The organism is Nocardia sp. NPDC004582 (assembly GCF_053602115.1).
Map to the genome: position 1 here is coordinate 1 of NZ_JBSGCY010000034.1, position 51,754 is coordinate 51,754.

At 68.9% G+C, this 51,754-nt stretch carries 51 protein-coding genes and 2 pseudogenes; 36 read left to right on the forward strand and 17 right to left on the reverse strand.

Annotated features, from left to right (window positions below; all coding sequences use genetic code 11):
* Positions 1 to 170 precede the first annotated feature (170 nt).
* From ACWELJ_RS12655 to ACWELJ_RS12690, 8 genes are all read left to right on the forward strand, one after another.
* A complete protein-coding gene (locus ACWELJ_RS12655) occupies positions 171 to 506 on the forward strand; it encodes a zinc-binding dehydrogenase (RefSeq protein WP_452366296.1) in 336 nt (111 codons plus the stop codon).
* Between the two features lie 138 nt (positions 507 to 644).
* A complete protein-coding gene (locus tag ACWELJ_RS12660; protein WP_452366297.1) occupies positions 645 to 1,799 on the forward strand; it encodes a sugar ABC transporter substrate-binding protein in 1,155 nt (384 codons plus the stop codon).
* A gap of 86 nt (positions 1,800 to 1,885) precedes the next feature.
* The gene (locus ACWELJ_RS12665; protein ID WP_452366298.1) at positions 1,886 to 2,659 is read left to right on the forward strand and encodes an ATP-binding cassette domain-containing protein; all 774 of its coding nucleotides are present in this window, start codon (positions 1,886 to 1,888) and stop codon (positions 2,657 to 2,659) included.
* A gap of 17 nt (positions 2,660 to 2,676) precedes the next feature.
* Complete coding sequence (locus ACWELJ_RS12670) at positions 2,677 to 4,101, forward strand: sugar ABC transporter permease (protein ID WP_452366299.1); 1,425 nt, start codon at positions 2,677 to 2,679, stop codon at positions 4,099 to 4,101.
* A gap of 25 nt (positions 4,102 to 4,126) precedes the next feature.
* Positions 4,127 to 5,278: an ROK family protein gene (locus ACWELJ_RS12675; protein ID WP_452366300.1), complete on the forward strand. Its 1,152-nt coding sequence runs from the start codon at positions 4,127 to 4,129 to the stop codon at positions 5,276 to 5,278.
* A 107-nt stretch (positions 5,279 to 5,385) separates the two neighbouring features.
* Complete coding sequence (locus ACWELJ_RS12680; RefSeq protein WP_452366301.1) at positions 5,386 to 6,099, forward strand: PIG-L deacetylase family protein; 714 nt, start codon at positions 5,386 to 5,388, stop codon at positions 6,097 to 6,099.
* Positions 6,100 to 6,204: 105 nt separating this feature from the next.
* Complete coding sequence (locus ACWELJ_RS12685) at positions 6,205 to 7,353, forward strand: glycosyltransferase (RefSeq protein ID WP_452366302.1); 1,149 nt, start codon at positions 6,205 to 6,207, stop codon at positions 7,351 to 7,353.
* Between the two features lie 145 nt (positions 7,354 to 7,498).
* Positions 7,499 to 7,690 (forward strand): DUF3046 domain-containing protein, encoded by a 192-nt coding sequence (locus ACWELJ_RS12690; protein ID WP_357282872.1) that lies wholly within the window; start codon positions 7,499 to 7,501, stop codon positions 7,688 to 7,690.
* Between the two features lie 7 nt (positions 7,691 to 7,697).
* On the opposite strand, the gene ACWELJ_RS12695 is transcribed toward ACWELJ_RS12690, so the two are convergent.
* Positions 7,698 to 8,249 (reverse strand): CGNR zinc finger domain-containing protein, encoded by a 552-nt coding sequence (locus tag ACWELJ_RS12695; RefSeq protein ID WP_452366303.1) that lies wholly within the window; start codon positions 8,247 to 8,249, stop codon positions 7,698 to 7,700.
* Between the two features lie 155 nt (positions 8,250 to 8,404).
* Here ACWELJ_RS12695 and ACWELJ_RS12700 point away from each other — a divergent pair, with 155 nt between their 5' ends.
* From ACWELJ_RS12700 to ACWELJ_RS12710, 3 genes are all read left to right on the forward strand, one after another.
* Positions 8,405 to 8,857 (forward strand): VOC family protein, encoded by a 453-nt coding sequence (locus ACWELJ_RS12700; RefSeq protein WP_452366304.1) that lies wholly within the window; start codon positions 8,405 to 8,407, stop codon positions 8,855 to 8,857.
* A 90-nt stretch (positions 8,858 to 8,947) separates the two neighbouring features.
* Entirely contained in the window at positions 8,948 to 9,865 is a 918-nt protein-coding gene (locus ACWELJ_RS12705; protein WP_452366305.1) for a pyridoxamine 5'-phosphate oxidase family protein, read from the forward strand.
* 36 nt (positions 9,866 to 9,901) lie between these two features.
* Positions 9,902 to 10,354 (forward strand): nuclear transport factor 2 family protein, encoded by a 453-nt coding sequence (locus tag ACWELJ_RS12710; RefSeq protein ID WP_452366306.1) that lies wholly within the window; start codon positions 9,902 to 9,904, stop codon positions 10,352 to 10,354.
* A 119-nt stretch (positions 10,355 to 10,473) separates the two neighbouring features.
* On the opposite strand, the pseudogene ACWELJ_RS12715 reads toward ACWELJ_RS12710, so the two are convergent.
* Positions 10,474 to 11,505: pseudogene (locus tag ACWELJ_RS12715) on the reverse strand (MFS transporter); the annotation flags it as partial.
* A gap of 32 nt (positions 11,506 to 11,537) precedes the next feature.
* Here ACWELJ_RS12715 and ACWELJ_RS12720 point away from each other — a divergent pair.
* The 4 genes and pseudogenes from ACWELJ_RS12720 to ACWELJ_RS12735 all read left to right on the forward strand — a co-directional run bounded on the left by ACWELJ_RS12720 (position 11,538) and on the right by ACWELJ_RS12735 (position 15,321).
* Positions 11,538 to 11,891, forward strand: a complete 354-nt coding sequence (locus ACWELJ_RS12720) for an Lrp/AsnC family transcriptional regulator (RefSeq protein ID WP_452366307.1) — start codon at positions 11,538 to 11,540, stop codon at positions 11,889 to 11,891.
* A gap of 171 nt (positions 11,892 to 12,062) precedes the next feature.
* Positions 12,063 to 13,097 (forward strand): recombinase RecA, encoded by a 1,035-nt coding sequence (recA, locus tag ACWELJ_RS12725; protein WP_452366308.1) that lies wholly within the window; start codon positions 12,063 to 12,065, stop codon positions 13,095 to 13,097.
* Positions 13,098 to 14,283: 1,186 nt separating this feature from the next.
* A pseudogene (recX, locus tag ACWELJ_RS12730) lies at positions 14,284 to 14,772 on the forward strand (recombination regulator RecX); the annotation flags it as partial.
* A complete protein-coding gene (locus ACWELJ_RS12735; RefSeq protein WP_452366341.1) occupies positions 14,758 to 15,321 on the forward strand; it encodes a hypothetical protein in 564 nt (187 codons plus the stop codon). The pseudogene recX and the gene ACWELJ_RS12735, both read left to right, overlap by 15 nt.
* A 180-nt stretch (positions 15,322 to 15,501) precedes the next feature.
* Here ACWELJ_RS12735 and ACWELJ_RS12740 read toward each other — a convergent pair whose 3' ends face one another.
* From ACWELJ_RS12740 to ACWELJ_RS12760, 5 genes are all read right to left on the reverse strand, one after another.
* Complete coding sequence (locus ACWELJ_RS12740) at positions 15,502 to 15,774, reverse strand: hypothetical protein (RefSeq protein WP_452366309.1); 273 nt, start codon at positions 15,772 to 15,774, stop codon at positions 15,502 to 15,504.
* 59 nt (positions 15,775 to 15,833) lie between these two features.
* A complete protein-coding gene (locus ACWELJ_RS12745; RefSeq protein WP_452366310.1) occupies positions 15,834 to 16,745 on the reverse strand; it encodes an amino acid ABC transporter permease in 912 nt (303 codons plus the stop codon).
* Positions 16,742 to 17,422: an amino acid ABC transporter permease gene (locus ACWELJ_RS12750; protein ID WP_452366311.1), complete on the reverse strand. Its 681-nt coding sequence runs from the start codon at positions 17,420 to 17,422 to the stop codon at positions 16,742 to 16,744. Before ACWELJ_RS12750 ends, ACWELJ_RS12745 begins: the two co-directional genes overlap by 4 nt.
* 82 nt (positions 17,423 to 17,504) lie before the next feature.
* Positions 17,505 to 18,344, reverse strand: a complete 840-nt coding sequence (locus ACWELJ_RS12755; RefSeq protein WP_452366312.1) for a glutamate ABC transporter substrate-binding protein — start codon at positions 18,342 to 18,344, stop codon at positions 17,505 to 17,507.
* A gap of 24 nt (positions 18,345 to 18,368) precedes the next feature.
* Positions 18,369 to 19,097, reverse strand: coding sequence for an amino acid ABC transporter ATP-binding protein (locus tag ACWELJ_RS12760; protein ID WP_452366342.1), 729 nt, complete (start codon positions 19,095 to 19,097; stop codon positions 18,369 to 18,371).
* A 322-nt stretch (positions 19,098 to 19,419) separates the two neighbouring features.
* Here ACWELJ_RS12760 and miaB point away from each other — a divergent pair, with 322 nt between their 5' ends.
* The gene (gene miaB / locus ACWELJ_RS12765) at positions 19,420 to 20,943 is read left to right on the forward strand and encodes a tRNA (N6-isopentenyl adenosine(37)-C2)-methylthiotransferase MiaB (RefSeq protein ID WP_452366313.1); all 1,524 of its coding nucleotides are present in this window, start codon (positions 19,420 to 19,422) and stop codon (positions 20,941 to 20,943) included.
* Between the two features lie 294 nt (positions 20,944 to 21,237).
* On the forward strand, positions 21,238 to 21,819 hold the full coding sequence (locus tag ACWELJ_RS12770) for an Rv2732c family membrane protein (RefSeq protein WP_452366343.1): 582 nt from the start codon (positions 21,238 to 21,240) through the stop codon (positions 21,817 to 21,819).
* 301 nt (positions 21,820 to 22,120) lie between these two features.
* On the opposite strand, the gene ACWELJ_RS12775 is transcribed toward ACWELJ_RS12770, so the two are convergent.
* Positions 22,121 to 23,557, reverse strand: coding sequence for a DUF349 domain-containing protein (locus tag ACWELJ_RS12775; RefSeq protein ID WP_452366314.1), 1,437 nt, complete (start codon positions 23,555 to 23,557; stop codon positions 22,121 to 22,123).
* 174 nt (positions 23,558 to 23,731) lie between these two features.
* Between ACWELJ_RS12775 and ACWELJ_RS12780 the strand changes: the two genes are divergently transcribed.
* Genes ACWELJ_RS12780 through dapF form a run of 4 tightly spaced genes read left to right on the forward strand, consistent with a single transcriptional unit; the run spans position 23,732 to position 27,234 of the window.
* Complete coding sequence (locus ACWELJ_RS12780; RefSeq protein WP_452366315.1) at positions 23,732 to 24,526, forward strand: hypothetical protein; 795 nt, start codon at positions 23,732 to 23,734, stop codon at positions 24,524 to 24,526.
* Complete coding sequence (gene miaA / locus ACWELJ_RS12785; protein WP_452366316.1) at positions 24,523 to 25,425, forward strand: tRNA (adenosine(37)-N6)-dimethylallyltransferase MiaA; 903 nt, start codon at positions 24,523 to 24,525, stop codon at positions 25,423 to 25,425. The genes ACWELJ_RS12780 and miaA overlap by 4 nt, the downstream gene beginning before the upstream one ends.
* Before the next feature lie 43 nt (positions 25,426 to 25,468).
* Positions 25,469 to 26,290 (forward strand): TrmH family RNA methyltransferase, encoded by an 822-nt coding sequence (locus tag ACWELJ_RS12790; RefSeq protein WP_452366317.1) that lies wholly within the window; start codon positions 25,469 to 25,471, stop codon positions 26,288 to 26,290.
* Between the two features lie 23 nt (positions 26,291 to 26,313).
* Positions 26,314 to 27,234, forward strand: a complete 921-nt coding sequence (dapF, locus tag ACWELJ_RS12795) for a diaminopimelate epimerase (protein WP_452366318.1) — start codon at positions 26,314 to 26,316, stop codon at positions 27,232 to 27,234.
* 63 nt (positions 27,235 to 27,297) lie between these two features.
* Here dapF and ACWELJ_RS12800 read toward each other — a convergent pair whose 3' ends face one another.
* Positions 27,298 to 28,443, reverse strand: a complete 1,146-nt coding sequence (locus ACWELJ_RS12800; protein WP_452366319.1) for an alkene reductase — start codon at positions 28,441 to 28,443, stop codon at positions 27,298 to 27,300.
* A 60-nt stretch (positions 28,444 to 28,503) separates the two neighbouring features.
* On the opposite strand from ACWELJ_RS12800, the gene ACWELJ_RS12805 reads away from it, so the two are divergent.
* A complete protein-coding gene (locus ACWELJ_RS12805; RefSeq protein WP_452366320.1) occupies positions 28,504 to 28,878 on the forward strand; it encodes a MerR family transcriptional regulator in 375 nt (124 codons plus the stop codon).
* Positions 28,879 to 28,959: 81 nt separating this feature from the next.
* Positions 28,960 to 30,453, forward strand: coding sequence for a GTPase HflX (gene hflX, locus ACWELJ_RS12810; protein ID WP_452366321.1), 1,494 nt, complete (start codon positions 28,960 to 28,962; stop codon positions 30,451 to 30,453).
* Between the two features lie 361 nt (positions 30,454 to 30,814).
* Here the strand turns inward: hflX and ACWELJ_RS12815 are convergent, their stop codons facing one another.
* Together ACWELJ_RS12815 and ACWELJ_RS12820 are read right to left on the reverse strand one after the other, a co-directional pair.
* Positions 30,815 to 32,287: a DUF222 domain-containing protein gene (locus tag ACWELJ_RS12815; RefSeq protein WP_452366322.1), complete on the reverse strand. Its 1,473-nt coding sequence runs from the start codon at positions 32,285 to 32,287 to the stop codon at positions 30,815 to 30,817.
* A 112-nt stretch (positions 32,288 to 32,399) separates the two neighbouring features.
* Positions 32,400 to 33,908 carry a DUF1214 domain-containing protein gene (locus tag ACWELJ_RS12820; RefSeq protein ID WP_452366323.1) on the reverse strand — a complete coding sequence of 503 codons (1,509 nt, stop codon included), beginning with the start codon at positions 33,906 to 33,908 and terminating at the stop codon, positions 32,400 to 32,402.
* A 366-nt stretch (positions 33,909 to 34,274) separates the two neighbouring features.
* Here ACWELJ_RS12820 and ACWELJ_RS12825 point away from each other — a divergent pair, with 366 nt between their 5' ends.
* Positions 34,275 to 35,216 carry a DUF1254 domain-containing protein gene (locus ACWELJ_RS12825; RefSeq protein ID WP_452366344.1) on the forward strand — a complete coding sequence of 314 codons (942 nt, stop codon included), beginning with the start codon at positions 34,275 to 34,277 and terminating at the stop codon, positions 35,214 to 35,216.
* Between the two features lie 65 nt (positions 35,217 to 35,281).
* On the forward strand, positions 35,282 to 36,013 hold the full coding sequence (locus ACWELJ_RS12830) for a hypothetical protein (protein ID WP_452366324.1): 732 nt from the start codon (positions 35,282 to 35,284) through the stop codon (positions 36,011 to 36,013).
* Here ACWELJ_RS12830 and ACWELJ_RS12835 read toward each other — a convergent pair.
* Positions 35,961 to 36,881 (reverse strand): helix-turn-helix domain-containing protein, encoded by a 921-nt coding sequence (locus ACWELJ_RS12835; protein WP_452366325.1) that lies wholly within the window; start codon positions 36,879 to 36,881, stop codon positions 35,961 to 35,963. The genes ACWELJ_RS12830 and ACWELJ_RS12835 overlap by 53 nt on opposite strands.
* Before the next feature lie 117 nt (positions 36,882 to 36,998).
* Between ACWELJ_RS12835 and ACWELJ_RS12840 the strand changes: the two genes are divergently transcribed.
* Complete coding sequence (locus ACWELJ_RS12840) at positions 36,999 to 37,784, forward strand: alpha/beta fold hydrolase (protein ID WP_452366326.1); 786 nt, start codon at positions 36,999 to 37,001, stop codon at positions 37,782 to 37,784.
* 24 nt (positions 37,785 to 37,808) lie between these two features.
* Here ACWELJ_RS12840 and ACWELJ_RS12845 read toward each other — a convergent pair whose 3' ends face one another.
* Complete coding sequence (locus tag ACWELJ_RS12845; protein ID WP_452366345.1) at positions 37,809 to 38,606, reverse strand: thioesterase family protein; 798 nt, start codon at positions 38,604 to 38,606, stop codon at positions 37,809 to 37,811.
* Positions 38,607 to 38,704: 98 nt separating this feature from the next.
* Between ACWELJ_RS12845 and ACWELJ_RS12850 the strand changes: the two genes are divergently transcribed.
* Positions 38,705 to 39,331: a TetR/AcrR family transcriptional regulator gene (locus ACWELJ_RS12850; protein ID WP_452366327.1), complete on the forward strand. Its 627-nt coding sequence runs from the start codon at positions 38,705 to 38,707 to the stop codon at positions 39,329 to 39,331.
* A 28-nt stretch (positions 39,332 to 39,359) separates the two neighbouring features.
* On the opposite strand, the gene ACWELJ_RS12855 is transcribed toward ACWELJ_RS12850, so the two are convergent.
* A complete protein-coding gene (locus tag ACWELJ_RS12855; RefSeq protein ID WP_452366328.1) occupies positions 39,360 to 40,148 on the reverse strand; it encodes a CPBP family glutamic-type intramembrane protease in 789 nt (262 codons plus the stop codon).
* Between the two features lie 173 nt (positions 40,149 to 40,321).
* Between ACWELJ_RS12855 and ACWELJ_RS12860 the strand changes: the two genes are divergently transcribed.
* The 7 genes from ACWELJ_RS12860 (at position 40,322) to ACWELJ_RS12890 (ending at position 47,975) form a co-directional block, all read left to right on the forward strand.
* Positions 40,322 to 41,761, forward strand: a complete 1,440-nt coding sequence (locus tag ACWELJ_RS12860; RefSeq protein ID WP_452366329.1) for a PucR family transcriptional regulator — start codon at positions 40,322 to 40,324, stop codon at positions 41,759 to 41,761.
* 93 nt (positions 41,762 to 41,854) lie between these two features.
* A complete protein-coding gene (locus tag ACWELJ_RS12865; protein WP_452366330.1) occupies positions 41,855 to 42,406 on the forward strand; it encodes a nuclear transport factor 2 family protein in 552 nt (183 codons plus the stop codon).
* Between the two features lie 37 nt (positions 42,407 to 42,443).
* Entirely contained in the window at positions 42,444 to 44,135 is a 1,692-nt protein-coding gene (locus ACWELJ_RS12870; RefSeq protein ID WP_452366331.1) for an AMP-binding protein, read from the forward strand.
* A gap of 70 nt (positions 44,136 to 44,205) precedes the next feature.
* Complete coding sequence (locus ACWELJ_RS12875) at positions 44,206 to 45,081, forward strand: lysophospholipid acyltransferase family protein (protein ID WP_452366332.1); 876 nt, start codon at positions 44,206 to 44,208, stop codon at positions 45,079 to 45,081.
* A gap of 180 nt (positions 45,082 to 45,261) precedes the next feature.
* Positions 45,262 to 46,407, forward strand: a complete 1,146-nt coding sequence (locus tag ACWELJ_RS12880; RefSeq protein ID WP_452366333.1) for an acyl-CoA dehydrogenase family protein — start codon at positions 45,262 to 45,264, stop codon at positions 46,405 to 46,407.
* A gap of 265 nt (positions 46,408 to 46,672) precedes the next feature.
* On the forward strand, positions 46,673 to 47,197 hold the full coding sequence (locus tag ACWELJ_RS12885) for an AMP-binding protein (RefSeq protein WP_452366334.1): 525 nt from the start codon (positions 46,673 to 46,675) through the stop codon (positions 47,195 to 47,197).
* Positions 47,198 to 47,246: 49 nt separating this feature from the next.
* A complete protein-coding gene (locus tag ACWELJ_RS12890; RefSeq protein ID WP_452366335.1) occupies positions 47,247 to 47,975 on the forward strand; it encodes an enoyl-CoA hydratase/isomerase family protein in 729 nt (242 codons plus the stop codon).
* Positions 47,976 to 48,028: 53 nt separating this feature from the next.
* Here ACWELJ_RS12890 and ACWELJ_RS12895 read toward each other — a convergent pair whose 3' ends face one another.
* The 3 genes from ACWELJ_RS12895 to ACWELJ_RS12905 form a co-directional block, all read right to left on the reverse strand.
* A complete protein-coding gene (locus ACWELJ_RS12895; protein WP_452366336.1) occupies positions 48,029 to 48,400 on the reverse strand; it encodes a hypothetical protein in 372 nt (123 codons plus the stop codon).
* 199 nt (positions 48,401 to 48,599) lie between these two features.
* Positions 48,600 to 48,932: a DUF732 domain-containing protein gene (locus tag ACWELJ_RS12900; protein WP_452366337.1), complete on the reverse strand. Its 333-nt coding sequence runs from the start codon at positions 48,930 to 48,932 to the stop codon at positions 48,600 to 48,602.
* Positions 48,933 to 49,017: 85 nt separating this feature from the next.
* On the reverse strand, positions 49,018 to 49,935 hold the full coding sequence (locus ACWELJ_RS12905; RefSeq protein ID WP_452366338.1) for a hypothetical protein: 918 nt from the start codon (positions 49,933 to 49,935) through the stop codon (positions 49,018 to 49,020).
* A 321-nt stretch (positions 49,936 to 50,256) separates the two neighbouring features.
* On the opposite strand from ACWELJ_RS12905, the gene ACWELJ_RS12910 reads away from it, so the two are divergent.
* The gene (locus tag ACWELJ_RS12910) at positions 50,257 to 50,667 is read left to right on the forward strand and encodes a hypothetical protein (protein WP_452366339.1); all 411 of its coding nucleotides are present in this window, start codon (positions 50,257 to 50,259) and stop codon (positions 50,665 to 50,667) included.
* Between the two features lie 143 nt (positions 50,668 to 50,810).
* On the forward strand, positions 50,811 to 51,754 hold a 944-nt coding region (locus ACWELJ_RS12915), incomplete at its 3' end, for an MFS transporter (RefSeq protein ID WP_452366340.1).

Sequence of the window (51,754 nt, forward strand, 5' to 3'; positions counted from 1 at the left end):
GGTGAAGGCGTTGGCCCCCAAGGGAATCGACGCCGCCATCGACACGGTCGGCACCGACGAGGCCGTGGACGTCTCCCTGGAACTGGTCGCCGACCCGCCACGAACGGCTGCGCTCCTACGGCGTCGAACCCGTCGCCTACGGTCCCGGCCTCGCCGATCGGGTGAAGGCGTTGGCCCCCAAGGGAATCGACGCCGCCATCGACACGGTCGGCACCGACGAGGCCGTGGACGTCTCCCTGGAACTGGTCGCCGACCGCGCCCGGATCGCGAGCATCGTGGCCTTCGGCCGGGCCGCCACCGACGGTTTCAAGGTGCTCGGCCAGGGTCCCGGCGCCGACCCGGGCACCGATATCCGCGCCAACGCCTGGCGGGAACTGCTGCCGCTGCTGGCGGCGGGCAAGCTGGATCTGGCCATCGCGAAGACGTTCCCGCTCGCGGAAGTGGCTGCGGCGCATACATTCGTGATGGCGGGCCACGCCGGTGGAAAGGTCATTCTGTTGCCCTGACCGGCCCCGCCTGATTTGCCGAATCGTCCCTTATGCGTCCCGCACACGGCATATGTTGTTGCCCACAACATATGCCGTGTGTGCGGTCGCGACCCGGTGACCGCCGCGTGCAGCGTCATGGAAAAGAAGGTCACCCTGATGAGGACGAAAAGCGCGCTCCCGCCGAAGAAGTCCGGACGTCGACGGGGTTACGCCGCCGCCGCGCTGGCCCTGTCCGGCCTGCTCACCCTCACCGCCTGCGGATCCAATTCCAGTAATGACACCTCCACGTCGAACGCACCCGCCGGCGGTGGTGGAAACGGGACGGTCGGTGTCATCCTCCCCGAGACGGCCACCTCGGCCCGCTGGGAATCCTTCGACAAGCCCCTGCTGCGAAGCGCCTTGAACCAGGCCGGATTCGACGCCGACGTGCAGAACGCGCAGGGCGACGTCCAGAAATTCACCACCCTCGCCGACGGCATGATCGCCAAGGGCGTCAAGGTCCTGGTGATCGCCGCCATCAACAGCGAGGTCGGCAGCGCCGTCGCCGCCAAGGCCAAGAAGGCCGGGATCCCGACCATCGATTACGACCGCCTCAACCTCGGCGGATCCTCCGACTACTACGTGTCCTTCGACAATGTGAAAGTCGGTGAACTGCAGGGCCAGGGGCTGGCGACCGCGCTGAAGGACAAGCCGGGCGCACAGGTCGTCGAGATCGAGGGCGCGCCGACCGATAACAACGCCACCCTCTTCCACCAAGGCCAGCAGAAGGCCCTGCAACCCCTCTACGATTCGGGCGCGCTGAAACTGGTGCGCAGCCAGCCCATCGACGACTGGAACAACCAGAAGGGCGGCACCACCTTCGAGCAGATCCTCACCGGCAACGGCGGCAAGGTCGACGGCGTGGTCGCCGCCAACGACGGCCTGGCGGGCGCGGTGATCACGGTGCTGAAGAAGAACGGCCTCAACGGCAAGGTGCCGGTGACCGGTCAGGACGCCACCGTCGACGGGCTCAAGGCGGTGCTGCGCGGAGACCAGTACATGACCGTGTTCAAGCCCATCAAGGAGGAGGCGGAGAACGCGGCGAAACTCGCCGTCGCCCTCGCCAAGGGCGACAAGGCGGCCGCGGACGCGCTGGCGCAGGCCGTGAGCCAGGACCCCAAGGGCAAGCGGGACGTGAAATCGGTGCTGCTGCAACCGCAGCCGATCACCAAGACCGAGGTCAAGCAGGTGGTGGACTCCGGTTTCGTGAAGGCCGGCGACGTCTGCTCCGGCGACGTGAAGTCCGCCTGCTCCGCGCTGGGCATCGCCTGAGGATCGCCGCGCATGAGCGGTCAAGCGCGGAGGAGGCAGCGCAGCGTAACCACGCAGCGCTCCGGTCATGCGCGAAAGGACACAGCATGAATGAGCCGCTGCTCCGGATCACCGGCCTGAACAAGAGTTTCGGACCGGTGCACGTGCTGCACGACGTGGACCTCACCGTGCCGGCGGGCGAGGTCACCGCACTCGTCGGCGACAATGGCGCGGGCAAATCCACGCTGGTGAAATGTGTCGCCGGAATCCACGCCGCCGATTCGGGCGAGGTGCGATTCCGGGGCGAACCCGTTCACCTGCGTGGCGCCAAGGACGCGGCGGCGCTCGGCATCGAGGTCGTCTACCAGGACCTGGCCCTGGCCGACAATCTCGACATCGTGGCCAATATGTTCCTCGGCCGGGAGCGCGGCAAGCCGTGGCTGCTGGACGAGGCGAGCATGGAGGAGGCGGCGCGGCGCACCCTGGCCTCGTTGGGGGTGCGCACCGTGAAATCGGTGCGCACCCCGGTCGCGGCGCTCTCCGGCGGGCAACGCCAGACCGTGGCGATCGCCAAAGCCGTGCTGTGGAACAGCAATCTGGTGCTGCTCGACGAACCCACCGCCGCCCTCGGCGTCGCGCAGACCCGGCAGGTGCTGGATCTGGTGCGGCGGCTGGCCGAACAGGGACTCGGCGTGGTGTTGATCAGCCACAACTTGGCCGACGTGTTCGAGGTCGCGGATCGGATCGCGGTGCTGTACCTGGGGCGGATGGCCGCGCAGGTGCGGACCGCCGATGTCACCACGGGACAGGTGGTGGAGCTGATCACCGCCGGCCGCTCGGGGGATCTCGGGTTGGCGCGGCCGGAGGCGGTGGCGTTGTGAGCGAGGAATCCACTGAGATGACCAATGTCGCGGAATCGGCGGCCGACTCCGGGTCCGCCGTCACCGACTTCGGAATCGACACCACGACGCTGTCGACGCGGGAAGCCCTGCGCGACTATCTGGCCCGGCTGCGCGGCGGCGAGATCGGTTCGCTACCCGCGATTCTCGGCCTGGTCGCCTTGATCATCTTCTTCTCGGCGCTGTCGGATGTGTTCCTCTCGCTCAACAACATCGCCAATCTGCTGGCGCAGGGCGCGGGGCAGACCATCATCGCCATCGGGATCGTGTTCGTGCTGCTGATCGGCGAGATCGATCTGTCGGCGGGCACGGCCTCCGGGGTGGCGGGCGCGGTGCTGGCCATGCACTACGTGGACAACGGGAATCTGCTGACCGGCATGGGGTCGACGGTGTTCTTCGTGTTCAACGCCATGCTGGCGCTCGCGGCGATCCTGGCGGGGCTGCTGCGGATCTGGCCGGGGGTGGCGTTCTCGCTGCTCGGCATCCTGCTGACGGTGCTGGGCCTGCCGGCGAATCCGTGGGTGGAGATGCTGCTCGCGGTGTGTGTCGGCGCGGCCATCGGGTCCATCACCGGGTTCCTGATCGCCAAGATCGGCATGCCGTCGTTCGTGGTGACCCTGGCGCTGTTCCTGGCGTGGCAGGGCGTGATCCTGCAGCTCATCGGGGAGGGCGGGGTGCTGGGGATCAGTTCCTCGCATGTGCTCGACGCGGTGGCCAACGGGAATCTGTCGACGGCGGGCAGCTGGGTGCTGTGCGTGGTGGCGGCGGGCGGGTATGCCGCGGTCATCCTCGGCGGGCACGCGCTGCGCCGGCGGCGAGGGCTGGTCACGCGGCCGACACCGCTGGTGGTGGTGAAGGTTTCGGCGCTCGTGGTGTTCGCGGTCGTGGTGACGGCGCTGCTCACCGTCAACCGGTCGCCGAGTTCGCTGATCGTCATCTCCGGTGTGCCGTATGTGGTTCCGATCGTGCTGGTGCTGCTGGTCGCGGGAACCTACGTGCTGACCCGGACCACGTACGGCCGCCACATCTACGCGGTCGGCGGCAATGTCGAGGCGGCGCGGCGCGCGGGCATCAATGTGACCCAGTTGCGGGCCAGCGTTTTCGTGATCAGCTCCGCCTGCGCGGCGGTCGGGGCGATCGTGTACTCCTCGAAGGTCGGATCGGTGGATCCGCAAGCGGGCGGGCTCAATACGCTGCTGTTCGCGGTCGGCGCGGCCGTGATCGGCGGGACGTCGCTCTTCGGCGGGCGCGGGCGGGTGGCCGACGCGGTGATCGGCGGCGCGGTGCTGGCGGTGGTGTCCAACGGGCTGGGCCTGCTGCGGCAACCGGCCGCGGTGGTGTCCATCGTGACCGGGCTGGTGCTGCTGCTGGCCGCCACCGTCGACGCGCTGTCGAGACGCCGCGTGGCGATGTCCGGCCGGTGAGCCGCGCGATGGTATATCCGAGTCCATGACCGTCGCCCGTCCGGACGAGGTGCGCCGGTTCAACCGGTCGACCCTCCTGCGGCTGCTACACACCGGAGGCCCCGCCACCCGTGCGGCCCTCGCCGCCGAACTCGGGCTCAACCGATCCACCATCAAGATGCTCGTGGACGGGCTGGCCGAGGATGGCGTGGTGGAGGAGAAGGTGCCGCGGCTCGCGCGCGGGGCCGGACGGCCGTCACTGCTGGTGCTGCCGCAACCCGAGGCGGCGGTGGTGCTGGCGGTGGACGTCCAGGTCGAGCACGTGGGGATCGCGCTGGTCGGGTTCGGCGGGCAGATCATGGGCCGCAACAGCTGGAATCTGCGTGGGCGGCAACGGGAACCGGACGAGGTGATCACGCACGTCGCGGAATCCTCGGCGATCCTGGCCGAGGATCTGGGGCTGCGGCCGGTCGCGGTCGGAGTGTGCGTGCCCGGGGTGGTGCGGCGCGCCGACGGGCTGGTGCACAATGCCGCGAATCTGCGCTGGGGTGAGGTGGCGCTCGGGCAGCGGCTGCGGGCGGTGCTGGAGCTGCCGGTGACGGTCGGCAATGACGCCGAATTCGGTGCTCTCGCAGAGCATGTCAGGGGCGCGGGGCGCACGGCGGCCGACGCCGTGTTCGTGTCCGCCGATGTCGGGGTGGGCGGCGGCCTCATCGCCCAGGGCGAGCTGTTGCGCGGGCAGGCCGGATACCTGGGCGAGATCGGGCACATGACGGTGCGGCCCGGCGGGCGGAAATGCTACTGCGGCAACGAGGGCTGCTGGGAGACCGAGGTCGGGGAGGCGGCGCTGTGCCGGGCCCTCGGCATGCCCGAGCACGGACCGCGCGGCGCGATCGTGGCCGAACTGCGTGCGCTGCGCGGGGATTGGGCATCCCAGCTCGACGAATACCTGGACTGGCTGACGCTCGGACTGGTCAATGTCGTGAACATCCTCGGACCCGAACTGGTGGTGCTGGGCGATCTGTTCACGGCGCTGCCGGATGCGGGCATCGCGCGGGTGCGGGAGGAGGTGCACCGGCGCAGCATGGTGAGCCGGGCGTTCGGCGGGGTGCGGATCGAGAAGTCTTGTCTGGGGCCGGATCTCAAATTGCTCGGGGCGGCGGAGGCGGCGTTCGAGGGCGTGCTCAGCATGCTGTGATCGGCGGCCGCGATCATGGCGCGTGGCGGCTCTGGTGCGGTGCCGGTCCGGGGCGCGAAGTTCGTGTCCGGTGGCGCGGGCCGGTGCGGCGGGAGTTCAATACAGGAATGGAGCAGCTTCCCGAGGACTGGCAGCGGGGGATCGTCATCGTGGCGCATCCCGACGACATCGAATACGGGGCCGCGGCCGCGGTCGCGCGCTGGACCGGGCAGGGCAAGGACATTCGCTACGTGCTCGTCAGCAGCGGTGAGGCCGGCATCGCGGGACTCGCGCCCGCCGAGGCCGGGCCGTTGCGCGAGGACGAGGAGCGGGCCTCGGCCAAGATCGTCGGCGTCAGCTCGGTCGAATTCCTCGGCTACCCGGACGGCCGCATCGAGGAGTCCCTCGCCCTGCGCCGCGACCTGGCCGCCGCCATCCGCCGCCACCGCCCCGAGATGGTGATCCTGTTCAACTTCGGCGACAGCTGGGCCCGCGGCTACGTCAACTCCGCCGACCACCGCGCCGTCGGCCGCGCCGCCCTCGACGCCGTCTCCGACGCCGGCAACGAGTGGATCCACCCCGATATCGCCGACCTCCCCGCCTGGTCTCCGCGCTGGGCCGCCGTCTACGGCGTCGCCGACGGCAGCCACGGTCTCGACGTCACCGACACCGTCGAGGCGGCCGTCGAATCCCTGACCGCCCACCGCCGCTACCTCGAGGTCCTCAGCCCCGAACCCGTCGAAGCCCAGGCCCGCGCGGTCATCGAGATGACCACCGGCCCCAAGGAGGGCTTCCCCGCCGCCCGAGCCCTCAGCTTCGAGCTCTACCACTTCGCGGGCTGAACTGGGACTGCGCCGCCCGCCCGGCATGCGGGGTTTCCGGGCGGCGCGAATTCGGAAGGTGGGTGAGGTTCCGGATGTGTCGGGCGGGTGTGGGACCCTGGCTGCGTGCGAGTAGCGGTGGTGGCCGGGCCTGATCCGGGGCATGCGTTTCCAGCGATTGCGTTGTGTGAGCGATTGCTGGTGGCCGGGGACGAGCCGGTGCTGTTCACCAGTCCGCGGTGGTTCGATGCCGCGCGTGAGGCCGGGATCGGGGTGCGGCGGCTGAAGGGGCTCGCGCCCCGGGCCGAGGATGACGACAACGACGCGGGCGCGCGGATTCATCAACGGGCCGCGCATATTTCGACCGAGATCCTGCCGGATCTGAGCGCCATGCTGCCCGAACTCGTGGTCTCGGACGTGCTCACCGCCGGTGGCGGGATGGCGGCGGAGCGGTTGAAGCTGCCGTGGGTGGAGTTGTCGCCGCACCCGCTGTACCTGCAGTCGAAAGGGTTGCCGCCCATCGGGAGTGGGCTCGCGGCGGGGGAGGGGCTGCGCGGGCGGGCCCGGGACTCGGTGCTGCGCGGGCTGAGTTCGCGGGCCGTGCGGCGCGGGGAACTGCAGCGGGAGCAGGCGCGGGCCAGTATCGGCCTGCCCACAGAGGATCCGGGGCCCGACGCCCGGCTGATCGCCACACTGCCCGCCCTGGAGGTGCCGCGACCGGACTGGCCGGAGAACGCCCACCTGGTCGGGCCCCTGCTGTGGGAGCCCACCGATCACATCCTCGACCTGCCGCCCGGCGACGAACCGCTGGTCATGGTCGCCCCCTCCACCGCCCAGACCGGTCAGGTCGGTCTGGCGGAGGCCGCGCTGGAGGCGTTCCAGGGCGCGGGTGTGCGCGTCGCCATCTCCACCCTCGATACCCCGCCCGTCGACCTTCCGCCCTGGGCCACGGCCGGTTTGGGCCGTCAGGACGAACTGCTGCGCCACGCCTCGGTCGTGATCGGCGGCGGCGGACACGGTCTGCTCGCCAAGACCCTGCTGGCGGGCGTCCCCATCGTCACCGTCCCCGGCGGCGGCGATCAGTGGGAACTCGCCAATCGCGCGGCCCGCCAAGGCAGTTCCCTGTTCGTGCGGCCGCTCACCCCCGAGGCCCTGCGCGACGCGGTGAAACGCATCCTCGACGATCCGGCCTATCGGGCCGCCGCCGAGTCAGCCGCCGCCGGTATCGCCGATACCGTCGACCCGGTCGAGATCTGTCACGCCGCGGTGCGCTGACGCCGCGCTGGGCTGCCGCACCGTGGCGCGGCACGTGCCCGAGCTGCGGTGTGAGCTCCGAACCAACCGGTCGCGCCCCAGCCTGCCGATCCGGTCGCTTCGGCGGCTGCTCGCCGGATCCGGCCGGTGGCGTAGGCTCGCGGCCGTGCGGCTGACGGAGTTTCAGGAGTTGATGCATACCGAGTTCGGCACGGCGCGCGCCGACGCGCTGCTGGCCGATCATGTGCTGCCGTCCATGGGGCGGACCGGCGCGCAGGCCATCGAGGCGGGGGTCGATCCCCGGGACGTGTGGCGGGCGCTGTGCGCGGAATTCGATGTCCCGAAGTCGCGCTGGTGAATTCGCGTTACCCGGCGGACTGCTCCGACTGGGTCTTCTTCGCGTAGTGCCGCGTCGCCTTGGCGCGGTTGCCGCAGGCCGCCATGGAATGCCAGCGGCGGGTGCCGTTCTTCGAGGTGTCCAGGAACCACAGGACGCAGTGTGGATGCGCGCACTGTTTGATCCGTTCGGGGGAGCTCGCCAGCAGGTGTAGCAGATTGTCGGCGGCGAGCCAGGCGGGTAGCCAGGCCGGATCGGTGACTTCGGGGAGCCCGGCCGGGCCTTCGGGGGTGAGGGCGCGGCGGATGCGGCCGTGCGCGAGTACCGCGTTGAGGTCGTCGGCGGTGCGGGGGTCGCCCGCGGCGTCGCCCTTGACCACGCGCAGGATCGCCTCGCGGGCGGCCACCAGCGCGTTCAGGGTGGCCTCGTCGGCGGGCAGGTCGAGTGCGTTGTCGGCCAGCCACCGCTGGGCCCCGGTCACATCGGTGAGCAGATCCTGCGGGCCCGTCTGCGCTATCCACCGCGTGTTGAGCAGGTCCAACGCGAGCGGTTCACCGAGGTGGGGGCGTGGTTCGGGCACGTCTGAGGGTAACTGGCTCCGTGTCGTCATCGGATCGTCCACTCCCTTCTAACCAGACAAATCAACTATAGGGGTTGACGCTGGGCGACCTCTGCGATTAGTTTCTAACCTGTCAAACAAACAACATCAGTTAGATCATTCCGAAGGGGTTCACCATGACCGCACCCGTCCTCGCCACCGGGCATATCGGCCTCAATGTCACCGACCTCGACCGCTCGGTGTCCTTCTATCGGCGCGCCCTCGGCTTCGAACAGCTCGGCGCCGGCGGGGAGGGTGCGCAGCGCTTCGCCTTCCTCGGGCGCGACGGGCAGTTGCAGGTCACGCTGTGGCAGCAGAGCGATGGCGAGTTCTCGGCGAAAACTCCCGGCCTGCACCATCTCTCGTTCCAGGTCGACACCATCGACCAGGTGCACGCGGTGGAGACCGCGCTCAAAGACCTCGATGTCGCGTTCGCCCACGACGGCGTCGTCGCGCACGGTGAGGGCGCGGCCTCGGGCGGCATCTTCTTCATCGATCCGGACGGCATCCGCCTCGAGGTGTACGCGCCGTCGGGCGCCGAGCATGCCCCTGCCCCCTCGGGCAGCGCCCCGACCTGCGGGTTCTTCTGAGCAGGAATATCGCACTCGCACCGCGGGATTCGCATGGGGTGCCACCGCGGTGCTTCGGCACCGAACCGAGCCCCCCGAAAGGAGACGGACATGAACGACATCCGGGTCCGGGACCTGCCGGGCGGAGTCGCCTATCACCCCGGGGAACTGGCGGTGCAGCAGCGGCTGGGCCAGACCGACATCGCACAGCGGGTCGGCCGGATGATCCGGCCCGACATTCCGGCCGCCGCCGCGCTTTTCCTGGCCGAACAGCCGATGATCGTGCTGGCCGCCGCCGATGACGCGGGCCGCATGTGGGCGAGCCAGCTGGCGGGGTCACCCGGATTCGTCCATGCCTCCGGCGAACGCGCCATCGAGATCGAGGCGACTCCGGTGGCGGGCGACCCGCTGGCCGTATCGCTGCGCGGCACACGGCATGTCGGGATGATCGCGCTGCAACCGCAGACCCGCCGCCGTATGCGGGTGAACGGGGTGATCGCGCCCACCGCGACCGGACTGCGCATCGACACCGAACAGGTGTATTCGAACTGCCCGAAGTACATTTCCCGCCGAGGGGTCGAGGAATGGGTCGCGGGCGCGACGCCGCGGGCACGTCGCGGTGTCGAGTTGGATGCGGCGCAGCGGCAGCTCATCGCACGCGCCGATGCCTTCTTCGTCGCCTCCGCGGACGCCGACGGACACGCGGACGCCTCCCATCGCGGCGGCAATCCGGGCTTCCTGCAGGTGCTTTCCCCGACCCGCCTGCGGTGGCCCGACTACCGCGGCAACTCCATGTTCATGACCCTCGGCAATATCGCCGCCGCTCCCCGCTGCGGGCTGCTCGTGCCCGACTGGCGGACCGGCGCCACCCTGCAACTCACCGGAACCGCCGAGATCGTCTGGGACGAAGCTGCTTTCACGCCAGGCGCGCAATGCGCCATCGACTTCACCGTCACCGAGGTCGTCGAGATCTCGGGTGCCACGCCACTGCGCTGGACCGACCCCGAACTGTCGCCGGTCAACCCCTGACCACGCGACCTACGCCAATCCGAAAGGCTTACCCCGATGCGTCCGCCACTGCCGCCCTTCGACCTCGAATCCGCGAAGCTGAAGGTCCGCGCCGCCGAGAACGCCTGGAACACCCGCGATCCCGAGAAGGTCGCCCAGGCGTACACCGAGGATTCCGTCTGGCGCAACCGCGACGAATTCCTCACCGGCCGTGCCGAGATCGTCGACTTCCTGAAGCGCAAGTGGGCCAAGGAGAACGGCTACGCCCTGCGCAAGGACCTGTGGACCTTCACCGAGGACCGCATCGCCGTCCGCTTCCAGTACGAATGGCACGACGACAGTGGCCAGTGGCATCGCAGCTATGGCAACGAACTCTGGGAATTCGCCCCCGATGGCCGCATGTCCCGCCGGGAAGCCAGTATCAACGACGTGCCGATCGCGGAGGAGGAGCGCCGCATCTTCGGGCCCCGCACCCCGGAAGAGGACGGCGCGGCTCTTCCTTTGCGGTAGTGGCGAGATCAGGGAGCTCTCGCCGAGCGGAATTCGGATCGATTCCTCGGTGAGAGCTCCCTGCCCGTGGTTAGCCGGGGGTGTCAGCCGGGGCGGACCGGCCTCGGGTATAGCGCGGGTCAGGCGATCCGAGCGGGTTCCGGCGGGGTGACGGCCGGGGCCGAAGTGGGACGGGCGGCTCGCGTGTACAGGGCGAAAACCACTGCACCCGCGAGGATTCCGGTCACCCCGGCCGCCATCGTCGCCGTGTTCAGCCCGTCCACGAACGCATGCCCGGGCGCCTTTCCGGTACCCGCGTTCCGGAAGACGGTGCCCAGCACGGCGACACCCAGGGCCAGGCCCAGCTGTCGTGCGGTGTTGATCGCCCCGGCCGCGGTGCCGCTCTGGTGCGGCGGGACCGCCGCCAGGCCCACCGCCACCAGCGGCGGTGCCATGACGCCGACTCCGGCGCCGATCACGAGGTAGCCGGGAATCGTCGCGGTCCAGGACGATCCGGTGTCGATGAGGGTCAGCAGCGCGCTGCCCGCGCCGATGAGCGTCAGGCCACCGCCGATCGTCCACTGCGGTGCGACATCGTGCAGCAGCCTGCCGAAGACGCCCGACACCAGGAAGGCGCACACCGACAGCGGCAGCATGGACAGTCCCGCCCGCAGCGGGGTCAGATGCAGGTACTGCTGCAGCCACAGGGACAGCAGCGGGCTCGTGGAGAACGCGGCGAAACTCAGGCCGGCCGCGGCGATCAGCGTGGCGGTGAAGCCCGCGCCGCGCAGCAGGGAGAAGGGCAACATCGGTGCGGCACTGGTGGATTCGATGATGACGAACGCCGCCAGCGCGACCACGCCGGTGATCAGCGACAGCGCGGCCCCGCGATCGCCCCACCCGTGCTCGCCCGCCCGGACGATGCCGTAGGTCGCGGCCGTCGCGGCCACCGTGAAGCTCAGCATGCCGCCCAGGTCCACGCGGCGGTCGGCGCGGCGCGGCGACGGTCCGAAAGCGATGGCGGACAAGGCGATCGCCAGCGCGGCGATCGGCAGGTTGACGAAGAAGATCCACCGCCACGACAGCAGATCGGTCAACGCGCCGCCCAGCACCACGCCGACACCGGCGGCCGCGCCCGGGACCGCGCCCCACGCGCTGAACGCGATCCCGCGATCGCGGCCGGTGTAGCCGGGTGGCGCGGCGCATGAACGAGCTCATCGAATCCGGGGTGCTGTACTTCGATCTCGACTTCGCTTTGGAGCGAATGGGTTACGTGTCGCGGGCCATGCTGTGGATGCGGGTGCGGCCCGGGGACCTGGAGGCGGCGGGCCGGGCGATCGCCACGCATCCGGAGGTCGCTTTCGTCGCGGCGACCACGGGGACCGCGAATCTGGTCGCCGCGGTGGTGTGTCACGACACCGCGCATCTGTACCGGTATGTCACCGAGTCGCTGGGGGTGCTGCCGGGGATCAACGATGTTCAGGTGCTGTCGGCGTTGCGGATGTTCAAGCAGTCGTCGACGCTGTTGGATGACCGGAAGGTGGGGGTGGTGCCCTGAGCCCGGTCAGCTTGCCGATCGGTTGCTACCAGGTGTTTCGCGTGTCGTTCAGCGCGTCGCTTGCATCGAACACCTGTTCGTCTAAGCTCGTCGTCGGAAGTTGTCGGTGCCTCCCTCTAACGTGGGCGCCAACCACAGTATGAGACTCACCCGTTGAGAAGGGGACAGACGATGGCACCTCCGGCTTTCGATCGTGACAAGGCCCTCGAACTGGCGTTGGCGCAGATCGAGAAGGGCTTCGGCAAGGGCGCGGTCATGCGCCTGGGAGAAGAGGCGCGCCAGCCGATCGCGGTGATTCCCACCGGATCCATCGCGCTGGACGTCGCGCTCGGCATCGGCGGCCTGCCGCGCGGTCGCATCGTGGAGATCTACGGCCCGGAATCCTCGGGTAAGACCACCGTCGCGCTGCACGCGGTCGCCAACGCGCAGGCCAACGGCGGCGTCGCGGCGTTCATCGACGCCGAGCACGCGCTGGATCCGGACTACGCCCGCAAGCTCGGTGTCGACACCGACGCGCTGCTGGTCTCCCAGCCCGATACCGGTGAACAGGCGCTCGAGATCGCCGACATGCTGGTGCGTTCCGGCGCCATCGACATCATCGTCATCGACTCCGTGGCCGCCCTGGTGCCGCGCGCCGAGATCGAGGGCGAGATGGGTGACAGCCACGTCGGTCTGCAGGCCCGCCTGATGAGCCAGGCGCTGCGCAAGATGACCTCGGCGCTGAACAACTCCGGCACCACCGCCATCTTCATCAACCAGCTGCGCGAGAAGATCGGCGTCATGTTCGGCTCGCCCGAGACCACCACCGGTGGTAAGGCGCTGAAGTTCTACGCCTCGGTGCGTCTGGACGTGCGCCGCATCGAGACGCTGAAGGACGGTTCCGACGCGGTCGGTAACCGCACCCGCGTGAAGGTCGTCAAGAACAAGGTCTCGCCGCCGTTCAAGCAGGCCGAGTTCGACATCCTCTACGGCTTCGGCATCTCCAAGGAGGGCTCGATCATCGACATGGGTGTCGAGCAGGGCTTCATCCGCAAGTCCGGCTCCTGGTACACCTACGAGGGCGACCAGCTCGGCCAGGGCAAGGAGAACGCCCGCAAGTTCCTGCTGGAGAACACCGACGTGCGCGACGAGATCGAGAAGAAGATCAAGGAGAAGCTCGGCATCGGCGCGGACGTCACCGCCGAGGAAACCGCCGCCGACTTCTGACATGACCTCGCGGGATTCCGAAGGGCCCCGGCGCACCCCGCCGGGGCCCACCCCCCAGCTCGACGCGGTGGAACGCCTCCGCCGCCAACTGGAATCCCGCGACGCCAAGTCCGCTCGCCGCGGCTCCCGCCCTCCCGCGTCCCGCGCCACCGAGCCGAGCCACGACCTCTTCGGCCGCGACTCCGCCGACCCCTACGCCTCGGGCGGCGGCTGGAACTACGGCCCCTCCGGCGCCCGCACCGACGCTTACTACGCGGCCCCCGAACACAATTCGCCGTCCGAGGCCCGCTCCACCTGGCTTACGGCCGACGACGCACCGCCCCCGTCCGGCTCGACCCGGGCGAACCCCGATACCGCGGACCATGATCCGGAAGCTCGCGACGCTGACCGCGTCTCGTCGGGCGGAACGTCCACCCGGTCAACCCGCGGCCCCGAATCGGCCGCCGATGCCGACCCGGCCCTCGACATCCACCCCCCGAATCCATCCCGCCCCCACCGCCGTTCGCCCACCGGGCGAGGTCGCTCGCCGGGGCAGTGGCGAGAGGAAGCGCCCACTGCCCCCGGCGACGGCGGGGACGGCGCTACCCCTGTCGCGGCTGTCGGTGGGCGCGAACCCGATTCGAAGGCTGCGGCTCCGGCTGACAAGCTGGCCGTGGCACGCGCCGCCTTGGCCGAGGCCACCGCTGTCGCCGCGGCCAATGCGGCAGCGAACGCGGCTGCGTCGGAGTCACGGGGCCGGCGGGGGAGTCGGGGGAAGGCGGCCTCGGCGGAACAGTCGAGTACTACCAGGTATCAGGATGTCGAGGAAGGGATCACCCGCCGCAGGGGACGCCGGGATGGCGGGAATTCGGTTGCGGGGGACGCGTATTCACGCGATGACGAGAGTTCGACTTCGGGGGAGTCGTATGGCCGAGACGAGGGGAATTCCGGCCCGGGGTCGGATGGTGGCAGGCCCGATGCGGATCGGGCTGGTGGACGCGGGCGTCGCGGTGGTCGTCGGCGCGACGAGTACGGGGAACCGGTTGCCGGGGGCGATGACGCCTACTCCGAGGAAGACGACAGTCGACGCGGACGGGGCGGTCGTCGGCGCGGGGCGTATGCGGACCGCGCCGGGGGTGATAGTCCAGGCTTCGAGGATGATGAGCGTCGTGGGCGGGGGCGTCGGCGTGGGCGGAATGGGTCCGGTGGGGAGTCGGCCGGATCGGGTGCGCCGACAGGTGGCGGCACCGAAGCGCAGGCGAAGGATATCTGCCTGCGGTTGCTGACGGACCGGGCTCGGAGTCGGTTCGAGTTGGCTGATCGGCTGGCGGACAAGGGGTTCAACGCTGATGTGGCGAAGCGGGTGCTGGATCGGCTGACCGAGGTCGGGCTGATCGACGATGCCGCTTTCGCTCAGCAGTGGGTGCATTCGCGGCATACCTACGCGGGCAAGGGCAAGAAGGTTCTCGCCGAGGAATTGCGGCGCAAGGGAATCGCACCCGAACACGCCGAACCGGCGCTGGAGGCGATCACTCCCGCCGACGAGCGCACCCGCGCGTCGGACCTGGTCCGCCGCAAGGCCGCATCCCTCTCCCCGGAACTCGACCGCGACAAGGCCGTCCGCCGCCTGGTCGCCATGCTCGCGCGCAAGGGCTACAACCCGGGCACCGCCTTCGACGTGGTGATCACCGAACTTCCGCCCCAACCCACCCCTCGCCGCGAAGCCGAGGCTGCCGCGTCCAAGCCGACGGCCGACACGAGCCCCACCCATTCCCGCCGCGCATCCCCGTCCGACGACGCCGAATCCGCGGCCGCACTGATCCGCGCCAAACTTCGCACGCTGTCCCCAACCCTCGACCGCGACACCGCCACCCGCCGCCTGGTAGGCCTTCTGGCCCGCCGCGGCTATACCTCCGCCACCGCCTACAAGGTCGTCACGACGGAGCTGAACGCCGCCAACTTCGGCGCCGGCGACCCCGATCGCACCGACCGGTCATCCACGGCAACCCCGCCCCGCCGCTCGAAACTCTCCTCTCCGCCCCCGCCCGATCCGGCCGAGGACGACGAGCAAGCCCGCGCCGCCGAATTGGTGCGCGCGAAGCTCCGCACCCTCCCTCGAAACCTGGACCACGCCAAGGCCACCCAACGCCTCGTCGGCCTCCTGGCCCGCCGCGGCTTCAGCCCCTCCACCGCCTACTCGGTGGTGAAAGCCGAATTGGCCGACGCCGACCTCGGAAGCGACTGACGCACCCGCACGCCCCGACACGGTGGAGGTCATGGTGCTGACGTTGCGAGAACGGCAGGAGTTCCTGGCACGCGTCCGGACCACTGGCTCTCGGCTGGCAGGGGCGTGATTTGAGCGAGCGGGACCCGGCGGCCCGCTCGAGCTGCTGACCCGCACTGGACCTCGACCGCATGCCGCAGGTCAGTGCGGGACGCCGCCCGGCCGGCGAGTGGACAGGGCACGGCGCGTGTGCCGGTGTCCGGCATGGCGGAGTGGGCGCTGGGCGGCCAGATGCGGTGCGGAGGGGTCCCCGGGTTTCTCCCGGCCGTCGCGTAGGCGGTGCAGCGCCTCGCGGGTGAGATGGGCGCCGAGAATGGCGGCGAAGCTGGTGAGCCCCGCGAGGAGCGGGGCGAGCACCGTGGCCAGGAAGAGCCCGAAGACGAATTCTCTTCGAGCGCTGTCGTCTTCGGTCATGAAATTCAGTATGCGAGCTGGGGGAGCGGCTTGTCCGGCGGTCGGGCAAGCCGCACCGGTCAGTTCTGCGGTTTCTGGAGGGAAACGTCGGGCACCATGGCGTCCATGCCGGGTGGGGCGGTGATGGTGCCGGCGGCGACCACGGCGCGGGAGCCGCGTTTGCGGGTGCGGAGCCACTTCTCGACGCGGGTGGCGAGCACGGTCAGCGTGTAGTTGATGATGATCATGATGATGGCGATCACGATCAGCGACGGGATCGGGTTCTGTTGCGCGGCACCGAGTTGGGTGCCCGAGCGCACGATCTCGAGGTAGGTGATCTGGTAGCCCAGCGCGGAGTCCTTGAGCGCCACCACCATCTGCGAGATCAGCGCCGGCATCATGGCGGTGATCGCCTGCGGGAGCAGGATGGACACCATCACCTGGGTCTTGCGCATGCCCAGTGCCACGGCCGCCTCGGTCTGCCCCTTGGGCAGCGCGCGGATGCCCGAGCGCACGATCTCGGCGATGACCGATCCGTTGTAGACGGTCAGCGCCGTCACCACGGCGGCGAGCGCCAGCTGATCGGAGGGGAAGGCGTTCTGCTTGGCGAACAGGTAGTAGAGGAAGATCATCAGGACCAGCACGGGAATCGCCCGCGAGACCTCCACCACCACGGCCGCGAACCAGCGGATCGCCCGGTGATCCGACATGCGCAGAATGCCGAACAGCATGCCCAGCACCAGCGCCAGCACGATGGACAGCGCCGCCGCCTCGAGCGTGCCGCGCAGACCCGGCAGCAGATAGGTGCTCCAGACCTGGCTCTCGGTGAACGGCTTCCATTTGGCTTCGGTGAACTGCTCCTTGTCGGCGAGCCCGCGGTAGACGAACCACAGCACCGCGGCGACCGCGGCGATCGCGATGACCGAATAGATCCGGTAGCGCACCCGGGCGCGGGGGCCCGGCGCGTCGTAGAGCACGGACGCCGCGGTCATCGCGCCACCTCGTATCGTTTGGCCAGCCAGCCGAAGAACAGGCCGGTCGGCAGGGTCAGGATCACGAACCCGAGCGCGAAGATGGCGCCGATATTGAGCACCGCCGCCTCGTTCTCGTTCATCTCCGCCATGAGCAGCGCGGCCTCGCCGACACCGATGGCCGAGGCGATGGTCGAGTTCTTGGTCAGGGCGATCAGCACACTGCCCAGCGGCGCGATGACCGCGCGAAACGCCTGCGGCAGCACCACCATCCGCAGATTCTGCCCGAAGGTGAACCCGAGCGACCGGCCCGCCTCGGACTGCCCGAACGGCACCGTGTTGATGCCCGCCCGCAGCGACTCGCACACGAAAGCGGCCGTGTACACGCTCAATCCGACGATCGCGAAGCGGAAATTGTTCTCCGAGATGCTGTTCGGCCCCTCCGTCGCGAGCCGCAGCCCCAGCGTTGAGTACAGGCCGATCGAGCAGAACACGATGATCAGTGTCAGCGGCGTATTGCGGATGATGTTGACGTACAGCGTGCCGATCCACCGGGCGATCGGAACCGGCGAGACCCGCATGCCCGCGATGATGGTGCCGAGAATCAGCGCCCAGAACCCCGAGTACAGCGTCAGCTTGATGGTCACCCAGAACGCGTCGAGCAACTTGGTGTGATAGTTGGAGATCAAGTCGAACACGACTGCCCCATTCCTCCGATCGGAAAACGAAGCGTGCCAGGTGATTTCATGATCAGGAAATCACCCGGCACGAGTCCGCGAATCAGTTCGCCTCGACCTTGGGCGGCTCGGGAACCTGGAAACCGGTGGCTCCGAACTCCTTCTCCAGTGCGGCCTTCCACGCCCCGGAGGTGATCATGGCGGTGATGGCGTCATTGATCTTGCCGCGCGATTCGGTGTCGCCCTTCTTCACGCCGATGCCGTACTTCTCGACGGTGAAGGTGTTGCCGACCACCTTGAGCGCGCCCGGCGACTGCGCCGCGTAACCGCGCAGGATGATGTCGTCGGTGGTGACCGCGTCGACCGCGCCGGACTTGAGCGCCTCCACGCACAGCGAGTACGTGTCGTAGGTGATCAGCTGCACCTCATGGGCGGCGACGTACTTGTCCTTGATGTTCTGCGCCGGGGTGGAACCCTTCACCGAGCACAGCTTCTTGTTGCCGTTCAGCGAATCCGGCCCGGTGATGTCGGTGTTGTCCGACCGCACCAGCAGCGACTGCCCGGTCTGGAAGTACGGGCCCGCGAAATCGACCTTCTCCTTGCGCTTGTCGGTGATCGAGTAGGTGGCGACGATGAAATCGACCTGCCCGTTCTCGATCAGCGTCTCGCGCTGCGCCGACGGCGACTCCTTGAAGGTGATGTTCTCCGCCTTCACGCCCAGCTTGTCGGCCACATAGGTGGCGACGTCGACGTCGAAGCCGCTGAAGCTGCCGTCCTTGTTGTGCAGGCCCAGGCCCGGCTGGTCGTACTTGATGCCGATGGTGAGTTTGCCGTCGGCGGCGTGCTGGCTGGCCGTCTTGTTGCTGCTGCCGCCGCACGCGGTGACAGCGAGAGCCAGGGCAGCCACTCCGGCGGCGATCCTGAGCGCGGGGTTGATCCTCATCGAACGTCCTGTTCTCTTGTGGAGTCAGTGGGAGAGGATCTTGCCGAGGAAGTCCTTGGCGCGATCCGATTTCGGTGCGGTGAAGAAGGATTCGGGTTCGGTGTCCTCGACGATCTGCCCGTCGGCCATGAACAGCACCCGATTGCCGGCGCGGCGCGCGAAGCCCATCTCGTGCGTGACGACCAGCATGGTCATGCCGTCGCGGGCCAGCCCGACCATGACCTCGAGCACCTCGGACACCATTTCCGGGTCGAGGGCGGAGGTGGGCTCGTCGAACAGCATCACCTTCGGGCTCATGGCCAGCGCGCGGGCGATGGCCACCCGCTGCTGCTGCCCGCCGGAGAGCTGCGCCGGATACTTGTCGGCCTGATTGGCGATGCCGACCCGATCGAGCAGCTCCAGTGCCCGGGCCCGCGCCTTGGCCTTGTCGGTGCGGCGCACCTTCACCGGCGCCAGCATCACATTGTCCAGAATTGTCTTGTGCGCGAACAGGTTGAACTGCTGGAAGACCATGCCCACGTCGGCGCGCAGCTTGGCGAGGGCCTTGCCTTCCTCGGGCAGTTTCACCCCGTCGACGGAGATCTCACCGGAATCGATGGTCTCGAGCCGGTTGATGGTTCGGCACAACGTCGACTTGCCGGAGCCCGAGGGTCCCACCACGATCACGACCTGCCCCTTGGGCACTTCGAGATTGATGTCACGCAAGACGTGCAGCGCGCCGAAGTGCTTGTCCACATTCCGCATCGAGATCATCGGCGCGGGAGTGCTGATGGAATCGGCCACGTCGGTCATGACCAGTGACCCTAACCACCTTGCGCCCGAAATGCTCGTCTTTGCCGGTCCGGCCCGGGCTGTGCCGGTACTCGACACCCGCGCGTAACCAGCGATTGACGCTGCCGAGACCACTCCGGCCGCTCGGATGCTGATTCGGCGACAATTCGCCGACCATTCACCGCGCCGCCGCGGAGTCGCGGTGTGTGCGGCACGGACCGGTTTCGTGCGGGGCAGGGACCGGTTTCGCGCGAGGCGCGGACGGGGTTTAGGGCCTGCGCCGAGCAGCTATTACCCTGGTTGGGTGAATTCCCCGGCCCGGACCTACGAGGTCCGCACCTACGGCTGCCAGATGAACGTGCACGACTCCGAGCGGCTCTCGGGTCTGCTCGAGGACGCCGGCTACGTCAAGGCCGTGGCCGGCGATACCGCTGACCTGGTCGTCTTCAATACCTGCGCGGTGCGCGAGAACGCCGACAACAAGCTCTACGGCACCCTCGGCCACCTCGCGCCGATCAAGGCCGAACGCGAGGGCATGCAGATCGCGGTCGGCGGCTGCCTGGCGCAGAAGGACCGCGACACCGTGGTCAAGAAGGCGCCCTGGGTGGATGTGGTGTTTGGCACCCACAACATCGGCTCGCTGCCGGTGCTGCTGGAGCGGGCCCGCCACAACGAGCAGGCCCAGGTCGAGATCATCGAATCGCTCGAGGCGTTCCCGTCCACGCTGCCCGCCAAGCGCGAGTCCGCGTACGCGGGCTGGGTGTCGATCTCGGTGGGCTGCAACAACACCTGCACGTTCTGCATCGTTCCCGCGCTGCGCGGCAAGGAGGTCGACCGACGGCCCGGCGACGTGCTCGCCGAAGTGCAGGCGCTGGTCGAGCAGGGTGTGCTCGAGGTGACGCTGCTGGGTCAGAACGTGAACTCCTACGGCGTCTCCTTCGCCGACCCCGAAGAACCGCGCGACCGTGGCGCTTTCGCGAAGCTACTGCGCGCGACCGGCACCATCGACGGCCTGGAGCGGGTCCGCTTCACCTCCCCGCATCCGGCCGAGTTCACCGACGACGTGATCGAGGCCATGGCCGAGACCCCGAATGTCTGCCCGCAGCTGCACATGCCGCTGCAGTCCGGCTCGGACCGCGTGCTCAAGGCCATGCGCCGCTCCTACCGCAGCGCCAAATTCCTCGGCATCATCGAGAAGGTGCGTGCCGCCATGCCGCACGCCGCCATCACCACCGACATCATCGTCGGCTTCCCCGGCGAGACCGAGGAGGACTTCCAGGCCACCCTGGACGTGGTGCGGCAGGCGCGGTTCACCAGCGCGTTCACCTTCCAGTACTCGATCCGCCCGGGCACCCCGGCCGCGACCATGCCCGACCAGCTGCCCAAGGAGGTCGTGCAGGAACGCTACGACCGGCTGATCGAGCTGCAGGAGCAGATCTCCCTGGAAGGCAACCAGGCGCTGATCGGGTCGACCGTCGAGCTGCTGGTCGCCGAGGGCGCGGGCAAGAAGAACGACAAGACCGCCCGCATGTCGGGCCGTGCCCGCGATGGGCGGCTGGTCCACTTCCGCCCCACCGTGAACCCGGCCCCGGGCAGCGAGATCCGGCCCGGCGACATCATCACCATCGATGTCACCGGCGCGGCCCCGCACTACCTGATCGCCGACGGCGAGGTGCTGAGCCACCGCCGCACCCGCGCGGGCGACGCCCACGAGCAGGGCATCACCCCCAAGACCGCGCCGATCGGCGTCGGCCTGGGCCTGCCGAGCATCGGCGCGCCCGTCGTGGAACCGGCGGCGGCCGGCTGCGGCTCGTCCTGCGGCGAGTAGGCGCCGGCGCCGGCGCGGGCTCCTCGGCGGCATGACCCGGAAATCACGGGGGTCGCTGTCAACTACGCAGCGTCATAGGGCAGGATCGCGGGGGACGTGCGCCGACGGCACTTCGCCCGCGCACGCCGCACCCAGTCACGGCGCGGGAGCGCTACGGCGTCAGCGAGGATCAGCATGACCGAGCAGCAGCCCACCGGCTCCGACGAGCCTCGTGACCGGCCGGAGCAGCCGGAAGACGAAGCAGCACAATCGGATACGGCGTCGCAGCAGGCGCCCGACGCGAACGAGGAGAGCATGAAGGCGGCCGAGGACAGTCAGGACTTCGAGCAGTTCCGCGCGGACCTCGAGGCCGTGGAACGCAAGATCGCCGGCGAGATCGACCCGGGCATGCGGGCCATGGTGGTCGCCGGTTCGGTGTTCGTGTTGCTGGTCTCGCTGGTGCTGCCGCACGCGGGCAAGACCCGCGGCTTCGACGTGCTGCTCTACGACACGGTCGCCCAGGGCGACCACATCGGCCTCCCGTCGCGGGTGTTCGTCTGGTTCGTGGTGATCTTCGGCATCGGCTTCTCGGTGCTCGCGCTCATCACCCGCCGCTGGCTGCTGGCCTGGATCGCCGTCGCGGGTTCCGCTGTCGGCAGCGTCTTCGGCGTCCTGTCCATCTGGCACCGCCAGACCCCCGGCCTCGGCAACTACCACGGCGCGGGCCCCGGGATCGGCCTCATCCTGGCCACCCTCGCCATCATCGTGCTGACCTTCCACTGGGTCCGCGTGGTCTGGGCCCGCACCTCGCTCCAGCTCGCCGCCGAGGAGCAGCGCCGCCTCGCCGCCGCCAAGGCCGAAGACCAGCAGCGCCGCCGCCTCTTCGGCGAAGACTGAGCTGCGAAACCGGATTATCTGGAAAGTTTCGAAGAGCCCGGCGGCAACCGAATCAGGTTGCCGGCGGGCTCTTTTCATGACTGGGTGATCAGCGACCGTTCTCCCCGGGGCAGCGCCGCCGGGCGGCGGGCGGTGACCAGGATCGCGGCGCGGGTGCGGTCGACGGCTGCCTCACGGATCCTCGGGGCACGCTTGGGGCATTGATCGTGCTAGGCATCATCTCGACACAGGCGCGGTGGCGGAGCACCCGCGGGCCGCGGGGGATCGCCTGGGCCGCAAGGCAACCCAGGCGATCGGCTGCTCAGCGCTGGCTGACCGCGCCCTCGGCGGCCTCGGCCCATTCACGCCACTGTTTGGCCTGCTCCAGGGCCTTTTCCGCGTCGCGGGTCTTGCCCGCGGCCTGGGCCTTGGCGGCCTGCTCCTCGAACTGGGCGACGCGCTCGCGGAACTGGGCGGCGCGGGCCATGGCCTCGGGGTCGGTGCGGCGCCACTGGGCGTCGGCGGCCTCGCGGACCTTCTTCTCGATGGCGCGCAGCCGCGATTCCAGGTCGTGCATGCGCTCGCGGGGCACCTTGCCGATGGCGTCCCACTTCTCCTGGAGTTCGCGCAGGGCGTTGCGGGCGGCATCGAGCCCGTTGTCGGGGTTGATGTGCTCGTAGGCCTTCAGCAGCTCCTCCTTGAGGGAGGCGTTCTGCTCGAACTCGTGGTCGCGTTCGCTGGCCGCGGAGTTGCGGGCGGCGAAGAACACGTCCTGGGCCGCCTTGAAGCGACGCCACAGCTGCTCGTCGGCCTCGCGGGGAGCGCGGCCGGCGGCCTTCCACTCGGTGAGCAGGTCGCGGAAGACGGCGGCGGTGCCGGACCAGTCGGTCGAACCGGACAGTTCCTCGGCGCGGACGCAGAGCTCTTCCTTGCGTCCCTTGGCGGCGGCGCGTTCGCGATCCAGATCGGCGAAGTGCGCGCCCCGGCGGCGGTTGAACGCCTCGCGGGCCTTGGAGAAGCGGCGCCACAGCGCGTCGTCGACCTTGCGGTCCACACCGCGAATGGTCTTCCACTCGTCGAGGATCTCCCGGAGCCGGTCGCCGGCCACCTTCCACTGGGTGGATTCGTTGGCGATCTGCTCGGCCTCGGCGGCCAGGGCCTCTTTGCGCTCGGTTTGCTCGTGCCGGGTGCGGTCCTTCTCCTCCTTGGCGTGCGCGGCCGCCTCGTCGGAGTGTTCGATGATGGCCTGCAGCCGGGCGGTCAAACCGTCCAGATCACCGATCACCGCGGCCGTCGGCAACGTTTCGGCAAGCGCGGTGGCGGCGGCCTTGGTCTTGCGGGCGTCGGTGCCGGCGGCCAGGCGGGCCTCCAGCAGCGCCACCTCGGTGGCCAGGTCGTCGTAGCGGCGGCCGAAGTGGGCCAGGCCCTCGGCGGCGTCACCGGCCTGCCAGGATCCGATCACGCGCTCGCCGTCGGCGGACTTGACCCAGGCGGTGCCGTCGTCGTCGACCCGTCCCCACTGGCTGGGGTCGCTGACGCTGGGCACCACGACCGGGTGCGGATGCGCGGCGGCCGGGCCGGGCATGGCGTGCGGTTTGGGAGTTTCGGGTTTGCGGCGCGGGCCCCCCGGACGGGGTGCGGCGGCGGCCGCCGGTGATGGCTTGGCGCTCTCGCTCGGGGCAGGCACGGCGGCGCCGGGCTGGGGCGTCGGGGTCGACTCCGGGTGGGTAGCCTTCTCGGTTCCGTTGTTGTCGGTCATAGCTCCTCGTCCCTGCCGCGCGTCACGGCTGCCTGGTTACGCCCTAGCTCATCTGTCTAGCTCATCCCATTCAACCAGGCTGAGATGCGAAATGCTGTCTTTGAGCCCGCTTCGGCGGCGCGGCGATCGGTGGGGGTGGGGCTGGTGAGGTGCGGTAGCGCTACGGTTGACGGCGTGTTCTGTGTTGCGTCACTGGTCCCCTCGCCGCCCGTGCTGGTTCCCGAGCTGGAGGGCGCGGCCGGGGCGGCCGTCGAGGGGGCTGTCGCGGAGCTACGAGCTGCGGTGTTGGCCGCGGGCGCGGAGCTGGCCGGCCTCGCGTCGCGCTGGATCGTGATCGGCGTGGCGGAGCCGGGGGAGGATGCGGCCGCGGGCGGTTCGGGCCGGGTGATCGGTGCTGACGCGGTGGGCACATTCCGGGGATACGGAGTGGACGTGCGAGTCGGTTTGTCAGGCCCGGTTGCCGAGCGTGTGGCGGATGTCCTGTTGCCGCTGCCCGCGCTGATCGCGGGCTGGCTGCGCGAGCGGGTCGCGCCCGAGGCCGTCGCGGAATGCCGTCTGATCTCGGCCGATGCCACGGCGGAGGAGAGTTCGGCCTTCGGGCGGACGCTGCGGGCCGAACTCGACGCCGCATCCGAACCGGTCGGTGTCTTGGTGGTTGCCGACGGCGCGGCCACCCTGTCGTTGAAAGCCCCCCGCTATCTGGACGAGCGTGCCGAGGGCGTGCAGGCCGGTATCGATCGCGCCCTGGGCGCGGGCGACCGCCGGGCCCTCGCCGACCTCGACACCGGCCTGTGCGCCGAGATCGCGGTGGAGGGCCGACCCGCCTACCAGGCGCTGGCCGGGCTGTTCGCCGCCGACCCCGCCGACCCGCAGGTCGAAACCCGCTACGCCGCAGCCCCGTTCGGCGTCGCCTACCACGTCAGCGTGTGGCGCCCGGTGCGCTCCGCCGGCCCCGGGGCAACCGCGTGACCCGCCCCGTCGCGGTCGTCGGCCCCACCGCCACCGGCAAATCCGACCTGGCCCTGGATCTGGCGGAACGCCTGGACGGCGAGATCGTCAATATCGACGCCATGCAGCTCTACCGCGGCATGGACATCGGCACCGCGAAACTCCCGGTCGCCGAACGCCGCGGCATCCCGCACCACCAGCTCGACGTGCTCGACATCACCGAAACCGCCACGGTCGCCTCCTACCAGGTGGCGGCTCGCGCCGACGTGGAGGCGATCATGGCGCGCGGCCGCACGCCGGTCATCGTGGGCGGCTCCATGATGTACGTGCAAGCGCTGCTGGACGATTGGGACTTCCCGGCCACCGACCCGGAGATCCGCGCCAAATGGGAGACGGTGCTGGCCGACCGCGGCACCGTCGCGGTGCACGAGGCGCTGAAGCGGGCCGATCCCGTGGCCGCGCAAACCATCCTGCCCACCGACGGCCGCCGCATGGTGCGCGCGCTCGAGGTGGTGGAGCTGACCGGCAAACCGTTCGCCGCCTCGGCGCCCCAGATCGGCGAACCCCGTTGGGGGACGGCCATTATCGGTGTCGATCGCGAGACCGCCGAATTGGATGCCCGCATCGAACTACGCACCGCGAAGATGTTCGAATCCGGTCTGCTCGAGGAGGTGGAGGGCTTGCTCGCGCACGGCTTGCGGCACGGCCAAACCGCCCGCCGCGCCATCGGTTACGCCCAAGTCCTCGATTTCCTGGACAACGAATACGACCTGAACGAAGCTCAGGAGCGCACCTTCATCGGCACCCGGCGTTATGTCCGCAGACAGCGGTCGTGGTTCCGCCGAGATCAGCGGGTGCGATGGGTGGACGGCGCGGATCCCGCCTTGGCGGAGACCGCGCTGGCCCTGCTCGACTCCTAAGCTCCTCAGACTCCTCACCGATGAGGGACGAACAGGAACCACAGTGACGCGTCGCGCGAACACACGCACCGCCGAGGTCGGGGTGTGGCAGGCCTATCTGACCAGCCGCGCCGCCCGCACCCGGGACTCCCGATTCCTGGTGCAGGGCGCCCGGCCGATCGGCCGCGCCCTCGAATGCCTTTGGCCGCTGGAGACTTTGGTCTACCGGCTGGGCGATCCGGAACCGTCGCCGTGGGCGCGGCAGGTGCTCGAATCCAGTGGGGTGCCCAGCATCGGGCTGGTGCCGGAAGTGATGGCCGAGCTGGCCGAACCTGGTGTGCCGGTGCCGGAGCTGGTGGCGGTGGCGGTGACGCGGCGCCCGGAGCTGGAGGATTTCGCGCCGGGCGCGGCGGAGGATCCGGCGACCGTCGTGGTGATCGACCGGCCCGCGTCGGCGGTCCGGCTGGGCGCGCTGATCCGGTCGGCGGCGGCGTTCGGGGCGGGCGGGGTGATCGTGACCGGTTCGGGCGCCGACCATTACGACCCGCAGAGCGTGCGCGCCTCCGACGGCGCGCTGTTCGCGGTGCCGGTGTTGCGCACCTCGGGCCCGGCCCAGGTGGCGGCGTTCCGGGACCGGCAGCGCGCCCGCGGCATTCCGACCCGGCTGGTCGGCAGCGACGATCGCGGCGGATTGGCCCTGGACGACGCCGAATTCGCCGGCGGCACCGTGCTGGTCCTCGGCGACGAGAGGGAAGCGCTGGCCCCCGGCTGGCGGCAGGTGTGCGATGAGCTGGTCTGCATCCCGACCGACGGCACCCTCGGCGCGCCGTCCGCGGCGGCGGTGGCGCTCTACGAGATATCCAGGCAGCGCCGATCGGCGCGGTGAACGGTATCGCTACGGTGATGGGTATGACGAGCGAGAGCAGCGCCGCCGATATCGAATTCAGCAAGGGCCACGGCACCCAGAACGATTTCGTGGTGCTGCCGGACCCGGACGCCTGGCTGCAGCTCACCGAATCCCGGATCGCCGCCCTGTGCGACCGGCAGCGCGGGCTCGGCGCGGACGGCGTGCTGCGGGTGGCCCGCGCGGGGGCGCTGATCGAGACCGGCGTGCTGGCCGCCCTGCCCGAGGGCGTCGGCGTCGACGACTGGTTCATGGATTACCGCAACGCGGACGGGTCGATCGCCGAGATGTGCGGCAACGGGGTGCGGGTGTTCGCGCACTACCTCGTCGCGACCGGGCTGGAACAGCGCGCCGAGTTCGTGGTGGGATCCCGCGCGGGCGCCCGGCCGGTGGTCGTGCACCACGCCGACCCCGTGCACGGCGAAGTCACAGTCGCCATGGGCAGGGTGAAGAACCTGGGCACGTCGACGGCCACGCTGAGCGGACGTGAATTCACCGGCCTCGGCATCGACGTCGGCAACCCGCACCTGGCCTGCGTGGATCCGGAACTGACCCCCGCCCGGCTCGCCGAGCTGGACCTCGAGCACGCCCCCGGCTTCGACCACACCCTGTTCCCGCACGGTGTGAACGTCGAGATCCTCACCGCGCTGAGCGTCGGCTCCGACGGGGAGAAAGGTGTGACCATGCGCGTGTACGAGCGCGGTGTCGGCGAAACCCGATCCTGCGGAACCGGAACGGTCGCCGCCGCGGCCGCCGCCCTGGCCCGTGACGGCTTCGACCTCGCGTCCGACACCGGACACGTCAAGGTCCGTATCCCCGGCGGCGTGGTCACGGTCGGCATCGAGAACGGGTCGGCCTGGCTGCGCGGCCCATCGGAACTGGTGGCGACGGGCCGCATCGCCGCGAAGTGGTGGCAGGACGCCTGAGCTGTCGAGTGATGGCGGGACTGCCTGAGTCGCTGAGTAGTCGTGGCCGCCTGAGCCGATGCCTCACGCCGCCGCGTCGGTGACCTCCACGGGCTGGGTGCCGGTTTCGGAAGCCGGGTGGCCGATGTCGAGGGTGGGGTAGTCGAGGTAGCCCTCCGCGCCGCCGACGTACATCAGGTGGGCGTCGCGGACCGGGTTGAGGGGCGCGCCGGTCCGGAAGCGCTCCACCAGGTCCGGGTTGGCCAGGAAGGACCGGCCCAGGGAGACGAGGTCCGCGCCCGCGGCGAGCAGGGCCGCGGCTGCGGCCGCGCCGCCGTCGGCGGGCAGCGGGACGCCCCAGCCGAGGTTCGGGTTGGCGATCAGGGTGGTCGACCACAGGCTCCGGATGCGGTGGAAGAGGGCGCTTTCCGGGTCGGCGAAGACCACGTGCAGGTAGGCGGGTCGCCGCCGCGCGAGAGCGGATACGAGCGCCGGGTACAGCTCCTCGGTGTCGGTCTCGGCGATGCCGTTGACGTTCACACCGGGTGCGATCCGCACCCCGACCCGGTCGGCTCCGACCGCCTCGATCACCGCGTCCACCACCTCGACGGTGAACCGGATCCGGTTCGCGATCGACCCGCCGTAGCCGTCGGTGCGGTGATTGGTGTTGCCGGACAGGAACTGGTGCAGCAGATAGCCGTTGGCGCTGTGCACCTCGACGCCCTCGAATCCGGCCGCGATCGCCTTGCGGGCGGCGGCGGCGAAATCGGCGACGGTGTCCTGGATTTCGGCGACCGTGAGCTCGCGCGGGGTGACGGCGTCCTGGTGCCCGGTCGGGGTGTGCACGGTGTCGGGCAGCGCGATCGCGGACGGGGCCACCGGCGTCAGGCCGCTGTTGTCCGGGTGCCCGACGCGTCCACCGTGCTGGAGCTGCAGCACCATCCGCCCGCCCGCGGCGCGCACCGAGTCGGTGACCCGCCGCCAGCCCGCGATGTGCGAATCGGTGTAGATGGCCGGGATATTCGGGTAGGTCAGTCCGACCGGGTTGGGGGTGGCGGCTTCGGCGATGATCAGTCCCGCGCCCGCCCGCTGGGTGTAGTAGGTGGTCATGAGCTCGGTCGGGGTCCCGTCGGCGGCCGCGCGATTGCGGGTCATCGGGGCCATCACCAGGCGGTTGGGGAGTTCGAGCGCGCCGACGTGGCCGGCGGCGAAGAGGTCTGAGTTCGTCATGCCGGTAAGGTAAAACCTGACATCGATGTGAGGTGCAAGCCTCGGATTCCGGAGTGCCGCATGCGAATCGGTGAGCTGGCAAAACGTACCGGCGTGAGCGATCGGTCGCTGCGCTACTACGAGGAGCAGGGTCTGCTGGTGGCCACGCGCACGCCCGGCGGTCAGCGCGACTACCCGGAACTGGCGGTGGACCGGGTGATCCACATCCAGGAATTGTTCGCCGCCGGCCTCAACAGCAAGAAGATCTTCGCGATCCTGCCGTGCATGCGCGACACCGACGGCGGCGCCAACGAACGCGCCACACCCGAGCTGGTCGACGAATTGCGCGCCGAACGCGACCGGATCGACCGCACCATCGCGGACCTGCTGCGGTCCCGCGAGGTCCTCGACGATGTGATCGAGCGCGCAGGGGAGCGGTTCGTCGCCAGGTCGTGAGCGGTGGCGTGCGGGCGGGCGGTGGTCGCCCCGAAATAACCGAGTGCGGCCGGTCGTTGGGACGTGGGACTATGGAGGTGTATGAGTAAGCCAGAAACGTATGAGTTCACTCCCGCCGAGGACCTCGACGAGGAGATCAACGACGCGCCCGAGACCGGCCGTAATGGCTGGTCGGCCGCGCCGACGGTCGGCGAGCAGCAGCTCGAGGAGCGCGCCGCGCTACGTCGCGTCGCGGGTCTGTCCACCGAGCTCGAGGACGTCACCGAGGTCGAGTACCGGCAGCTGCGACTGGAGCGGGTCGTTCTGGTCGGTGTCTGGACCGAGGGCACGGCCGCCCAGGCCGACGCGAGCATGGCCGAGCTGGCCGCCCTCGCGGAGACCGCGGGTTCGGAGGTGCTCGACGCGCTCATCCAGCGCCGCGACCGGCCCGACAAGTCGACCTACATCGGCTCCGGCAAGGCCGACGAGCTGCGTGGCATCGTGCTCGAGACCGGCGCCGACACCGTCATCTGTGACGGTGAACTGACCCCCGCGCAGCTGACCGCGCTGGAGAAGGTCGTCAAGGTGAAGGTCATCGACCGCACCGCGCTGATTCTCGACATCTTCGCCCAGCACGCCACCTCGCGTGAGGGTAAGGCGCAGGTGTCGCTGGCCCAGATGGAATACATGCTGCCGCGGCTGCGCGGTTGGGGTGAGTCCATGTCCCGGCAGGCCGGTGGTCGTGCGGGCAGCAATGGCGGTGTGGGTCTGCGTGGTCCCGGTGAGACCAAGATCGAGACCGACCGTCGCCGCATCCGTGAGCGGATGGCCAAGCTGCGCCGCGAGATTCGCGAGATGAAGACCGCGCGCGACACCAAGCGGGCCAAGCGTTCGGCCAGCGGCATTCCGCAGGTCGCGATCGTCGGCTACACGAACGCGGGCAAGTCCTCGCTGATGAACGCGTTGACCGATGCCGGAATCCTGGTGCAGGACGCGCTGTTCGCGACCCTCGACCCGACCACGCGCCGGGCGGCGTTGGAGGACGGGCGTGAGGTTGTGTTCACCGACACCGTCGGATTCGTTCGGCACCTGCCTACGCAGCTGGTCGAGGCGTTCCGGTCCACGCTGGAAGAGGTGACGGGGGCGGATCTGCTGCTGCATGTGGTGGATGGGTCCGATCCGTTGCCGGATCAGCAGATCAAGGCGGTTCGCGAGGTCATCACCGATGTGCTGAAGGAATCCGATTCGCCTGCTCCGCCGGAGTTCTTGGTGGTCAACAAGATCGACGCGCTGGATCCGCTGGAGTTGACGCAGTTGCGGGGTTGGCTGCCTGACGCGGCCTTCGTATCGGCTCGCACGGGTGAGGGGCTGGATCAGCTTCGAGACCGTTTGGGGCAGATTCTCGGTGGGCTGGATGTCGAGGTCAGTGTGTTGCTGCCTTACACCCGTGGTGATCTGCTGGCTCGGATTCATGCTGACGGCAGGATCATCAGCTCGGAGCATGAGGAAACCGGTACCCGGGTTCGTGCTCGGGTGCCCAACAGCCTTGCTGGTCAGCTTGCTGAGTTCGCGCATGCGGGCGGCACGGCCGCATAGGGCCAGAACAGGCCAAAGGCAAAGACAAAAGACGCCTGGAGAAGGGAGAGAGGGTGGCCGAGCTTGCGAGGCCCCCTCACCTACCAGCCCCCGCACGGCTCGGTCGCGTATCTTCCCGGGGCAAGGACGACGAGATCTTTGGGTTGTCTGTAGAAGGTGATGCGTGCAGTCCGTGGGCTGGGGTCGGCGGGTGACGGCTCCCGACCCGGCGTCAGCCCAAGTCCGGTAGGGCAGGCGGGGCGACCACACTCCTCGTAGCTTTGCGCACGCTTTTGCGACACGAGCGGCCGTGACGCACGCAGCCCGAAGGGCCCCACCTTTGGCGAGGCTCGGACTTCGCATAATCCGGGGAGGTCACCCGTTAGTCGAGTGACCACCATTTGACCGGTGGGCGTGTGCCATCGCGCAGCCGGGCCAGGGATGCGGCCATCAACTCACCCGCATGGTGGCGATCATTGACCCGGGGTGCTCCGGTGGGGTCGATGTGGCGTGGAGCGATCCACCCCGTTCGTCCCGCATGTTCGGAATCCTTTGGCATGACAACGGTTTTCCAGCCGCCGGGCCCGTCATGAATCAGGGCATGGCACGCATCGCAAGCCAGGGTCAGGTTTTCGATGTCAGTCTTTCCGCCCTTGGACCACTCGGTCACGTGATGTACCTGGGTCAACGTGGCGGGTGCGTTGCATCCCGGCCGGGTGCAGCCGCGCTCGGTGGCGATCAACGCCATCCGCTGCGCGGAGTTCGCGAGGCGCTTGGTACGCCCGAGGTGCAGCGCCTGCCCGGTGTGGTCGAAGATCGCGAGGAACGGCTTCGACTTCTCGGCCAGCCGCAAGGCTTCCTCCATCGGCACGGTCCCGCCCGAAGCGGTAGTCGACACCCCGGCGGCGGCCTCGACCTCCGCGAGCGACATGGTGATGATCGTGGAGACGGGCAGCCCACGGTGCTGACCGGGAGTGGTCGGCCCCATCTCGGGCCGCAGGAACGCCAGCAGCGCGTCATGGTTGCGCTGAGCGGCGGTCCGGTTGTCACGGCGTGCGGCCCGGTCCAGCCCGGCGAGGGCTTCGTCGTCGAGTCCTTCGGTGGTCCAGGGGCTTTCGGCATCATCGGCATTGCACATGCCCGGCCGCGCCAGGCTGGCGAAGATCGGGTCCAGCACGGCGCGCAGCGCGGGTGTCACCTGCGCGGTGATCACCGACATGCCGTCGACGCCCTGCTTGCCGAAGCTGATCCCACGCCGACGCTGCCGGTCGCCCTCATCGGTGAGACGCCCGTCGGGGTCGAGGTAACCGAGGATCCGGTCCCCGATCTTGGGCAGATCATCGGGCGTGGATTCGGTGGCGAAGTGCGCGAGCTGGAATTCGGCGCGGTCCCGGGTGTCGGCGTCCACCTTCCCCGGAATCTTGTCCATGATCTTCGCGATGTGCCGCGCGGAATCAGCGGACACCAGCCCCATTTCCTGGAAAGCGGCCGTCCACGACAGCCACGGCTTGACCATGCGCCCGGCTTCCCGCCGCATCCCCAGCAATTCCGCGGCCCGCACCCGAGCACAGGCTTCGGCATGCCCGAGTCGCAAGGTCTGCTCGAGGTATTTCGAAGTCCGCTTCACCCCGGCCTTCTCCGGCAGCCCTCGATTCTCGACTTCCCGAATCATCTTGTGCTCGAACGCGGCCGTGCTGCGCCGCATGCTCTCCCAATTCCGCAGCACATCCACGAGGTCTTCATCCGCGATCGGATCGAGGGATTCGGCGATCAGCACCTCGGTCGCGACGCGCATCATATCGATGGCATCCGCCACCGTGATGTCGTTCGCGAGGGTCTGACCTGCCGAATTCATACCTCTATTCTATCGTGGAATCCCCGGCGAGCTGTATGAATTAGATTGTCGCACAATCAATTTCAGATCAAGTCAAATGCCGGAGCGGACCGACCGCCCCGGCGTTCATGCCTCAGGCCGGTTGGATATCGGGCAGCTTCCAGGTCTTCTCCGACAGCGGCGGCTGGGGTCCGTAGAACCGGAACATGATCTCGAAGTTCCGGCCGGACTTGGTGGGAATCCAGTTGGATTTCTTGCCCTCGGGTGCGCTGGGGCCCATGAACAGGTCGACCGATCCGTCGGAATTGGTCTGCAGTTCAGGGGTATTGGAGGCGCGGCTGGCCCAGTCGACGTCGCGGATCAGGGTATGGGTGCCGCGGTCGTAGGCGGTGGCGGACCAGTAGAGGGACACCGGGACGTGTGGCGGAACGGTGATCTTGTAGTTCTTGCCGCCGTCGAAGTCCTTGCCGTCGGAGTCGTGGATAGCGACCAGGTAGAACTGCCCGGTGCCGAGGCTCTTCGCGGCGAAGTAGGCGAACGAATAGGTCATGCCGCGGGCGTCGACCGGATAGTTGGAGGGGTCGACGAACCCGTCCTGCATCGCGGTGACCAGCTGCTGGTTGGCCGGTAGCGCCCAGTGGGTGTTGTCGAAGTACGGAGGCGTGAAGGACTTCACGTAGAGCTGTTCGAGCCATTTTCCGGCGGCGGCCGCGGCATCGTCGAGGCGCTCGAGGGTCGCCGAATCGGGCTGGTAGGGAGTGCCTCTGGTGATGCCCAGGCTGGACAGCTGGTCGATCATCGCCATATCGCGGGGCAGCCACGCCTCGGCCTGTACCACCCGGTTGAGATTCGTGAAGAAGTCCCGGTCGTAGGGGATGGTGGCGTCGAACTCCTTGCCCGAAGCGTCGACATATGGTGTCGGAGGCGGGTTTCCGGCCGCGTCGAGCCGGTACATGCCCATGCGTTTGCCGTACGCCACCGCTGCCGCGATATCGGCGTCGCTGCCGCTCTTCAGATTCGAGCGCACGATCGCGAATCCGGCCTTGGTCTCCGAGTACAGGGGGATGAACCCGTCGGGGATCTCGCCCTGGAAGCCCGGCGGCAGGATGAGATAGCGCCCGCCCGCGCCCTTGTCGGTGCCCGCGGGGCCGACATCGGCGAGAGGGGTCTGCCAGACGGAGTCGATGGAGCCCGTGAGGGTGGAGTCTCCCTCGGCGGGTGGGATGTCGAGGACGATCGGTCCGGACGAGGTGTCGTAGAACGGCATCAGATAGATGGCGTTCGGATTCGGGGTCAGCGTCTGGTTCTTCCAATCCAGCAGCTTCGACCAGTACACGATCTGATTCGGTCCCGCGCCGACGGCGATCGCGGCCTGCAGCATCCGGTCGTAGTTGACCGCCGGCATGCCCCACACGACCGCTTCGAACGCCCGGGACGAGACCACATCGCGGTCGATGTCGGAATTCGGCTTCGAGGAATCGGACTTCGAGTCGTTGTCGTCGCGCTTGGACACCGCGACCGCGCCACCGCCGATCGCCGCTCCGAGCGCTGCCGTGACGGCCGCGCCGAGCAGGGCCGCGCGCCGGGAGACGGTCGGGTCGGAATCACTGGATCTGGGTGTGGCTTCGTTATCAGGTGACATGCCCGGAAATTAGCAGCGCAACCACGGAAACCATGCAATCGCCACGAGTTCGCTGTGCACTCTGAGTTCGATCGATAGTGAATCGCGACGTGGCTATTCATCGTTAACTCGTCCGAATGCGGTAGATGTGCTGATCAGTAGCTGTCGTGACGGCGACCGGCATCTGGTGGGTCGGGCCGTCCATGGAGAAGGAGTGAGTGCGTGAAGACTTTGCGATCCGGAGCCGCAGTGCTCGGCGCGCTACTGGTGTGCGCCACCGCGGCCGCCTGCGGCAACGATTCCTCGGACTCGACTTCGGCCACCACCACGAGCGCCGCATCCGGGACCAAGGCCAAGGCCGCGGACTATCCGCCGAACCAGCCGGCGATGGTCACCGTCGAGAACTTCGCCCGAGCCGAATCCGACCGTGAGTTCGCTATGTCGGTGCAGGATGCCGGAATCGGCAATTTCCACCACATCCGCGAACCCATGCCGATCGATCGCCAGACGGTGATCCGCGCCAATCGCGATACCCTCTACTCGTCGGCGGTCATCGATCTCGATGCGGGCCCGGTCTCGATCACCCTGCCCGATGCCGGCGACCGCTTCATGTCCATGCAGATCATCGACGAGGACGAGTACACCCCGGACGTCGTCTACAAGGCCGGTACGTACACCTATGACCGCGACAAGATCGGCACCCGGTACATGATCGCCGCGGTCCGCACCTTCGTCGACCCCAACAACCCCGCCGACGTCGACGCGGTCCACAAGCTGCAGGACGCCATCACCATCAAGCAGAACAGCAAGGGCACCTTCGAGATCCCGCAGTGGGACAAGCCCAGTCAGGACAAGGTTCGTGACGCCCTGCTCACTCTCGCCACCACCCTGCCCGACACCAAGAACTCCTTCGGTCCGCGAGGGCAGGTCGACGAGGTCCGCCACCTGATCACCTCCGCGTCGGCCTGGGGCGGCAACCCGGAGAAGGACGCGCTCTACCTCAACGTCACCCCGCCCGACAACAGCGGCAACGTCAACTACACCCTGCGCGTGAAAGACGTTCCCGTGGACGGCTTCTGGTCGGTCAGCGTGTACAACGCCGAGGGTTACTATCAGCCCAACCCGCTCAACGCGTACTCGGTCAACAACGTCACGGCCAAGAAGAACGCCGACGGTTCCTACGACATCCAGTTCGGCGGCTGCGACGGGCAGATTCCCAATTGCCTGCCCACCACGCCCAACTGGAACTATATGGTCCGCCTCTACCGTCCGCACCAGAACATCCTCGACGGCAGCTGGACCTTCCCGCAGGCCCAGCGCATCGGGTAGCCGCCGCCTCCGAGCAGCGGCGCGCCATCGGCCGCAGGCCGTGACCTGCGGCTATGCTGCGCTGCATGGCTTCCGGCGGCGAGGTGACCGGCCAGGCGGATCGTCGGGATTCGGCGGGCGACTCCGGCTCCGACGAGATCGGCGCCGCCTGGACGGTCGGGCTGTCGCTGACCGGGGCCGCGGTGTTGTTCGTGGTGCTGCGGCTGTTCGCGGTGTCGGATTACGACTGGGTGCGGGCGGCGTCGGTGGCCGACACCATCGGTCTCGACGATGCCTCGCGCATGGTGCTCGGCACCCTCATGGCCGATCCGACGGTGACGGCGGTGGTGCTGGCGGTGCTGGTGCCGGCGTCGCTGAGTCATCAATGGCGGCTGGGGATGCCGACGTTCCGGAACGCCGGGAATCTCGTGATGCTGATCATCGTGGTGCTGTTCGGGGCGGTGCTGCTGATCACCTTCCGGCTGTGGTGGATGTTGATCATCGCCGGCGTGATCGGCGCGCTCATGATCGCGTTGCTGGCGACCGGACATCGGGGGCCGGAGGGGCGGCGGTTCGCGCTGTTCGTGATGCATCGCAGCGGGTTGGTCGCGATTCTGGCGATGCTGGTGACGGCGGCGATCGTGCGGGTGCCGTGGGCGCCGTTGGAGCGCATCGAGACTCGCGACGGCACGGTGATCGGGTATGTGCTGGAGAACCCGCCCGGATTCCTGAAGGTGCTGACCGACGACGATCGGGAGATCGTGATCATCGGGATCGATCATGTTCGGTCCCGCGAGGAGATCCCGACGAAGCCGTGACACCGGGCCCCTCGCCGCGGTGGGAGCGGTGGGCGGTGTCGGGTCCGAGGCCGCGCAGGACTTCGAGAGCCTCGACGGCGGGGGAGCCGGGCGGCGGTGTGAACACCCGCAGCCGCTGGTCCTCGGCCTGGGTGTGCAGGAGCTCGTAGTCGAATTCGATGGTGCCGATATCCGGATGGCGCACGCGCACATGGCTTTCGCGGCGGACGGCCACCTCGTGGCGGCGCCAGAGGTCGGCGAACTCGGGGCTCGCGGATTCCAGGCGCTCGATCAGGGCGGTCGAGGCTCGGTCGTAGCCGCGGCGGGTCGCGGCGGCGCGCAGGTCCGCGACCCGCAGCCGGCCCAGCCGGTCGTGTTCCTCGGCGGGATAGGCCTCGCGGACCGACGAGTCGGTGAACCAGCGCCACGCGATATTGCGGTCGGATTCGGCGATCGTGCACACGCATCCGAACAGCGCCTCGGCCAAGGCATTCTGGGCGAGCAGGTCGCCGAGGTCGGTGATGAGCTGGACCGGGGTATCGCTCAACCGGTCGAGCAGGTAGCGCAGCGCGGGCCGCACCGTGTTCCCGGCGCGCACCCCCTCGGGCGGGCGATGCCCGGCCAGCAGATACAGGTGATCCCGCTCGTCCACACTCAACCGCAGGCTGTGCGCGAGCGCGGCCAGCACCTGGATCGACGGCTGGGAACTACGCGCCTGCTCGAGCCGCATCACATAGTCCGCGGACACCCCGGACAGATGCGCCAGCTCCTCGCGCCGCAGACCCGGCGTGCGCCGACGCGGTCCAGCGGCCAAACCCACCTCCCCCGGCTGTAGTCGCTCCCGGCAGCGGCGCAGGAAGTCCGCCAGCTTGTCGCGGTCCATCGTCATGTCCTCCATCCTGCCGCGCAGGCTGGGAGTGCCGCTCCTAGGGAAAGCTCTCCGCTCCTCACCGCCTCGAGTTCGCGAGAAGGTCGATCACGCAAAGCGATACGAGAGGAGCCGGACATGGGTGAGACGGAAATGCGGGAGATCGCGGTGGGTGACGCGCGCGTGCCGTATCGGGTGCTGGGTGCGGGGCGTCCATTGGTGCTGGTGCATGGCAGCGGCGCGGGCGCGCGCGCCTGGGACGGGGTGGCGGAGGCGTTCGCGGCCACCAATCGGGTTGTGCTGCCGAATCTTTCGGGTAGCGATCCCGCCCGTGACCATGGCGGCGAGCTGACCGTCGAGCTGCTCGCCGAGCAGTTGGGGGCGGTCGTCGCCGATCTGGGCGCGGGGCCGGTCGACCTGGTGGGCCATTCACTGGGCGCGGTGGTGTCGGCGGCGCTGGCGGCGTTGCGCCCGGAGCTGGTTCGTACCCTGGTGCCGGTCGCGGGGTTCGCCGGACCGGGCGACCAGTATCTGCGCAACTCCCTGACCGTGTGGCGCGATCTCCTCGGTGACCCGGCCACGTTCGCGCGGTATTCGATGCTGCTGGCGTTCAGCCGCGCGCACCTGCGCTCGATCGGTCATGCCGCGGTGGAGGAGCTCGCCACCCGGTTCCAGGCCGGCCCGGACCGCCGTCGCCAGATCGAACTGGCGCTGCGCCTGGACATTCGGGCGCTGTTGCCTCGCGTCCAAGCGCCGACACTGGTGATCGGCGCGGCCCAGGACGGCTTCCTGCCCGTGGAGAACGCCCGCGAGCTGGCGGCCGCCATCCCGGGCGCGGTGTACGAGGAGATCGATACCGGACACGTCGTGATGGTCGAGCGGCCAGGCGAATTCGTGAAGCTGGTCGGCGACTTCATCGCCTAGCCCGGCCGTCGTCGGCCGGCCGGATCAGCTGGTCGGCTGCGGTCGCAGGGTGAGGCTCTGCTGGGCGTAGCCGACCGGCCCGCGCAGATCGTGCAGGACCGTGGTGGTCAGGCCCTGCCCGGCGTGGCCGAACACCACGGAGGTGTCCAGCCCGACCCACGGGGTTTCGGGCTGCCGGTACAGGTGGATGGTCAGGTCCACGTTCGGGAACATCCATTTGGTGGGCTCCTGCCGGACGGCGATGCCGTTCGCGGTGTCGACCAGGGCGATATAGGAGGCCAAGGGGTCGGCTGCCTCGCCTTCGACCAGGTCCACGGCGGTGGTGATCCACGCGGTGGCGCGGCCGGGTTCGGGGACGCCGACCTGCCTGGCCTCGATCGATTCGATGTAGCCGCCGGGCCAGACGGGGGTGAGGGACCAGGGTGCGAGCGAATCGGGGGCGGGCAGCCGGTCCGGTTCGCCGCCCGCGACGATGCCGGTGTCCTGTGCCCCGAGGAACCACGCCCGCGCGCTGATGGTGTCGCGGCCGCCGATGCTCACCGTGGCCTCCACCAGTTCGATGGTGCGGCCCGGCCGGATGGTCTCCACGCGAATCTCGAACTCCTCGAACGCGATCCGGCCCAGGATGTCGAAGCCGATGCGGCTCGGTACCAGGTCGGGGCGATCGGTGCGGGCCCGCAGGATCTCGTGCACGATCAGCCCGGCCACCGGGCTGAAGTGCTGTTCGCCGGAGGACCAGGCCCCGCCCGCGTGGTGAGTGGGGACGAAGCGGCGGTCGCCGACGCGCCGGAAGTAGGCGGTCTCGGGTGCGGTCGTATCCATCACGTTTCTCAACCTACGGGTCGAATTTTGATCTGGCCAGTCGGTAGACCATCTTTGTGGTTGATCTAACCGACCCGAGCGGCGGATATGATCGGGCGATGAGCACGACCGTGGACGAGGAGACCGCCCCCACCGGGCGCGCGGCCCGCCGACGTGATCGCCGCAAGGCGGAGATGATCGCGACCGCGCTGCGGATCCTGTCCGGCAGCGGCTACCAGGGCATGCGCTTCGAGGACGTCGCGGAGCGCACCGACATCGCCAAAGCCACCCTCTACCACTACTTTCCGAGCAAGGACGCGCTGGTCTCGGCCGCGCTGGAGAAGCTCACCACCGATGTGCTGACCCGCCTGCGCGAAGCGCTCGACGCCGCGGCCGACCGGTCACCGGCCGAGCAGCTGCGGATTCTGATCGCCGAACAGCTGCACATCCTGACCGTGCTCTACCCCGAAGTGGGCAAGCTGTTCTCGTTCCCCGCCCCCTGGCCCGCCGAGCACGGCGAGGCCATCAAAACCATGCGCCGCCGCCACGACCGCATGTTCCGCGAGGTGATCGACCGCGGCATGGACTCGGGCGAATTCGATTGCCTCGATCCCGCGGTGGCCCTGCACTGCCTGCACGGCATCCTCAATCACGCGTCGATCTGGCTGCGCCCCGAAGCGGACCCCGACCACCGCATGCGTGACGCGGTGGTCGGCGAATCACTGCGGCTGTTCACTCGGGGCTGATCGCGACAGATCACCCCGGGTAACGCCGCTAACCCGCGACGGGCTCGATCGTGCGGCGCTTGACCAGCAAGATGATCGCCAGCACCGGGTAGAGCAGGATCGGCAGCATGGTGCCCGGGTAGAAGGTCTGGCCCGCGGTGATGGCGGTGCCGGTCAGCAGCGAGAAGTCGAACAGGCCGTGCAGCACGGAGTTGAGCACATTGCCGCGGCTGACCCGGCGGATCAGGTAGAAGAAGTACCCCGCCAGACTGACGATGATGGCCTGCGGCAGGGCGCTGAGGCCGTGTCCGACCACATTGGTCAGGTGGACCGCGCCGAAGATGATCGACGACCACAGCGCCACGCGGCCCTCGGTGAGCCCGTGCTCGCGCAGCACGGTCACGCCGAGTCCACGGAACATGCCCTCCTCGCCCCAGCCGACGAACTGGGTCGCGATGAGCAGCAACAGGACGTACCCGATGCCCTTGTCGGCCAGCTCCCCGTAGTTGATGCCCACCGCGATGGCGGCGATGAACACGATCGGCACCACCCACACCCAGCGCTGGGTCGGGCGGTCGTCGCGCAGCACCGGGTGGAGCCGGCCCAGGTAGGCGGTGACGCCGTAGACGAAGGCCAGCGCCAGCCCGAGCGGGATGATCATTCCGAAGAAGACGCCACGGCTGGTGTAGAAGTCGCTCTCGCCGGTGATGTTCTTCAGGATGAGGCCGAGGCCCTGGATGATCGCCAGGTACACGACGACCGCGACCGCGAACATCGCGTAGGTGAACGGCCGGCGAGTCGATGAGGGACTGACCCGGGTGGCATCGGCGGTGCTCATGCGCTGAACATACCGGTCATTCCTTCCGTTCGGTTGTATTCGGATCGGGCGGATCGATGAGCCTCGACCCCGCTGAGTTGTCCCACCCAGTTGGACGATTCGCCCGTTTCTCTTCCGGCCGACCCGGCGGCTCGTCAGTCTGGTCGGATGCCCATCAGTGTGGAGGGAGCAGCGTGACCGAGCCCGCGCCGCCCGCGAATCCGCTCCGGCTGTCCGAGCTCGGTGCGGACCCGGCGGCGGTGCTGCGGCTGATCACCCATTTCGACGCCTTCGACGAATCCGCCGCGAACGCCGACACCGTGATTCGCGCCGCCGCGCTCCTGGCCGAATGCCCGGCCGGCGCGAGCTGGTCCTCCGGCACCGTGATCCGCTACGACGCCGCCGGCCGCCTGCTCCCGGCCGCCGGCACGCCCGCCGACGCCACCGGCTCCGACCCCGCCGTCTGGCTCGAACGTCCCGGCGCGGCGCCGGCGTCGCGGAATCGTCTGCCGGGCAGCGGAGTTCGGCAGGGCGAGACCGTGGGATCGCAGGATCGGCGGTCTGCCGATCTGTCGGCCGGGCCCCACCCCTTGGACGCGGCGGTGCTGGATCGGCTGCGGCACTGCCTGCGGGTGGTGGCCGCGCGGCAGGTGGCGAATCCGTTGCGGATGGATGATCCCGCGCTACTGGAAGTGGTGTTGTCGGAGAAGGAACGGCGTGAGGACCGAGTCCGGGCGATGCGGCTGCTCGGGCTGGATCCGGGGCGGGCCACCAGGGTGCTCGCGGTGACCGGGCCGGGGGCCGCGGACGCCGTGCGGATCATCGGCGAGCATGTGTCCGTGCTGCGGCAGGCGGTGATCGGCTCGATCACGGCGGTATTGATCCAGGACTTCGGACAGTCGAGCGTGCTGTCCGACGGTCGTGCGAGTTTCGGTCATGGCGGGCGTGACTCGGCCGCGCCGAACGGTGCCGCACGTTCCGGCCGCGGAACCGGCTCTGCCGGCTCGGGCGATGTCGTCGGTGCGGCCGGGGGCGTGGGAGAGGCTGCCGCGGCACCGGGACGGCCCACCCCGGTGGATCGGGGGCTGTCGGATATTTTGAATACTGCTGTGGTGCAAGAGTTTCCGGCTTCGCAGGCGGGGGCGGACGGGCCGTGGATCGGGATGGGCGAGCGGTTGCCGGCGTATGCGGCGGCCACGTCCTGGGAGCAGGCCCGGCGGGCGTTGCGGTTCGCGTCCTCGACGTGGCACGGGCGGCGGGTGATCGCGTTCGAGCGGCTGGGGGTCATGGAGCTGCTGGCCGACCTGCCGGTGCAGCGGCTGCTGGGGACCGCGGATGTGACCCGCATCTCGGAGTTCGCGGCGACCGAGGCGGGCGCGCTCGCGGTGGACACGCTGGAGGCGTTCTGTCTCTTCGGCACGCTGCGGCGGACCGCGACCGAGCTGCATCTGCATCACAGCACGGTGGCCGCCCGGATCGCTCAGGTGGAGGCCGTGATGGGCTGGGATATCGACGACGCGCTGGATCGCTTCACGGCCACGCTGGTGCTGTTCGTGCGGCGCATGGCCCTGTCGTCCGCGCAGTTGGCGGGCCCGTCGGCGGCCGACCCGACAAGCGTCGGGTACGGGCGGTGATACCGGCGACGGGCGGCGGGTGATTCGGGTCACGTCGATCGGCGACGATCGGTGAGCACGGCACAGCCGGTGCGGGAGAAGGAGATTCATACCATGGCCATTGTCGAACCCACCAAGACCTGGAAGCCGCTCGAGGAGCGGCTGGCCGTCACCACCAACGAGCGCCATCGTCAGGTGCTCTCGATCGTCATCGATCACATGAAGGCCGAGGCCGTGCCGGATCTCGATGGTCTGATGAAGACCATGACGGCGGAGCCGAACTATCACTTCTGGCAGAACGGTCAGGATGTCGGACCCAAGGGCTGGGACGTTCTGCGCGCCTACTACACGGCGTTCGTGGAGAGCAAGTCGAACATTCTGGAGTTCGAGCTGGACCGCTTGCTGGTCGACGACGACTGTGTGGTCACCGAGGGCTACCTGCGCCAGATCTACCCCGGCGCGTACGCCGCCCAGATCGGTCTGCCGGTCGACGACCCCGAGGCCGACTACTTGATCTCGTTCCGGCAGCTGCTGCTGTGGCCGGTGGACGAGGCCGGCCTGATCATCGGCGAGGACTCCTACCACTCGGGTCCGGTAGAGGTCCGCAAGCTGTCGTTCGACGAACTGCCCAGCGAATACGTCGAACTCGTGTACCCGGGTAAGTAACTGCGACGACACTCGGCAGATGGAAGGCGAATCGGACATGACGGACCTATCAGTGGCAACCCCGGCGGCGCAGGCCCCGGCCGAGCGGCGCGCGGACATCGCGACCCTGCTGCTCGACCGGCTCGGTGACGAGCGGCTCGGCCTGCGCACCCGGGAGCGGGACTGGACCTGGGACGCGGTGGTGCGGGAGTCGGCGGCGCGCGCCGAGCTGGCTCGCGAGCTGCGGCGCGACGGGCCGTTCCACATCGGTGTGCTGCTGGACAATGTGCCCGACTTCGTCTTCTGGCTGGGTGCGGCCGCGCTGGCGGGCGCGACCGTGGCCGGGATCAATCCCACGCGCGGCAACGCTCAGCTGGAGGCCGACATCCGCTATGTCGACTGCCAGCTGATCGTCACCGACGCGGCCGGCATGGCCCGGCTGAGCGCCCTGGACCTGGGTCTGGAGCCGGATCGGTTCCTGCTGGTGGACGACCCGGCCTATGCCGAGCGGGTGGCGGCGCACGCGGCCGAGCCGGTCGCGCACGCCGGTGCGGAGGCCCTGCTGCTGTTGCTGTTCACCTCGGGCACGACCGGCACCTCGAAGGCGGTCAAGTGCACCCAGCGCCGCCTGGCCATGCTCGGGTACGCGGCCAGCGACAAGTTCGGGCACATCCGTGACGACGTCGACTACTGCTGTATGCCGCTGTTCCACGGCAACGCGATCATGGCGTTGTGGGCTCCGGCCCTGGTGAACGGTGCGACGGTGTGCCTCACGCCGAAGTTCTCCGCGACCGGATTCCTTTCCGACGTGCGGTATTTCGGCGCGACCTTCTTCACCTACGTGGGCAAGGCGCTGGGGTATCTGCTGGCTACTCCGGTGACCCCGCAGGACGCCGACACCACCCTGGTCCGCGGGTTCGGCACCGAGGCGTCGGTGGCCGACCAGGCCGAGTTCCGCCGCCGCTTCGGGGCCGAACTGTTCGAGGGCTACGGCTCGAGCGAGGGCCCGGCCCTGGCGGCACTGGACCCGCAGGCTCCGGCCGCCGCGCTCGGCCGCCCGGCGCATCCGGGCGTCGCGGTCGTGAATCCGGACACACTCGAGGATTGTCCGCGCGCGGTATTGGATGAATACGGCCGTGTATTGAATCCGGACGAATCGGTCGGCGAGATGGTCGACAAGGCGGGCGCGATCGTATTCGAGGGCTATTACAAAAACGATGTCGCCGATGCCGAACGTTTGCGCAACGGTTGGTATTGGACAGGTGACCTGGGCTATATCGACGAAGCCGGATTCCTGTATTTCGGTGGCCGCAAAGGCGATTGGCTGCGCGTCGATGGTGAGAACACCTCGACGCTGTCGATCGAACAGGTCATCCGGCGGCATCCGGCGGTGATCGCCGCCGCGGTCTACGGCGTGCCGGATCCGCGCTCGGGCGACCGGGTGATGGCCGCCATCGAGGTCGCCGATCCGCAGGCCTTCGACGCCGCCGAGTTCGCCGAATTCCTCACGGCCCAGGACGATCTCGGCTCCAAGGGTGCGCCGCGCCTGCTGCGCGTGTCCGCGAGCCTGCCGGTCACCGGCTCGAACAAGGTGCTCAAGCGCGAACTCCAGGATCAGCGCTGGCACACCGACGAGCTGCTGTACTGCTGGTTCGGCCGCGGCAAGCCCGAATATGAACACTTGACCGAGACCGGCAAATTGGAACTCGAGGCCGAGTTCGTCTCATTCGGCCGGGGGAACCTGTTCTAACCCTGATTCGGTGACCTGCGCGGACTTTCGTTAGCATGGCGTTATCGAAGGTTCTGCAGGGAGGGTTGCCTTGTCGTACGACAATCATGGGTCCGAAGAACGAACGCCGCAGGGGCTGACCGACGGCGCGCCGCTGCACGTCGATCTCACCGATACCGATCGCCGGATCATCGACGCGCTCATCGCGCCGTCGCGGGCCTGGTTCAGTCCGCGCTTCTACGGGATGGAGAACTTCCCGCTCGAGGGCCCGGTGCTGCTCGTCGGCAATCACAGCCTGGCGGGCGGCACCGACGCGCCGCTGCTCGCGCACGAGATCCTGGTGCGCCACGATCGGCTGGTGCGGGGGCTGGCCGAGAACGTCCTCATCGACGTGCCGGGGTTGCGAGATGTGTTGCACCGCTGGGGAATCGTGCGCGGCAATCGCCGCAACTGCACCACACTGCTCGAGCAGGGCGAAGCGGTGGCGGTGTTCCCGGGCGGCGGTCGCGAGGCCATGCGCGGCAAGGGCCAGAAGTACCAGCTGATGTGGGAGGGCCGCACCGGCTTCGCCAAGATGGCCATCGCGACCGGCGCGCCCATCGTCCCGATCGCCATGGTCGGCGGTGACGACGTGTTCGACATCGTCTTCGACGGTGATCACCCGGTCATGTTCCCGCTGCGCAAGGCCGTCGAGGGCCTGGGCCTGCGCTCCTCGCTGACCCCGCCGCTGATCCGCGGGCTGGGGCCCACCCTGGTGCCCAAGCCGGAGCGCTTCTACTTCTCCCTGGGCACTCCGATCGACACCAGCCCCTGGCGCGACATCGCCGACACCGACGCCGCGGCGAACGAACTGCAGGCCGTGGTGAAGAAGGCCCTCGAAGGTGAGCTGGATTTCCTGCTCGGCGAACGCGACCGGGACCGGGGCCGCAGCCTGCTGGGGCGCACCCTGGGCCGCTTCGGCTTCTAGCTCCGACCTCTGACTTCCCGGTAGGTTTACCCGGGTTCAGGGCGACCGCTCCGCGACGTCAACGGCGACTGTCGCAGTTCGGACCACTTTCTCCTCCCATGAAGTTAACCTCCGTTCGACTTTCGAGTACGGTATTGAACACAGGCGATGGTGCCGATGTGGTCACTGTAGGAGGTTGGCGTGGAGCGCACCCTTTTCGAACCCGAACACGAGCTGTTCCGGGAGTCGTTCCGTAAGTTTCTCGATCAGCATGTGGCCCCGAACCACGAGCAGTGGGAGCACGACGGCATCGTCGATCGCTCGGTCTGGCTCGAGGCCGGCAAGCAGGGGTTCCTCGGCATGGCGGTGCCGGAGCAGTACGGCGGCGGGGGCGAGGCCGACTTCCGCTACAACGCCATCGTGACCGAGGAGGTCACCAAGGGCATGTACTCGGGCCTGGGTTTCGGCCTGCACAATGACGTCATCGCGCCGTATCTGCTGGAGCTGGCCAACGAGGAGCAGAAGCAGCGCTGGCTGCCGGGCTTCTGTTCCGGCGAGATCATCACCGCCATCGCGATGACCGAGCCCGGCACGGGTTCGGACCTGCAGGGCATCAAGACCCGCGCGGTGAAGGACGGCGACGACTGGATCCTCAACGGCTCCAAGACTTTCATCACCAACGGCATCAACGCCGATATCGTCATCGTGGTCGCCCAGACCGATCCGGCGGCGGGCGCCATGGGCTTCTCGCTGCTGGTGGTCGAGCGCGGCATGGCCGGTTTCGAGCGCGGCCGCAATCTGGACAAGATCGGCCTCAAGGCGCAGGACACCGCCGAGCTGTCCTTCGCCGACGTCCGCGTTCCCGGCAAGAACCTGCTGGGCACCGAGGGCCAGGGCTTCATCCACCTGATGCAGAACCTCCCGCAGGAGCGGCTGTCCATCGCCGTCATGGCCGCCGCCGCCATGGAGGGCTGCCTGGAGCTGACCTGCCAGTACGTGCGCGACCGCAAGGCCTTCGGCAAACCCATTGGCGCCCTGCAGAACACCCGTTTCGTGCTGGCCGAGCTGGCCACCAAGACCACCGCGGTCCGGGTCTTCGTCGACCGCTGCATCGAACTGCTCAACGATCGCAAGCTGAGCGTCGAGGAGGCCGCCATGGCCAAGTGGTGGTCCACCGAGGAGCAGCTCGACCTGATCAACCGCTGCCTGCAGCTGCACGGCGGCTACGGCTACATGCGCGAGTACCCGATCGCCAAGGCCTACATGGACGCCCGCATCCAGACCATTTACGGCGGTACCACCGAGATCATGAAGGAGATCATCGGGCGCAGCCTGAAGCTGACCTGACACGGGTGACGGCCGCCGCGGATCACGACCGGAAGATGTTCCGGGGCAGTGGTTTCCGCGGTGGCAGGGGCCGGGTGTGGGCTCCGTATGCTCCCCGGCGACACGCGATGGGTTGCTCTAATGTTGCCAGATCGCCGACAGGCTCTGTCAAAATGGTCCGGAACTCGTCTTATGGCTGGACTTTCGCCTGGTCAGCGTATGCGCCACCGCGGGTAGCCGCTGACGTTCCGGGGCGTCGGCAGAGCATCCTGGAGGAGTCGGTCGTATGCAGGGATCGCGGAGCAACTCGCAGCGCGGGGGGCGGGCGACCCCGCCGGTGCTCCTGGCCGCGCGGCCGGACGCCGGCGGCGACCGCCGGACCACCTACCGTGACCTGGATCTGCGCTCGAATCAGCTGGCGCACTTGCTCATCGAACTCCGGGTCGTGCCCGACGCGGTGCTCGCGATCGGGATGCCGTGCTCGCCGGAATGGGTGCTGGCGGTGTGGGCGGTCGCCAAGGCCGGGGCTGGTTGGCTATCGGTGGATCCGGCCCATCCCTATGAGCGCAATCGGTTCGCGTGCGCGGATTCCGGTGTGCGCCTGGGTATCACGCTGGAGCGATACGTGGACGAGCTGCCCTTCGAGGACATGTACTGGGTGGTCCTCGACGACCGGGCCGTCACCGGGCGGATCCGGCGGTATCCGGAGACCGGCCTCGACCTCACCCCCGGCGGGCCGGCCGTCGTGGCGGCCGATCGACAGCAGCCCAAGCATCCATTTGCTCGGTACGGGCGCGCGGATCTGTCATGATCCAATCGGGACCGGCGGCGGGCCGATCACCGGAGGAAAGGCGTGTCTCGTGAGTTCAGAGCTGGTCACCAGGACCGTCGAGAACGGCGTCGCCACCCTCACCCTGAATCGGCCCGAGAAGCTGAACGCCCTGACGACGGGCAGCTTCGAGGAGCTGCGCGCGCACCTGGACGCGCTGTCCGGCGCGGACGTGCGCTGCGTCATCCTCACCGGTGCGGGCCGATCCTTCTGCGCCGGGCACGACCTGGAATCGCTCGCCGCGGGCGACGCCATGGACTCGCGCTACGACGAGGCCAAGACCGTCACCATGCTCGAGGAGTTCCCGGCCCCGGTGATCGGCAAGATCCGCGGCCACTGCTTCACCGGCGGCCTCGAACTCGCCCTGGCCTGTGACTTCCTCGTGGCGGGTGACACCGCGCAGTTCGGTGACACCCACAGCCAGTGGGGTCTGGCCCCGGTCTGGGGCATGTCGGTCCGGCTCCCCGAACGCGTCGGCATGGCCCGCGCCAAGGAACTCAGCTTCACCGCCCGCCGCATCAGCGGCGTCGAGGCCGCCGACATCGGCCTGGTGAACCACTGCGTCTCCGATGTCGGCCTCGACGAATTCGTCGCCCGCCTGGCCGCCCAGATCGCCGCCAATTCCGCGGGCTCGAACCGAATCTACAAGTCGCTCTACGCCAATTCCCGCGACCTGCCCCGCGCCGAGGCCCTGCAGACCGAGACCGACCTCCCCTTCGGCATGCCCGACGACGCCATGGAGCGCCTGACTCGGCGCTGACGTCACCGCCTCGGGCGCCCGGCCCCAGATCGGATCTCGAGGTTCTCCTGGGCTCAGACCTCGAGGTTCTCCTCGATGTCGCGCAGGCGGTGCCGGGCCAGGGCCAGGTTGCCGCGGGCGCGGTCGATGGCCACGTACAGGAACAGGCCGCGGGAGCGACGCCCGCGCAGCGGGCGCACCAGGTGGTACTGGTTGTTGAGGGTGATGAGCAGGTCCTCGATCTCCTCATTGAGGCCGAGTTGCTCGATGGTGCGCAGTTTGGCCCGCACCACCTCGGTATTGCCGGCCGCGGCCACCTCGAGATCCAGGGATTTCGAGCCGCCGAGCATGCCCAGGGGCATGCCGCTGCCGTAGTCGACGACGGCGGCGCCGAGGGCGCCGTCCAGCATCATCATGTCCTTCAGGGCAACTTCCAAGTCCGCCATGGATTTTCCTCTCCTAGCCGTGACGGGTTCTCGCGAGCGGTGACGCTACGCCCGTACGGGCCCGGCGGTATGTGGTTTGCTGAAGAATTCCGCAAGGTACGCAATTAACAACTTACGCAATCAGATAGGCCGGGTCGGCGCGAAAAAAACTGCGGGCGCAACCGTTTCCGGTCGCGCCCGCAGGCCTCACGTCAGCAGGTCAGCCGCAGAGGCTGCCCGCGACCGTGGCCGCCTCCAGCACCAGCGCGGCCTCGGCGTCCTCGCCCGCGCCACCCGGCAGGCGGGTCGACAGCTGATCCCGGGGCACCCCGGACGCCAGCGCCGAGCAGTACGCCTTGCCCAGATCGACGGCCGCGAGCTTCTGGTCCAGATCGACCAGGATGTCCCCGTGCTCCTCCAGGTAGCTGACGAACACCTGCTCCTGCCCGGTGAGCGCGCGCTCCGCGGCGGCCACTCCGGCGGTCGCCCCCATCGCGGCGGCAGCGGCGGCCACCAGTGCGAAACCCGAAGCGAGACGGCTCTTCTTACCCACGAACTCTCCTTCAACATCGAATGAACCCGGCGAGCGTACCGCGCGCCCGGCCGATGGCCGCGTTGTCGAAGGTGACGGGCTCGGACTACTTCAGCGCCGCGTGCAGCAGGGTCACTCCGGCGGTCAGCGCCGCGCCCGCCACCGGCCAGCTGGTGCCCGCCGGCTGCGTGGACAGCACCACGACCGCGTACCGGTAGGGCTGATCGGGCGCGGCGCCGACCAGGCCCGTGGTGTCGAGCGTGGTCGACGAATTCAAGTCCATCCAGCCCTGTTTGACCGCCCAGGTCGTGCCGGTGAGCGCGTCGGGGATACCGAAGAACTGGTCGGTGCCGTCGGCGGCGGTGCGGGCGGTGTCGCGCAGCGCGCCCAGGATCGGATCGCGGGCCGCGGCCGGGGCGGTGGCGGTGATGTAGTGGAAGATCGCCACGACATCGCGTGGGGTGGTGAGGGTTTCGCCCCACTGCGCGGCGTCCTCGGGCGCGCTGGTGGCCGTCAGCCCGATGGCCGCGACCATGCGATCGATGATCGCGGTATTGCCGCCGGCGTCCCAGAGCTGATCGGCGATATCGTCGTCACTGGTGGAGAGCATCCGCGTGACCTCCGCGGTGGTGTCCGGATCCGATTGCGCGCCTTGGTTTTCCAGCGCGTCGAGCGCGATCAGCAGTTTGACCACCGAGGCGGTGTAGAACTGCTGGTCGGCATTGAGGCTGGCGATGGCCGCCCCGGTCGTGGTGTCCACCACGTCGATTCCGACCGTCGTACCCGGCGAGGCCGTCTGGATGGCGGTCTGCATCTGCTGGGCGATGGCGGTCACCGAGATGGGATGCGCGGCGAGCGGCGGCGCGGGCGCGGTGGCCTGCGGCGCCTGACCCGGGCCGGCCTGGTCGTGCGAGGTGGCCACGGCGACGGGCGCGCCCAGCGCGGACACCGTGACCGCGGCGACGAGGCCGCCGGCCGCGATCCACCACCGTGCGCCCCGGGTGCGGGCCTGAATCGAGCTCATGCTTCATAACATCGACACGAACCTCGAGACATTTCCAGCGGAAGGCTGTCAATTTCCTGTTAAGTGCGTGTCGATCTGATCTCGGTTCGACGTCGGCGCTGACCGGCTATTTTGCGGCGAACTAAGATCATCGCTGGGTCGGGAATCATCCCGGTGGAGACAGCGATGAGTACATGCCGTGAGATCCTCCGAAATGTCCTCATAAGAAGCCTCGCCCCCGTCGGATTCGGGGCGCTGGCGCTGATTGTCCCGGTGTCCGCGCACGCCGACGCGGACTATGGGAACGGCTGTCTTCTGTACTCCGACAACACATCAGCAACTGTGGACTCGCTCCGGTTCGGATGTGAGACCGATCAGCTGGACGCGATCTACCGCGCCGCCCCGCGCGGCGATGTCCCGGTCGGCGCCAAGGACGGCTGGGTCGTCGCACCGCGCCAGTTGCAGTCCTGGACACCGCAGGTCTGGATCGGCAAGGACTTCTACACCGGTCCGTCCGGCGGGTACCTGCAGAACCGACTGACCCCCGCGGATCTGGAGGCCTGGCCCGCCGACGTCTTTGCCGGGCCGTCGGTCGTCGACGGCGGACCCACCTGGATCCTCGACTACGCCCCGTCCCCGACCCCGAACGTGTACGACGAGATCCGGCAGGTCACCCCCGGCGTGTGGCTCGGCTACTCGTGGATCCGCCTGGGCGGCAACTTCGTACCGCAGTTGAGCTTCATCCTGGCGTGAGCGGTCCGTCGGCTTCGGATCAGCGCGCACGTAACCGTCGTGCCCGGTGGTCTCGGGTTGATACACGTGGACTCCGTTGTCCACGAAAGGGATTCGATGACCACCTCGCTGTACTTCCCTGCTCGCGTCCGGATGTCGCGGTCATGAGCGCGCCCGCGGAAACCGAGGTGTGGGCGCCGGTCGGGCGCACCGTGGGGGCGGTGTGCGCGGTGGGGATCCTCGTGGTCGGGCAGTTGTACGTGGTGCTGCCGGTGCTGAATCGGCTGGCGGCGGACTGGGATACGTCCAGATCCGCGGTCACCTGGACGACCACGGCCTTCGGGTTGGCCTACGGCGCGGGGTTCCTGGTGACCGGGCCGCTGTCGGACCGGTGGGGGAGACGGCCGGTGATCGTCGGCGGGTTGGCGGCCACCGTGGTGAGCACGCTGCTGGTGGCGGTCGCGCCAGGCCTGGTGGCCGGACTGTCGGCGCGAATCCTGCAGGGGCTCACGGCATCGTTCTTCGCTCCCGCCGCGTTCGCGTATCTGTCGGAGCGGATCGCGCCGGAGCGGAGGATCGTCGCGCTCACCTGCCTGACGAGTTCGTTCCTCGGCGCGGGGGTGGTGGCGCAGGTCCTGGCGCAGCTCATCGGGAACGCGCTGGGCTGGCCCGCGATCTTCGTAGCCGGGTCGATCGCGTTCGCGGTCTCGGCGGTGGCGCTACTGGCGGTGCTGCAACCGCCGGTCCGCTCAGCGGATTCCATTGTGGGCGGGGGTGATCCAGCAGGTTCGCCAGGTGTTGTGTCGCTGCGGCCGGTGTTCGCGCCGTTCACGGACCTGCTCTGCCGATCCCGCCTCGCCCTGCTGTATCTGAGCTGCCTGGCGATCCTGGGCTCGTTCGTGGGCATCTACACCGGCATCCAGCTCGCCCCGCCCGAGGGCGTGGGCTCCGGCAGTGGCGCGCTGCTCGCCCTGCGGGCCAGCGCGATTCCCGCCATGGTGGCGATTCCGCTGCTCGCCGGACGGCTCGGCCGGAATCCACGCCGATGCGGGTATCGATCTGGGAGGCGCCGGGCGAACCGGTGCCGGTGGCCGAGGGGATCGCGGCG

What these genes read in the sequence shown, in the direction of transcription:
- ACWELJ_RS12660 (WP_452366297.1), top strand. Translation starts at nt 645, where the DNA reads ATGAGGACGAAAAGCGCGCTCCCGCCGAAGAAGTCCGGACGTCGACGG.
- ACWELJ_RS12665 (WP_452366298.1), top strand. Translation starts at nt 1,886, where the DNA reads ATGAATGAGCCGCTGCTCCGGATCACCGGCCTGAACAAGAGTTTCGGA.
- ACWELJ_RS12670 (WP_452366299.1), top strand. Translation starts at nt 2,677, where the DNA reads ATGACCAATGTCGCGGAATCGGCGGCCGACTCCGGGTCCGCCGTCACC.
- ACWELJ_RS12675 (WP_452366300.1), top strand. Translation starts at nt 4,127, where the DNA reads ATGACCGTCGCCCGTCCGGACGAGGTGCGCCGGTTCAACCGGTCGACC.
- ACWELJ_RS12680 (WP_452366301.1), top strand. Translation starts at nt 5,386, where the DNA reads ATGGAGCAGCTTCCCGAGGACTGGCAGCGGGGGATCGTCATCGTGGCG.
- ACWELJ_RS12700 (WP_452366304.1), top strand. Translation starts at nt 8,405, where the DNA reads ATGACCGCACCCGTCCTCGCCACCGGGCATATCGGCCTCAATGTCACC.
- ACWELJ_RS12705 (WP_452366305.1), top strand. Translation starts at nt 8,948, where the DNA reads ATGAACGACATCCGGGTCCGGGACCTGCCGGGCGGAGTCGCCTATCAC.
- ACWELJ_RS12710 (WP_452366306.1), top strand. Translation starts at nt 9,902, where the DNA reads ATGCGTCCGCCACTGCCGCCCTTCGACCTCGAATCCGCGAAGCTGAAG.
- ACWELJ_RS12720 (WP_452366307.1), top strand. Translation starts at nt 11,538, where the DNA reads ATGAACGAGCTCATCGAATCCGGGGTGCTGTACTTCGATCTCGACTTC.
- recA (WP_452366308.1), top strand. Translation starts at nt 12,063, where the DNA reads ATGGCACCTCCGGCTTTCGATCGTGACAAGGCCCTCGAACTGGCGTTG.
- ACWELJ_RS12740 (WP_452366309.1), bottom strand. Translation starts at nt 15,774, where the DNA reads ATGACCGAAGACGACAGCGCTCGAAGAGAATTCGTCTTCGGGCTCTTC.
- ACWELJ_RS12745 (WP_452366310.1), bottom strand. Translation starts at nt 16,745, where the DNA reads ATGACCGCGGCGTCCGTGCTCTACGACGCGCCGGGCCCCCGCGCCCGG.
- ACWELJ_RS12755 (WP_452366312.1), bottom strand. Translation starts at nt 18,344, where the DNA reads ATGAGGATCAACCCCGCGCTCAGGATCGCCGCCGGAGTGGCTGCCCTG.
- ACWELJ_RS12760 (WP_452366342.1), bottom strand. Translation starts at nt 19,097, where the DNA reads ATGATCTCGATGCGGAATGTGGACAAGCACTTCGGCGCGCTGCACGTC.
- ACWELJ_RS12770 (WP_452366343.1), top strand. Translation starts at nt 21,238, where the DNA reads ATGAAGGCGGCCGAGGACAGTCAGGACTTCGAGCAGTTCCGCGCGGAC.
- ACWELJ_RS12775 (WP_452366314.1), bottom strand. Translation starts at nt 23,557, where the DNA reads ATGACCGACAACAACGGAACCGAGAAGGCTACCCACCCGGAGTCGACC.
- dapF (WP_452366318.1), top strand. Translation starts at nt 26,314, where the DNA reads ATGACGAGCGAGAGCAGCGCCGCCGATATCGAATTCAGCAAGGGCCAC.
- ACWELJ_RS12800 (WP_452366319.1), bottom strand. Translation starts at nt 28,443, where the DNA reads ATGACGAACTCAGACCTCTTCGCCGCCGGCCACGTCGGCGCGCTCGAA.
- ACWELJ_RS12805 (WP_452366320.1), top strand. Translation starts at nt 28,504, where the DNA reads ATGCGAATCGGTGAGCTGGCAAAACGTACCGGCGTGAGCGATCGGTCG.
- hflX (WP_452366321.1), top strand. Translation starts at nt 28,960, where the DNA reads ATGAGTAAGCCAGAAACGTATGAGTTCACTCCCGCCGAGGACCTCGAC.
- ACWELJ_RS12815 (WP_452366322.1), bottom strand. Translation starts at nt 32,287, where the DNA reads ATGAATTCGGCAGGTCAGACCCTCGCGAACGACATCACGGTGGCGGAT.
- ACWELJ_RS12820 (WP_452366323.1), bottom strand. Translation starts at nt 33,908, where the DNA reads ATGTCACCTGATAACGAAGCCACACCCAGATCCAGTGATTCCGACCCG.
- ACWELJ_RS12825 (WP_452366344.1), top strand. Translation starts at nt 34,275, where the DNA reads ATGGTCACCGTCGAGAACTTCGCCCGAGCCGAATCCGACCGTGAGTTC.
- ACWELJ_RS12830 (WP_452366324.1), top strand. Translation starts at nt 35,282, where the DNA reads ATGGCTTCCGGCGGCGAGGTGACCGGCCAGGCGGATCGTCGGGATTCG.
- ACWELJ_RS12835 (WP_452366325.1), bottom strand. Translation starts at nt 36,881, where the DNA reads ATGACGATGGACCGCGACAAGCTGGCGGACTTCCTGCGCCGCTGCCGG.
- ACWELJ_RS12840 (WP_452366326.1), top strand. Translation starts at nt 36,999, where the DNA reads ATGGGTGAGACGGAAATGCGGGAGATCGCGGTGGGTGACGCGCGCGTG.
- ACWELJ_RS12845 (WP_452366345.1), bottom strand. Translation starts at nt 38,606, where the DNA reads ATGGATACGACCGCACCCGAGACCGCCTACTTCCGGCGCGTCGGCGAC.
- ACWELJ_RS12850 (WP_452366327.1), top strand. Translation starts at nt 38,705, where the DNA reads ATGAGCACGACCGTGGACGAGGAGACCGCCCCCACCGGGCGCGCGGCC.
- ACWELJ_RS12855 (WP_452366328.1), bottom strand. Translation starts at nt 40,148, where the DNA reads ATGAGCACCGCCGATGCCACCCGGGTCAGTCCCTCATCGACTCGCCGG.
- ACWELJ_RS12865 (WP_452366330.1), top strand. Translation starts at nt 41,855, where the DNA reads ATGGCCATTGTCGAACCCACCAAGACCTGGAAGCCGCTCGAGGAGCGG.
- ACWELJ_RS12870 (WP_452366331.1), top strand. Translation starts at nt 42,444, where the DNA reads ATGACGGACCTATCAGTGGCAACCCCGGCGGCGCAGGCCCCGGCCGAG.
- ACWELJ_RS12885 (WP_452366334.1), top strand. Translation starts at nt 46,673, where the DNA reads ATGCAGGGATCGCGGAGCAACTCGCAGCGCGGGGGGCGGGCGACCCCG.
- ACWELJ_RS12895 (WP_452366336.1), bottom strand. Translation starts at nt 48,400, where the DNA reads ATGGCGGACTTGGAAGTTGCCCTGAAGGACATGATGATGCTGGACGGC.
- ACWELJ_RS12905 (WP_452366338.1), bottom strand. Translation starts at nt 49,935, where the DNA reads ATGAGCTCGATTCAGGCCCGCACCCGGGGCGCACGGTGGTGGATCGCG.